General features: G+C 68.8%; 36 protein-coding genes and 1 pseudogene (1 of these 37 running past the window's edge). 26 read left to right on the top strand and 11 right to left on the bottom strand.

What is annotated here, in order from left to right:
• Nucleotides 1-30: 30 nt before the first annotated feature.
• Nucleotides 31-3,843, bottom strand: coding sequence for a GH92 family glycosyl hydrolase (locus STRIP9103_RS27255; RefSeq protein ID WP_009324683.1), 3,813 nt, complete (start codon nt 3,841-3,843; stop codon nt 31-33).
• A 494-nt stretch (nt 3,844-4,337) separates the two neighbouring features.
• On the opposite strand from STRIP9103_RS27255, the gene ngcE reads away from it, so the two are divergent.
• The 9 genes from ngcE (at nt 4,338) to STRIP9103_RS27300 (ending at nt 16,652) form a co-directional block, all read left to right on the top strand.
• On the top strand, nt 4,338-5,813 hold the full coding sequence (gene ngcE, locus STRIP9103_RS27260; RefSeq protein ID WP_009324689.1) for an N-acetylglucosamine/diacetylchitobiose ABC transporter substrate-binding protein: 1,476 nt from the start codon (nt 4,338-4,340) through the stop codon (nt 5,811-5,813).
• An 85-nt stretch (nt 5,814-5,898) separates the two neighbouring features.
• The gene (locus tag STRIP9103_RS27265; protein ID WP_009324694.1) at nt 5,899-6,825 is read left to right on the top strand and encodes a carbohydrate ABC transporter permease; all 927 of its coding nucleotides are present in this window, start codon (nt 5,899-5,901) and stop codon (nt 6,823-6,825) included.
• A 4-nt stretch (nt 6,826-6,829) separates the two neighbouring features.
• Entirely contained in the window at nt 6,830-7,753 is a 924-nt protein-coding gene (locus STRIP9103_RS27270) for a carbohydrate ABC transporter permease (RefSeq protein WP_009324666.1), read from the top strand.
• A gap of 183 nt (nt 7,754-7,936) precedes the next feature.
• Entirely contained in the window at nt 7,937-9,136 is a 1,200-nt protein-coding gene (locus tag STRIP9103_RS27275; protein ID WP_009324685.1) for an ROK family transcriptional regulator, read from the top strand.
• A gap of 137 nt (nt 9,137-9,273) precedes the next feature.
• Nucleotides 9,274-10,359 (top strand): sugar ABC transporter substrate-binding protein, encoded by a 1,086-nt coding sequence (locus tag STRIP9103_RS27280; protein WP_009324681.1) that lies wholly within the window; start codon nt 9,274-9,276, stop codon nt 10,357-10,359.
• A 220-nt stretch (nt 10,360-10,579) separates the two neighbouring features.
• Nucleotides 10,580-11,371: an ATP-binding cassette domain-containing protein gene (locus STRIP9103_RS27285; protein ID WP_078614060.1), complete on the top strand. Its 792-nt coding sequence runs from the start codon at nt 10,580-10,582 to the stop codon at nt 11,369-11,371.
• On the top strand, nt 11,368-12,714 hold the full coding sequence (locus STRIP9103_RS27290) for a sugar ABC transporter permease (protein WP_009324615.1): 1,347 nt from the start codon (nt 11,368-11,370) through the stop codon (nt 12,712-12,714). Before STRIP9103_RS27285 ends, STRIP9103_RS27290 begins: the two co-directional genes overlap by 4 nt.
• Nucleotides 12,715-13,009: 295 nt before the next feature.
• Nucleotides 13,010-14,929 (top strand): 1-deoxy-D-xylulose-5-phosphate synthase, encoded by a 1,920-nt coding sequence (gene dxs / locus STRIP9103_RS27295; protein WP_009324658.1) that lies wholly within the window; start codon nt 13,010-13,012, stop codon nt 14,927-14,929.
• Nucleotides 14,930-15,110: 181 nt separating this feature from the next.
• A complete protein-coding gene (locus tag STRIP9103_RS27300; protein ID WP_048821070.1) occupies nt 15,111-16,652 on the top strand; it encodes an amino acid permease in 1,542 nt (513 codons plus the stop codon).
• Between the two features lie 21 nt (nt 16,653-16,673).
• Here the strand turns inward: STRIP9103_RS27300 and STRIP9103_RS27305 are convergent, their stop codons facing one another.
• Nucleotides 16,674-17,039, bottom strand: coding sequence for a PIN domain-containing protein (locus STRIP9103_RS27305; RefSeq protein ID WP_048821071.1), 366 nt, complete (start codon nt 17,037-17,039; stop codon nt 16,674-16,676).
• 226 nt (nt 17,040-17,265) lie between these two features.
• Between STRIP9103_RS27305 and STRIP9103_RS27310 the strand changes: the two genes are divergently transcribed.
• Nucleotides 17,266-18,387 carry a PLL family lectin gene (locus STRIP9103_RS27310; RefSeq protein ID WP_009324649.1) on the top strand — a complete coding sequence of 374 codons (1,122 nt, stop codon included), beginning with the start codon at nt 17,266-17,268 and terminating at the stop codon, nt 18,385-18,387.
• 157 nt (nt 18,388-18,544) lie between these two features.
• Here STRIP9103_RS27310 and STRIP9103_RS27315 read toward each other — a convergent pair whose 3' ends face one another.
• Nucleotides 18,545-19,645, bottom strand: a complete 1,101-nt coding sequence (locus STRIP9103_RS27315; RefSeq protein ID WP_048821072.1) for an LCP family protein — start codon at nt 19,643-19,645, stop codon at nt 18,545-18,547.
• Between the two features lie 588 nt (nt 19,646-20,233).
• On the opposite strand from STRIP9103_RS27315, the gene STRIP9103_RS27320 reads away from it, so the two are divergent.
• The 5 genes from STRIP9103_RS27320 to STRIP9103_RS27340 all read left to right on the top strand — a co-directional run bounded on the left by STRIP9103_RS27320 (nt 20,234) and on the right by STRIP9103_RS27340 (nt 28,880).
• Entirely contained in the window at nt 20,234-21,733 is a 1,500-nt protein-coding gene (locus STRIP9103_RS27320) for a stealth family protein (protein ID WP_009324670.1), read from the top strand.
• A gap of 35 nt (nt 21,734-21,768) precedes the next feature.
• Nucleotides 21,769-23,382 (top strand): exopolysaccharide phosphotransferase family protein, encoded by a 1,614-nt coding sequence (locus STRIP9103_RS27325; RefSeq protein ID WP_009324618.1) that lies wholly within the window; start codon nt 21,769-21,771, stop codon nt 23,380-23,382.
• Entirely contained in the window at nt 23,379-25,142 is a 1,764-nt protein-coding gene (locus tag STRIP9103_RS27330; protein ID WP_009324705.1) for a stealth family protein, read from the top strand. Before STRIP9103_RS27325 ends, STRIP9103_RS27330 begins: the two co-directional genes overlap by 4 nt.
• Nucleotides 25,139-27,235 (top strand): glycosyltransferase family 4 protein, encoded by a 2,097-nt coding sequence (locus STRIP9103_RS27335; protein WP_009324613.1) that lies wholly within the window; start codon nt 25,139-25,141, stop codon nt 27,233-27,235. The genes STRIP9103_RS27330 and STRIP9103_RS27335 overlap by 4 nt, the downstream gene beginning before the upstream one ends.
• Nucleotides 27,236-27,482: 247 nt before the next feature.
• A complete protein-coding gene (locus STRIP9103_RS27340; protein ID WP_048821074.1) occupies nt 27,483-28,880 on the top strand; it encodes a GDSL-type esterase/lipase family protein in 1,398 nt (465 codons plus the stop codon).
• Nucleotides 28,881-29,002: 122 nt separating this feature from the next.
• On the opposite strand, the gene STRIP9103_RS27345 is transcribed toward STRIP9103_RS27340, so the two are convergent.
• Together STRIP9103_RS27345 and STRIP9103_RS27350 are read right to left on the bottom strand one after the other, a co-directional pair.
• A complete protein-coding gene (locus tag STRIP9103_RS27345) occupies nt 29,003-31,141 on the bottom strand; it encodes a 3-hydroxyacyl-CoA dehydrogenase NAD-binding domain-containing protein (protein ID WP_009324687.1) in 2,139 nt (712 codons plus the stop codon).
• Nucleotides 31,138-32,355: a thiolase family protein gene (locus STRIP9103_RS27350; protein ID WP_009324635.1), complete on the bottom strand. Its 1,218-nt coding sequence runs from the start codon at nt 32,353-32,355 to the stop codon at nt 31,138-31,140. The genes STRIP9103_RS27345 and STRIP9103_RS27350 overlap by 4 nt, the downstream gene beginning before the upstream one ends.
• A 384-nt stretch (nt 32,356-32,739) precedes the next feature.
• Here STRIP9103_RS27350 and STRIP9103_RS27355 point away from each other — a divergent pair, with 384 nt between their 5' ends.
• Genes STRIP9103_RS27355 through STRIP9103_RS27365 form a run of 3 tightly spaced genes read left to right on the top strand, consistent with a single transcriptional unit; the run spans nt 32,740 to nt 35,866 of the window.
• Nucleotides 32,740-34,062, top strand: a complete 1,323-nt coding sequence (locus STRIP9103_RS27355) for an ABC transporter substrate-binding protein (RefSeq protein WP_009324709.1) — start codon at nt 32,740-32,742, stop codon at nt 34,060-34,062.
• Nucleotides 34,062-35,015 carry a carbohydrate ABC transporter permease gene (locus STRIP9103_RS27360; RefSeq protein WP_048821075.1) on the top strand — a complete coding sequence of 318 codons (954 nt, stop codon included), beginning with the start codon at nt 34,062-34,064 and terminating at the stop codon, nt 35,013-35,015. Before STRIP9103_RS27355 ends, STRIP9103_RS27360 begins: the two co-directional genes overlap by 1 nt.
• Nucleotides 35,012-35,866, top strand: coding sequence for a carbohydrate ABC transporter permease (locus STRIP9103_RS27365; RefSeq protein WP_234022307.1), 855 nt, complete (start codon nt 35,012-35,014; stop codon nt 35,864-35,866). Before STRIP9103_RS27360 ends, STRIP9103_RS27365 begins: the two co-directional genes overlap by 4 nt.
• A gap of 109 nt (nt 35,867-35,975) precedes the next feature.
• Here the strand turns inward: STRIP9103_RS27365 and STRIP9103_RS27370 are convergent, their stop codons facing one another.
• The gene (locus tag STRIP9103_RS27370) at nt 35,976-36,470 is read right to left on the bottom strand and encodes a hypothetical protein (protein ID WP_048821077.1); all 495 of its coding nucleotides are present in this window, start codon (nt 36,468-36,470) and stop codon (nt 35,976-35,978) included.
• A 318-nt stretch (nt 36,471-36,788) separates the two neighbouring features.
• Here STRIP9103_RS27370 and STRIP9103_RS27375 point away from each other — a divergent pair, with 318 nt between their 5' ends.
• The gene (locus STRIP9103_RS27375; RefSeq protein WP_009324691.1) at nt 36,789-40,694 is read left to right on the top strand and encodes an nSTAND1 domain-containing NTPase; all 3,906 of its coding nucleotides are present in this window, start codon (nt 36,789-36,791) and stop codon (nt 40,692-40,694) included.
• A gap of 157 nt (nt 40,695-40,851) precedes the next feature.
• On the opposite strand, the gene STRIP9103_RS27380 is transcribed toward STRIP9103_RS27375, so the two are convergent.
• The 3 genes from STRIP9103_RS27380 to STRIP9103_RS27390 all read right to left on the bottom strand — a co-directional run bounded on the left by STRIP9103_RS27380 (nt 40,852) and on the right by STRIP9103_RS27390 (nt 44,011).
• On the bottom strand, nt 40,852-42,141 hold the full coding sequence (locus STRIP9103_RS27380) for an HRDC domain-containing protein (RefSeq protein WP_078614062.1): 1,290 nt from the start codon (nt 42,139-42,141) through the stop codon (nt 40,852-40,854).
• A gap of 202 nt (nt 42,142-42,343) precedes the next feature.
• A complete protein-coding gene (locus tag STRIP9103_RS27385) occupies nt 42,344-43,000 on the bottom strand; it encodes a helix-turn-helix transcriptional regulator (RefSeq protein ID WP_009324660.1) in 657 nt (218 codons plus the stop codon).
• Between the two features lie 381 nt (nt 43,001-43,381).
• Nucleotides 43,382-44,011: a DUF3000 domain-containing protein gene (locus STRIP9103_RS27390; RefSeq protein WP_048821079.1), complete on the bottom strand. Its 630-nt coding sequence runs from the start codon at nt 44,009-44,011 to the stop codon at nt 43,382-43,384.
• A 228-nt stretch (nt 44,012-44,239) separates the two neighbouring features.
• Between STRIP9103_RS27390 and hemE the strand changes: the two genes are divergently transcribed.
• Nucleotides 44,240-45,319, top strand: a complete 1,080-nt coding sequence (hemE, locus tag STRIP9103_RS27395) for a uroporphyrinogen decarboxylase (protein ID WP_009324677.1) — start codon at nt 44,240-44,242, stop codon at nt 45,317-45,319.
• Nucleotides 45,320-45,332: 13 nt separating this feature from the next.
• Here hemE and STRIP9103_RS51910 read toward each other — a convergent pair.
• Nucleotides 45,333-45,571, bottom strand: a pseudogene (locus STRIP9103_RS51910) (rhomboid family intramembrane serine protease); the annotation flags it as partial.
• Nucleotides 45,572-45,918: 347 nt separating this feature from the next.
• Between STRIP9103_RS51910 and STRIP9103_RS27400 the strand changes: the two are divergent.
• The 5 genes from STRIP9103_RS27400 to STRIP9103_RS27420 all read left to right on the top strand — a co-directional run bounded on the left by STRIP9103_RS27400 (nt 45,919) and on the right by STRIP9103_RS27420 (nt 52,428).
• Nucleotides 45,919-48,771: an NACHT domain-containing protein gene (locus STRIP9103_RS27400; RefSeq protein WP_009324703.1), complete on the top strand. Its 2,853-nt coding sequence runs from the start codon at nt 45,919-45,921 to the stop codon at nt 48,769-48,771.
• 466 nt (nt 48,772-49,237) lie between these two features.
• Entirely contained in the window at nt 49,238-49,732 is a 495-nt protein-coding gene (locus tag STRIP9103_RS27405; protein ID WP_048821080.1) for a hypothetical protein, read from the top strand.
• A gap of 497 nt (nt 49,733-50,229) precedes the next feature.
• Complete coding sequence (locus STRIP9103_RS27410; protein WP_267950635.1) at nt 50,230-50,844, top strand: tyrosine-type recombinase/integrase; 615 nt, start codon at nt 50,230-50,232, stop codon at nt 50,842-50,844.
• Nucleotides 50,845-51,072: 228 nt separating this feature from the next.
• The gene (locus tag STRIP9103_RS27415; protein ID WP_009324638.1) at nt 51,073-51,279 is read left to right on the top strand and encodes a helix-turn-helix domain-containing protein; all 207 of its coding nucleotides are present in this window, start codon (nt 51,073-51,075) and stop codon (nt 51,277-51,279) included.
• A 60-nt stretch (nt 51,280-51,339) separates the two neighbouring features.
• The gene (locus STRIP9103_RS27420) at nt 51,340-52,428 is read left to right on the top strand and encodes a tyrosine-type recombinase/integrase (RefSeq protein ID WP_009324664.1); all 1,089 of its coding nucleotides are present in this window, start codon (nt 51,340-51,342) and stop codon (nt 52,426-52,428) included.
• A 50-nt stretch (nt 52,429-52,478) separates the two neighbouring features.
• On the opposite strand, the gene STRIP9103_RS27425 is transcribed toward STRIP9103_RS27420, so the two are convergent.
• Complete coding sequence (locus STRIP9103_RS27425; RefSeq protein WP_234022308.1) at nt 52,479-54,023, bottom strand: hypothetical protein; 1,545 nt, start codon at nt 54,021-54,023, stop codon at nt 52,479-52,481.
• A 450-nt stretch (nt 54,024-54,473) separates the two neighbouring features.
• Here STRIP9103_RS27425 and STRIP9103_RS27430 point away from each other — a divergent pair, with 450 nt between their 5' ends.
• Nucleotides 54,474-57,671 carry the 5' portion of a sacsin N-terminal ATP-binding-like domain-containing protein gene (locus STRIP9103_RS27430; protein WP_234022309.1) on the top strand. The gene runs 1,125 nt beyond the window's last position, so 3,198 of the gene's 4,323 nt are visible here — the first part of the coding sequence; the start codon lies at nt 54,474-54,476; the stop codon falls past the right edge of the window.

The raw sequence follows: 57,671 nt of genomic DNA on the forward strand, positions 1-57,671 counted from the left end.
CTCGGCTGCCCGAGTGCCTTCGCACCGGCGTCAGGACAGCAGCTCCACCTCCGCCAGCGTCGCCGGCCCGTCGAGGACCAGTCGGTGGTGCCGGAACGTGCGCGGTGCGGGGACCGAGAAGGCGCGGGTCTGGCGGTCCCAGGCGAACGACTCGCCGGTGCGGCGGTCGAGGGTCTGCCAGGTGGTGCCGTCCGCCGAGCCCTGGAGGGTCCAGCCGGTGGGTGCTTCGGTGCGGTCGGACGAGGTCAGGGTGTACTGAACGGCCTTGGCGCCGACGGGAGTCGGGAGCTCGACACTCGTCACCGACGCCTTCGTCGACGATGTGTCGTCGAACAGTTCCCCGTCGCCCTTTACGGCGTCCGCGCGCGGGGACGGCACCTTGTCGTCCTTCGTGATCGACACCGGTGCCGCGCTCTCACCCGTGCCCCACCGCGACGGCTTCGGGCCCATGTCGAACTCCAGGACCCCGCCCTTCGCGATCAGCGCGTGCGGCAGCGAAGTCGACCTCCATGCCCTGCCGTTGACCTTCAGCCCCTGCACATACACGTTCCGCGCGCTGTTCTTCGGTGCCTTGACCACCAGGTCCTCGCCGTTCTCCAGGTGGACGGTCGCCTTGGTGAACAGCGGGGAGCCGACGGCGTACTCGCCGCTGCCCATCACCAGCGGGTAGAAGCCGAGCGCGGAGAACAGATACCAGGCGGACTGCTCTCCGTTGTCCTCGTCGCCGTGGTAGCCCTGGCCGATGTCGCTGCCGACGTACAGCCGGGACAGCACCTCGCGGGCCTTCTCCTGCGCCTTCCACGGCTGACCGGCGGCGTCGTACATGTAGATCGCGTGATGGGCGACCTGGTTGGAGTGGCCGTACATGCCCATCCGTACGTCACGCGCCTCGGTCATCTCGTGGATGACGCCGCCGTAGGAGCCGACGAAGTCGGGGGAGGCGGTCTCCGGAGTGGCGAAGTAGGTGTCCAGCTTCTTCGCCAGACCGCCGCGACCGCCGTAGAGGTTCGCCAGGCCCTTGCTGTCCTGGGGCGCGGTGAAGGCGTAGCCCCAGCCATTGGTCTCCGTGTAGTCGTGGCCCCAGACACGGGGGTCGTACTTCGTGGAGTCGAGCCGCCAGTCGCCGTCGCCGTCGCGGCCCTGGAAGAAGCCGGCCTTCGTGTCGAACAACTGGACGTAGTCCTGGGCCCTGTCGAGGAAGTAGGCGGACTCCTCCTTGTAGCGCTTCTCGCCCGTCTTCCGGTACAGCGCCTGGCCCATCCGGGCGATGCCGTAGTCGTTGAGGTAGCCCTCCAGCGCCCAGGACAGGCCCTCGTGGGTGTCGGTGCTGGTGTAGCCGCGGAAGGGCGAGGTGGCCATGCCCTTGCGGCCGACGCCGGAGGACGGCGGGACGACCGTGGCGTTCTTGACGGCGGCCTCGTACGCGGCCCTCGCGTCGAAGTCGACGCCCTTGACGTACGCGTCGGCGAAGGCAACGTCCGACGAGGTGCCCGTCATCAGGTCCGCGTAGCCGGGGGAGGACCAGCGGGAGGTCCAGCCGCCGTCCCTGTACTGCTGGACGAAGCCGTCGGCCATCTCCCCCGCTTGGCCGGGTGTCAGCAGCGAGTACGCGGGCCAGGTCGTCCGATAGGTGTCCCAGAAGCCGTTGTTGACGTACACCTTGCCGTCGACGATCTTCGCGCCGGTGTGGGTCGGGGTGTCCGGGCCGGGCATGGGGGAGAAGGGCGAGGCGTACCGGTACTCGGCACCGACCTTCTCGAAGCCGGAGTTGGGGTACAGATACAGCCGGTACAGGTTGGAGTACAGCGTCGTGAGCTGGTCCGGGGTGGCGCCCTCGACCTCCTCCACCTTGCCGAGGACGCGGTCCCACTGGGCCCGCGCCCGGTCCCGTACCGTCTCGAACCCCGTGCCCTCCGGGATCTCCTGGCGGAGGTTGTCCTTGGCCTGGTCGACGCTGATGAGGGAGGTCGCGAGGCGGAGCGTCACGCTGCGGTCGGCGCCCGCGTCGAAGCGGAGGTGGCCCTTCACCCCGGCCGAGTCGCCGCCCGTCACCGGCGCGTCGAACACCCCGTAGAGGAAGAGGCGGGTCGCCCCGGTGGAGAGGCCGGACTTCACGTCCGAGTACCCGGTCACCACCCCGGCGTCCTTGTCCAGCGTCAGCCCGGCCTGGTCCGTGACGTTGTCGAAGATCACGCTCGTGTCGTCACCGGGGTAGGTGAAGCGCAGCGCCGCCGCATGGTCCGTGGGGGCCATCTCGGCCTTGACGCCGTTCTCGAAGCGCACCCCGTAGTAGTACGGCCGGGCCGTCTCGTTCTCATGCCGGAAGGCCAGCGCCCGTGCCGTACGACCGGTCTCCGGGGTGCCGGACGCGGCGGACGGCATCACCTGGAAGGTCTGCCGGTCACCCATCCAGGGGCTCGGCTCATGGCTCGCGCTGAACGCCTGGATGGTCGGCAGGTTGTCCGCGTTGTTGGCCCGGGCGTAGTCGTACAGCCAACTCAGCGAGCCCGCGTTGGTGACCGGCGTCCAGAAGTTGAAGCCATGCGGTACGGCCGTCGCGGGGAAGTTGTTGCCCCGGGAGAAGCCGCCGCTGGAGTTGGTGCCCCGGGTGGTGACCGCGTAGTCGGAGAGGTGGGCCTTCGGCCGCTCGGGTGCCCGGACCCGCAGCGTCACGTCGTCGAGCCAGCCGCGGAACCTCGCCGGGCCCCTGGGGGAGTCGTACGCCACCAGGATCCGGTCCACGGTCTTCCCCGCGGCGACCGAGCCGATCCGTGAGACCACGTCGTTCCACTGATTGACGTAGAGGATCTTCGCCGCGCCCTGTCCGCGCGGCGACAGCGGGAATCCGTGCTGGTCCACGGCCCCCAGCTCGCTCAGGGAGGTGCCGTCCGTGAAGACCAGGTCCACGGACACGTGGGTGGCGTCGTAGTCCAGATCGCCGTCCGCCATCGACGGGAAGATCCGGTACGCCAGCTCGGTGTCCCGCTCGACGGCCACATCCACGTCGAAGACCTTGTTGTACGAGTACGCCCGGCCGTTTGCCGTGTGCCGGCCCGCGTATCCGAGGGCCCGTTTGCCGGTGAAGCCCGCACCCGCCTTCGCGGTGGCCGAGCCGTTCGGACCCCGGTCGACGTGCGAGCGCATCTCCTTGGGCGCGGGCGCCTGGCCGCCGCCTGTCGAGAACTGCACCTCGGCGAGCTGGGTGATGGTCGAGGCACCGTTGTTCTTCGTGATGTCGAGGCGGAAGTGCCGGTACTCGGCCACCGCGTCGCCGGGGATGTCGTACGACTTCGTCCGGAACCGCTCGGCGAAGCCTTCCCCGGAGCGGGTGTCGAGGGTCGTCCACGCCTTGCCGTCGGTGGAGCCCTGGAGGGTCCAGTCCTTCGGGTCGCGCGTCTCGAAGTCGTTCGCCGAGGTCAGCGCATACGTCAGGACCTTGGCCGGTCTGTCGAGGTCGAACTCCACCCAGCCGGTCGGCTGGAAGGTGAGCCACTTGGTGCCGGGCTCGCCGTCGACGAGGTTCTCCTTCACCTCGCCGCCGCTCGTGTTCTCCCCGCTCGCCCGGATCTCGGTGACCCGGTCGGTGATGTTGCCGGGAATGCCGGTGCTGTAGCCGCCGTCGACACCGGACGCCCGGGAGGAGCCGTCGGGTGCCGTGTCGACGGTGTCGGTCCAGTCCGGCGCCGGCTCACCCGACTCGAACGAGGAGGCGAACTCCCGTTCCGCTGCCGCCGGCCGGTCCGGTAACGCGATGGCCGCCCCCTGGGAGGCCACCACCAGAGCGAACGTGGCGGCGCCGAGCGCCGCCGTGGAACCCCGCCCGTGCCGCCATCTGTGCCGCATCAGCGAGCACCCTCCCTACGTCCGATCAGACTGCGTTCGATCAAGAAATGATCGAGAAGTGATCAATGAGTGATCAGCAATGGACAACGTTGTCGATCGTCCTGCGCAGGGACCAGTAGTGGTTCAAGTGACAAGTGGTGTCAAGGGTGTTGAGCGCGCCATCCGGATCGAATGGCGAGGATTTTTCGGTCGGGTGGCGCAAGGGCGCTCATATTTCCGAGAGGTCTCAACTCGGAAAAGACCGACGACCAACCTTGCATTCGATCTTGCTCCCCTGGCGGGAAGTGGACTATACCTGTCGGCGTCCACATAGTGGTCGCACAGGAGTGGGCAGGCACGACCTGGGGGAATTACCGTTGGTCGCCACGTGTCAACACGCGCGGACGCGGCCTCGCCCCTGTTGAATCCTCACGCACGACCCCAGCTTGAACCGACCGCGGTGCCGGGAGGATCCGGTTCACCGCCTGAGTCCTGGAGAAGGCGAGGACTTGAGCATGGGATCCACTACCGCCGAGAACAACGGCCCCGGGGGTCATGGCAGTACCCACCCCGGAGGCGTCGGCCGCCGCGATCTGATCAGGCGCTCCGCCGCGTTGGGCCTGATCTCCGTCCCCACGATGAGCTTCCTGTCCGCGTGTGCCAGCAGCGGCGGAGGCGGCGAGGAAAAGGCCGAGGCGGGGGAGAAAACGGCGAAGAACCCGCTCGGCGTCAACGACAGCGCGCAAATGGAATTCGTGCTGTTCGACGGCGGCTTCGGCAAGGAGTACGCCGAGGATGCGGTGAAGATCTACGAGAAGAACTTCCCCAAGGCCAAGGTGAAGTTCTCCGCCACCCAGAAGATCCAGTCCACGCTCCAGCCCCGCTTCAATCAGGGCACCCCGCCGGACCTGATCGACAACTCCGGCGCCGAGCAGATGGACATGGGCGTCCTGGTCGGCAAGAACCAGCTCGCCGACCTCACTCCGCTCCTCGACGCCCCGTCCTACGACGACCCGGACAAGAAGGTCCGCGACACTCTGCGCCCGGGCGTCGTGGAGATGGGCCAGTTCGACGGCGACCCGGTCTGGATCATGTACTACGCCTACACGGTGTACGGCGTCTGGTACTCGCAGAAGGCGCTGGACTCGCTCGACGAGCAGTACCCCGAGACCTGGGACCAGATGCTCGCGGTCTGCGCGAAGGCCAAGAAGCAGGGCATGGCGGGCTGGACGTACGCGGGCAAGTACCCGTACTACATCCCCTTCTCGCTCTACCCGATGATCGGCAAGGTCGGTGGCCGCGAGGTGCTCGACGCCATCGACAACCTGGAGCCGAACGCCTGGAAGCACCCGGCGGTCAAGGCCTGCTTCGACGCCTACTACGAGCTCTACGCCAAGGGCTACATCCTCAAGGGCACCCCGGGACTGGACCACATCCAGTCGCAGACCGCCTGGGCCGAGGGCAAGGCGCTGTTCATCCCGAACGGCTCCTGGGTGGAGAACGAATCGGCGAACGTCATCCCGAAGGACTTCGGCCTCGCCGTCTCCGCGCCCACCGGCATCGACAGCTCCGACAAGCTGCCCTTCGGCACCATCTGGGCCTCCGGCGGCGAGCCCTTCATCGTCCCGGCCAAGGCGAAGAACGGTACCGGCGGCATGGAGCAGCTGCGCATCATGCTCAGCGAGGCGTCCTCGAAGAACTTCACCAGCAAGGTCAAGTCGCTGACCGCGTACAACGGCGGCACCGACGGCATCTCCCTCACCCCCGGCCTCAAGTCCGGTGTCGCGGCGCTGGAGAAGGCCGGCGACAACGTGGTCAATCCGCGTCTCCAGGACTGGTACGTGCAGTTGCAGAAGGAGCAGATCGGGGTGGCGGGGCTCGGCGAGATGATGGCCGGCCGGCTCACCCCGGCCGAGGCCATCAAGAAGATCCAGGGTTTCGCCGACGCGGCCGCGAAGGACTCGTCGATCAAGCACTACAAGCACCAGTGAGGAATGGTCGCCAGGGCCTGCCCGGAGTGCTCCGCCCGGGCGGGCCCTGGCGGCTGGGTCCACGCGCAGATCGGGGTCGGTGGTAATGCAGCACGGCAAGTACCGGTTCATCGTGGGGTTCCTGGCGGTGCCCCTGGGGCTCTACGCGCTCTTCGTCGTCTGGCCGTTCATCCAGTCCATCTACTACTCGTTCACGGACTGGACCGGTCTGAGCCCCGAGTTCAAGATGGTCGGCTTCGCCAACTACGAACGGTTGCTCGACGACGAGATCTTCTGGAAGTCGCTGCAGCACAGTCTGCTGTTCGCGCTGGTGCTGCCGCTGGTGACGATCAGTCTGGCGCTGTTCTTCGCCTTCATGATCAACGTGGGGGGACGGCACCGCAGGGGCGGCCCGGTCGTCACCGGTGTCCGCGGCTCGTCCTTCTACAAGATCGTCTACTTCTTCCCGCAGGTGCTCTCGATCGCGATCGTCGCGCTGTTGTTCGCCTTCGCGTACAACCCGGACAGCGGCGCGATCAACTCGATCCTGCGCGGCATCGGGCTCGACGGCGTCCAGCCGTTGTGGCTGGGCGACCCGGACCTCGCCCTGTGGGCCGTGATGGCGGTCCTCGTCTGGTCCACGGTCGGCTTCTTCGTGGTCCTCTTCTCCGCCGGCATGGCCTCCATCCCGGCGGATCTGTACGAGGCCGCGCTGCTCGACGGGGCCGGCCGCGCCACCACGTTCTTCCGGATCACCCTGCCCCTGCTGTGGGACACGGTGCAGTCCGGCTGGGTCTACATGGGCATCCTCGCCCTCGGCGCCGAGTCGTTCGCGGTCGTGGGGATCATGACCACCGGACCCGGCGGCCCCGACTACTCGACCACCGTCATGGTCCTGTACGTGTACCAGAAGGCGTTCCGTGACGGTCAGGCCGCCTACGCCACCACGATCGGCGTCGCCCTGCTCGTCGTCACGCTGGCCTTCGCCGCCGTGGTGATGCGGCTGGGCCGGCGCGAGCGGCTGGAGTACTGAACTGATGAAGACGACCGAGACCCCCGCCCCCGTACCGGCCGAGTCCGGTGCCCCCGTCGCCAAGGTCGACGGTCCGGCCGGGCCGCGCCGGAGGGAGAAGAAGGAGGGCACCACCCTCAACGTCTTCTCGCACGGGATCCTGATCATCTGGGCGATCATGGTCGTGATGCCGTTGGTGTGGGCGGTGATGACGTCCTTCAAGGACGACCGCTCCATCTTCGCCTCACCTTGGTCGTTGCCGGACGAGCTGCACTTCGACAACTGGTCACGGGCCTGGACCCAGGCCAACATGAGCGACTACTTCCTCAACACCCTTCTGGTGGTGGGCGGTTCACTCATCGGCACGCTGGTGCTCGGTTCGATGGCGGCGTATGTGCTGGCCCGCTTCGACTTCCCGGGCAACCGGTTCATCTACTACCTGTTCATCGGCGGCATGAGCTTCCCGATCATGCTCGCGCTGGTCCCGTTGTTCTACGTCGTGAACAACATGGGCCTGTTGAACACGATCCACGGCCTGATCCTGGTCTACATCGCGTACTCGCTGCCCTTCACGGTGTTCTTCCTGACGGCGTTCTTCCGTACGCTGCCGGCATCGGTGGCGGAGGCGGCCTTCGTGGACGGCGCCTCGCACACCAGGACGTTCTTCCAGATCATGCTGCCCATGGCCAAGCCGGGCCTGATCAGCGTCGGTATCTTCAACTTCCTCGGCCAGTGGAACCAGTACATGCTGCCCACGGTCCTCAACACCGATCCGGACAAGCGCGTCCTCACCCAGGGCCTGGTCCAACTGGCCGTCAGCCAGGGTTACAAGGGTGACTGGTCAGGTCTTTTCGCCGGTCTGGTGATGGCGATGCTGCCGGTGCTGGCCGCGTACATCGTCTTCCAGCGGCAGGTGGTGCAGGGGCTGACGGCGGGGGCGCTGAAGTAACGCTGCGGAATCAGACATGAGCATGCCGCTCCGACTCCACGGGAGCGGCACTCTCAGTGTGCGCGCAGGTACCGAAACGGTTCAACCTCTTGACGGGAGGCAGCCCGAACGGCTCAGCTTAGAGTTCACTACTTGGACATAGACGGGGCCTCGCCGACGCGGCCCCGTGCGCAGGAGGTCGTCGTGGAGACTCCGGGATCGCAGTCGTCGCTGCACCGAGCAAATCTCGAACGCGTCGTCCGGGCGGTACGCCTCGCCGGATCGCTCACGCAGGCGGAGATCGCGAGGACGACCGGCCTGTCCGCGGCCACGGTCTCCAACATCGTGCGCGAACTCAAGGACGGCGGAACCGTCGAGGTCACCCCCACCTCGGCGGGCGGCCGGCGGGCCCGTGCGGTCTCGCTCAGCGGGGACGCCGGGATCGTGATCGGCGTGGACTTCGGGCACACCCATTTGCGCGTCGCGATCGGAAATCTCGCTCATCAGGTGCTGGCGGAGGAGTCCGAGCCACTCGATGTGGACGCCTCCTCGGCCCAGGGCTTCGACCGGGCGGAGCAGCTGGTCAACCGCCTGATCGACGCCACCGGCGTGGACCGTACGAAGATCGCCGGCCTGGGTCTCGGTGTGCCCGGCCCGATCGACGTGGAGTCCGGGACGCTGGGCTCCACCGCCATCCTCCCGGGCTGGACCGGCACCAAGCCCGCCGCCGAGATGCGCCACCGTCTGGGCGTCCCGGTGCACGTGGACAACGACGCCAACCTCGGCGCCCTCGGCGAGCTGGTCTGGGGCAGCGGCCGAGGGGTGCGGGACCTGGCGTACATCAAGGTGGCCAGTGGCGTTGGTGCCGGACTGGTGATCGATGGCAAGATCTACAGAGGCCCGGGTGGCACAGCCGGAGAAATCGGGCATATTACTCTTGATGAGTCCGGCCCGGTCTGCCGCTGCGGCAACCGTGGGTGCCTGGAGACCTTCGCCGCCGCACGCCATGTGCTGCCGCTCCTCCAGTCCAGCCACGGCACCGACTTGACCATGGAAGGGGTCGTACGGTTGGCGAGGGACGGCGACCCGGGTTGCCGTCGGGTGGTCGCCGACGTCGGCCGACACATCGGAAGTGGAGTGGCCAATCTCTGCAATCTGTTGAACCCGAGCCGCGTGGTCCTCGGTGGTGATCTCGCCGAGGCGGGGGAACTGGTGCTCGGACCCATAAGGGAGTCGGTCGGCCGGTACGCGATTCCGAGTGCCGCACGCCAACTCTCGGTGCTGCCAGGGGCGCTTGGCGGACGGGCGGAGGTCCTGGGGGCCCTCGCCCTGGCCCTCAGTGAAATGGGTGATTCAACCCTTTTGGACGGGACCTTGTCCGCAGCAACCCCTGCCTTCACTTAGAGAACGAAACACGCCGTTGCCAAGCCGTTAAGGATTTACTTCTTGACGTCGCACGTATGGCCGAGTTGACTTCCAGCCACCTCGGCCGCAGTGCTGCGGCCCGTGTCAGGGAGGCACAACCCAAAATGAACGCAACGATGCGTAGAGTCGTGATCGGCGCCACCGCGGTTTCGCTGGCGCTCTCCGTGGCCGCCTGCGGCAAGGCCGGCGACGACAACGACTCCGACGGCGGCAGCGCCTCGGACAGCAAGTCCATCGGTCTGCTGCTGCCCGACAACGTCACCGCGCGCTACGAGAAGTTCGACAAGCCGTACTTCGAGGCCAAGGTCAAGGAGCTGTGCTCCGACTGTGACGTCCAGTACGCGAACGCCGCGGCCGACCCTGCCAAGCAGGCCCAGCAGATGAGCAGCATGGTGACCAAGGGCGTGAAGGTCATCGTGATCTCCGCCCAGGACTCCGCCGCGATCAAGTCCTCCATCCAGTCCGCGGTGGACAAGGGCGTCAAGGTCGTCGCCTACGACCGCCTCGCCCAGGGCCCCGTGTCGGCCTATGTCTCCTTCGACAACGTCAAGGTCGGCGAGCTCCAGGGCCAGGCCCTGCTCGACGCGCTCGGCGACAAGGCGACCGCCAAGTCCAAGGTCGTCATGATCAACGGTGACGACGCCGACCCGAACGCCGCCCAGTTCAAGGAAGGCGCCCACAAGGTCCTCGACGGCAAGGTCGACATCGCCTACGAGCAGTCCGGCCTGTGGAAGGACACCGTCGCCGCCCAGAAGATGTCCGCGGCCATCACCCAGCTGGGCGCCAAGAACATCGCGGGCGTCTACGCCGCCAACGACGGCATGGCCGGTGGCATCGCCAACACCCTCAAGGGTGCGAAGATCAGCAACATCCCGCTGACCGGTCAGGACGCCGAGCTCGCGGCCATCCAGCGGATCGTCGCCGGCACCCAGTCCGCCACGGTCTACAAGGCCTACAAGCCCGAGGCCGACACCGCCGCCGAGCTCGCGGTCAACCTGCTTGAGGGCAAGGACATCAAGTCCCTGGCCGACACCACGGTGACCAGCGGCTCCGGCGACAAGGTGCCCGCGAAGCTGCTGACCCCGGTGTCCGTGACCAAGGACAACATCAAGGACACGGTCGTCAAGGACAAGCTCTACACCGTCGCCGACATCTGCACCGCCGAGTACGCCAAGGCCTGCAAGGAGGCCGGCCTCGAGTAAACACTCGGGCCCCGCATAGCCTGTCCGACGCCCGCCCCACCTTTCAGACCCCGCTTCCGGGGCGGGCGTCGGACGGAACCGTCGCCCAGCGCGACGGACTTACGCATGTTCATCTTGTAAGCCTCGTGCGGCAGTCTCTGGGCTTTCGCCTCTTGGCTTCGCACAATCCTCCGCGCCTGATCACAAGCGCGGCATCCCCGCCGGTCAGGCGGCGAAGGAGATGGTTCACGTGTCCGCTACGCCCGTGCTGGCGTTGCGCGGAGTCTCCAAGCGATTCGGTGCTGTGCAGGCACTCACCGACGTCGATCTGGAGGTCCACGCCGGAGAAGTGGTCGCCCTGGTGGGCGACAACGGCGCAGGTAAGTCGACGCTGGTCAAGACGATCGCGGGTGTCCACCCCATCGATGACGGCGTCATCGAGTGGCAGGGCAGCCCGGTCAGGATCAACAAGCCGCACGACGCCCAGGGACTCGGCGTCGCGACGGTCTACCAGGACCTCGCGCTCTGCGACAACCTCGATGTCGTGGGCAACCTCTACCTCGGCCGCGAACTGCTGCACCGGGGCGTCATCGACGAGGTGACGATGGAGCAGAAGGCCCGCGAGCTGCTGTCGACGCTCTCCATCCGGATCCCGAGCGTGCGCATCCCGATCGCGAGCCTCTCCGGCGGTCAGCGCCAGGTCGTCGCCATCGCCCGCGCCCTGATCGGCGACCCCAAGCTCGTCATCCTGGACGAGCCCACCGCCGCCCTCGGCGTCGAGCAGACCGCGCAGGTCCTCGACCTGGTCGAGCGGCTGCGTGAACGGGACCTCGCCGTCATCCTCATCAGCCACAACATGGCCGACGTCAAGGCGGTCGCGGACACCGTCGCCGTCCTGCGCCTGGGCAAGAACAACGGTTCCTTCTCCGTGAAGGACACCAGCCATGAAGAGATCATCGCCGCCATCACGGGTGCCACGGACAACGCCGTGACCCGTCGTGCGGGGCGGCGCACCGCGGAGGCGGCAAAGTGAGCGACACGTCGAAGACCGTGAAGAGCGAATCCGCCCAGAGCACGAAGACCGAGGGCGTCGTCGAGGCGCAGGCCACCGTCGCCCCCGCCGACGACCCGACCGCCGCGCCCGTGACCGTCGTCGACCCGCGGCTGCTGGTCCGGGAAGAGGGCCTCAAGGGCTACGTCACCGAGTTCAAGCGCAAGGTGAAGGGCGGCGAGCTGGGCTCGCTGCCGGTCGTCATCGGACTGATCGTCATCTGGACGATCTTCCAGCTGCAGAACGACCGTTTCCTCAGCGCCGACAACCTCTCGAACATCAGCTACTTCCTGTCGGCCACCGGCATGCTCGCCATCGGCCTGGTGTTCGTCCTGCTGCTCGGCGAGATCGATCTGTCGGTGGGTTCGGTCAGCGGTCTGGCCTCCACCCTGTTCGCCGTGTTCGTGGTGAACCACGGCATGAACGCCTGGTTGTCGCTGATCCTCGCGATCCTCACCGGCGTCGCCATCGGCGCGCTGCACGGATGGTTCTTCGCCAGGATCGGTGTGCCGGCGTTCGTCGTCACCCTGGCCGGCTTCCTCGGCTGGAACGGTCTGATGCTGTGGCTGCTGGGCGACAGCGGCACGATCAACATCCCGTCCGACACGGGTCCGGTCCATCTGCTCGGCCAGAGCTCCTTCTTCATGGACCAGGCCATCATCGGCGCGTATCTGCTGGCGGGCCTCGGTGTCGTGCTCACCCTCGTCGGCAACTTCAACGAGCAGCGCCGCCGCCGGGCCGCGGGCGTGCCGTTCCGGCCGACCAGCGAGATCCTGCTGCGCGTCGGCGTGCTCGCCATCGCGTCCTTCGTCGCCGCCGCCGTACTCAACGACTCGGCCGGTGTCTCCAACGCGCTGGTGATCTTCCTCGCGGCGCTGGTGATCGTGGACTTCGTGCTGCGTCGTACGACCTACGGCCGCAAGGTCTTCGCGGTCGGCGGCGGCATCGAGGCAGCCCGTCGCGCCGGTATCAACGTGCCGATGATCCGGATCACCGTGTTCGCCATCTCCGGCGGTTTCGCGGCGGTCGGCGGTATGTTCTTCGCCGGTCAGACCGCCAGCGCGACGCTCTCCGCCGGTGGCGGCAACACCCTGATGCTGGCGATCGCCGCCGCGGTCATCGGCGGTACGAGCCTCTTCGGTGGACGGGGTTCGGTGTGGTCGGCGCTGCTGGGTATGTTGGTGATCCAGTCGATTCAGACGGGTCTTGACCTGCTGAACATGAACACGTCGATTCAGTACATGATCACGGGTGCGGTTCTGTTGGGCGCCGTGGTCATCGACTCCGTTTCCCGCAAGAGTCAGAAGGCGGCGGGACGCGCCTAGACGCCGTAGGGGCGCGGTGGGCTTGCGAGTGCCGGTCGTTCTTGGCCGGTCGCGCAGTTCCCGCGCCCCTTCAGGGCGCTCCGGTTGGCTCGATAGAACACGCGCTCGGCATCAATCCTGATGCCGGGCGCTTCTTTTTCGCACCGGACGTTTCGTTCCGAGGTTGCTGTGCAGGATGGTTTACGGCCGTTCGCGTGACGTGGGGTCGGCCGCCCGGCGGTTGGCCCTGTGCGCGGAACATTAGACTTCGACGAGCCCGGCAACGCTCGAACAGCACTATCGCAAGGAGGCACGGGTGCCGCTGCTGACCCGCATCAGGGGACCGCGCGATCTGGACCGGCTCAGTCTGGAGCAGCTGGACCAGCTGGCGGAGGAGATCCGGACCTTCCTCGTGGAGGCGGTGTCCAAGACCGGCGGTCACCTCGGACCGAACCTCGGCGTGGTCGAGCTCACCATCGCACTGCACCGCGTCTTCGACTCGCCGAAGGACAAGGTGCTGTGGGACACGGGCCATCAGTCCTACGTCCACAAGCTGCTCACCGGCCGTCAGGACTTCTCCAAGCTGAAGATGAAGGGCGGCCTGTCCGGTTACCCCTCGCAGGCCGAGTCCGTGCACGACATCATCGAGAACAGCCACGCGTCGACGGTCCTGGGATGGGCCGACGGGCTCGCCAAGGCCAACCAGGTGCTCGAACGCGACGACCACGTGGTCGCCGTCATCGGTGACGGCGCCCTCACCGGCGGCATGGCCTGGGAGGCGCTGAACAACATCGCCGAGGCCAAGGACCGCCCGCTGGTCATCGTGGTCAACGACAACGAGCGGTCGTACGCGCCGACCATCGGTGGGCTCGCGAACCACCTGGCCACGCTGCGGACCACCGATGGCTACGAGCGCTTCCTCGCCCGCACCAAGGACATCCTCGACCGCACCCCGGTCGTCGGCAAGCCGCTCTTCGACACCCTGCACGGAGCCAAGAAGGGGCTGAAGGACTTCATCGCCCCGCAGGGCATGTTCGAGGACCTGGGGCTCAAGTACGTCGGGCCGATCGACGGGCACGACATCGAGGCGCTGGAGTCCGCGCTGTCGCGCGCCAAACGGTTCGGCGGGCCGGTCATCGTGCACTGCCTCACCGAGAAGGGCCGCGGCTACCAGCCCGCCCTCCAGGACGAGGCCGACCGCTTCCACGGCATCGGCCCCATCCACCCCGACACGGGCCTGCCGATCAAGGCCTCGGGCGCCGACTGGACCTCCGTCTTCGGCGACGAGATGGTGAAGCTCGGCAAGGAGCGCCAGGACATCGTGGCGATCACCGCGGCGATGCTCCAGCCGGTCGGTCTGAAGAAGTTCGCGGACACCTTCCCGGACCGGATCTACGACGTCGGCATCGCCGAGCAGCACGGCGCCGTGAGCGCGGCGGGCCTCGCCACCGGCGGTCTGCATCCTGTCTTCGCGGTGTACGCCACATTCCTCAATCGCGCCTTCGACCAGGTCCTGATGGATGTCGCCCTCCACAAGTGCGGTGTGACTTTCGTACTGGACCGCGCCGGTATCACCGGCACCGACGGTGCCTCGCACAACGGCATGTGGGACATGTCGATCCTTCAGGTCGTGCCCGGGCTGCGGCTCGCCGCGCCGCGTGACGCCGACCAGGTGCGGGCGCAGCTGCGGGAGGCCGTGGAGGTCAAGGACGCGCCGACCGTGGTGCGCTTCTCCAAGGGCGCCGTCGGCCCCGCCGTACCCGCCGTGGGCCGTGTCGGCGGTATGGACGTACTGCGGCAGCCCGGCACCGACAAGCCCGATGTACTCCTCGTCTCCGTCGGCGCCCTCGCGCCGATGTGCCTGGAGATCGCCGATCTGCTCGACAAGCAGGGCATCACCACCACCGTCGTCGACCCGCGTTGGGTCAAGCCCGTCGACGAGCACATGGCCCCCCTCGCGGACAAGCACCGTGTGGTTGTCACCGTGGAGGACAACTCCCGGGTCGGCGGCGTCGGTTCGGCCGTCGCGCAGGCGCTGCGCGACGCGGGCGTCGACATCCCGCTGCGCGACTTCGGCATCCCGCCGCGCTTCCTCGACCACGCCTCCCGCGCCGAGGTCATGGCCGAGATCGGGCTCACGGCACCCGACATCGCCCGCCAGGTCACCGGGCTCGTCTCCAAGCTCGACGGGCGGCTCGACGCCGCGTCCGCCGAGGTGGAACCCGCACGCGACTGACGTACACCGCTGGGCCGCTCGGGCCGGTATCTCCATTTTTTACGGTGGTGATACCGGCCCCTTCGCGTGAAACCACCTGCGCCGGGGCATACGCTCCCCCAGTCTCGCTTCGCTCGACCGGGGGGACCCCCATCGCCCCCACTCGATCATGTCGAGGACGACAAGCGTGGGAGGTACCCCCGTGAGCAGCACACTCTTCAGGACGAAGAAGGTCGAGCAGTCCATCCTCGATACCGAGGAACCGGAACACGCGCTCAAGAAATCCCTGTCGGCGCTGGATCTGACGGTCTTCGGTGTCGGTGTCATCATCGGCACCGGCATCTTCGTCCTCACCGGCACGGTCGCCAAGAACAACGCCGGGCCCGCCGTCGCCCTCGCCTTCGTCGTGGCGGGCGTCGTCTGCGCGCTCGCCGCCCTCTGCTACGCCGAGTTCGCCTCCACGGTCCCGGTCGCCGGATCGGCGTACACCTTCTCGTACGCCTCGCTCGGTGAGTTGCCCGCCTGGATCATCGGCTGGGACCTGGTGCTGGAGTTCGCGCTGGGGACGGCGGTGGTGGCGGTCGGCTGGTCCGGGTACATCCACTCGCTGATGGCCAACGCGGGCTGGGAGTTGCCGGCGGCGCTCGGCACACGGGACGGGGCCCACGGGTTCGGCTTCGACATCCTCGCCGCCGCGCTCGTCCTGGTCCTCACCGCCATCCTCGTGCTCGGCACGAAGCTCTCCGCGCGGGTCACCTCGCTGGTCGTCGCCATCAAGGTCACCGTCGTCCTCACGGTGATCATCGCGGGCGCCTTCTTCATCCATGGCGACAACTACGACCCGTTCATCCCGAAGGCGCAGGACGTACCGGCCGGTGAAAGCCTCCAGTCCCCGCTCATCCAGCTGCTGTTCGGCTGGGCGCCCTCCAACTTCGGTGTGATGGGCGTCTTCACCGCCGCCTCGGTCGTCTTCTTCGCCTTCATCGGCTTCGACGTCGTCGCCACGGCCGCCGAGGAGACCAGGAACCCGCAGCGCGACATGCCCCGTGGCATCCTCGGCTCCCTCGTCATCTGCACCGCCCTGTACGTGGCGGTGTCGATCGTGGTGACCGGTATGCAGCACTACACGGAGCTGTCGGTGACCGCGCCGCTCGCCGACGCCTTCAAGGCCACCGGGCACCCGTGGTTCGCGGGCTTCATCAGCTTCGGCGCCGCCGTCGGCCTGACCACGGTCTGCATGATCCTGCTGCTCGGCCAGACCCGGGTCTTCTTCGCGATGAGCCGCGACGGGCTGCTGCCCCGCTTCTTCTCCCACGTCCACCCACGGTTCAAGACTCCGCACCGGCCGACCATCCTGCTCGGTGTCGTCATCGCGATCCTGGCGGGCTTCACCCCGCTGAGCGAGCTCGCCGAACTGGTGAACATCGGCACGCTGTTCGCCTTCGTGGTCGTCGCGATCGGCGTGATCATCCTCCGCCGCACCCGCCCCGATCTGCCCCGGGCGTTCCGCACCCCGTGGGTACCGGTGATCCCGATCCTGTCGGTGTGCGCCTCGCTGTGGCTGATGCTCAACCTGCCCGCCGAGACCTGGCTCCGCTTCGCCGGCTGGATGGCCGCCGGCTTCCTCGTCTACTTCCTCTACGGCAGGTCCCACAGCCGCCTGGGCCGCCGGGAGGAAGTCACGGTGGGCGACGTCATGAAGGGGGACGGGGGACGAGCAGGGGTGGGCCGGGGGGCCTCATGACCGCGGGCAGTCGTGCTGCCCTCATCCCCGTACCGCCCGCGGCCCCAGCACCTCCGCCCCCAACTCCGTGACCCTTCGCCGCAGTTCCCGGTCGGCGGTGACGACCACACAGGGACGGCCACCACGCCCGGCGGCCAACTCGACGATGCGGTCGTCACCGCTGCGGGGTGCCGCGTCGACCCGTACACCGGGGACGGACTCCACCCCGCGCGCCGCACCCTCGACGACCATCACGATCTCCACCGGTTCCTCCCGGCCGGGGACCCCGTCCCGGGCGAGCCGATCGCGCAGGCGCTCGGCGGCGCCGTGGCGGTCGCGCCACCAGCCGTCGGGTACGGAGCCGACGACGTTGGCGGCGTCGACGATCACGAGCAGGGGGTCCTCCATGGGGACAGGGTCGCATGCCCGACCGACAGGGAAGGATGCCGGATCGACAGGGAGGGACGCCGGACCGGCAGGGAGGAACGCACGACCGGCAGGGGAGGATGCCCGACCGTCACGCAGGGTTGGTAAAACGTTCATCCTATGATGGGGGCGCTCGGCCTTCCGCGTACCCGTGCGAGAAGGCGGCCGGGGAGCCGCGCCGAGCGTCATGGGAAGGGCAGGTCACGTCATGCGGACCAGATCCGGGCGCGCCGCTGCCCAGAAGGCGGCGGCCCACACCTCGGTGAACGGCGGGGGCGAGCGGCACACGGCCGAGGCGACGCCCGCCGGTTCCTGGCTCGTCCTCGGCAAGGACGGCAGGCTCACCGCGTACGCCCGCGGGCGCGCGGGTCTGTTGCGCTGGACGCAGACCCGGCCCGGAGGCGCGCAGTGGACCGGCCCGGACGTTCTCCCGGCGCCCGATCTGACCGACATCCACATCGTCCAGGGCGCGGACACCTACGTGCACTTCCTCGGCCGTCGCGAGGTCGAGAAGGCCGACGGTCCGCCCGCCGTGGACATCGTGCACGCCATCCAGTACCAGACCGGGCGGCCCGTCAGCGAGTGGCGTTCGCTGGGCAATCCGCACAAGGACCGGCAGAAGGCCGCGCGCTTCGGGATGCCGACCGGGGCGGTCAGCGCCAACGGCACCGTCCATGTCTTCGCGCGCAACGCCGGCGGCGGCGTCATGCTGCGCAGGGAGCTGCCCGGCGGCAAGTGGGGCCCGTGGACCGACCTCAAGGGCAGCCTGGTGCAGGACCCGGTGGCCGTGGTCAGCCATGCCTCGGGTCATGTCGAGGCGATGGTCGGGGGTCAGGACCTCATCATGCGGTGGACGCAGGACAAGCCCGGCGGCGACTTCCGCCAAGCGCCCACCATCCCGCTCGCCGTGCTCCGCGGCAGCGCGGTGGGCCTGGAGACCGCGCCCGACCGGGCCACGTACTACTGGACCGACCCCGCCACCGGCGGCATCGTCGCCCATCGCCCGGGCGGCTGGGTGATCCCGCTGGGCGGGGCACCGGCCGAGGGCCCGGTCGCCGTGCTGCGCGTGCCGCTCGACGGTTACGACTGCACGGTGCTGGCCCACCGCGACATCGAGGGCCAGGTGATGCTGGCCGCCTGCGGCACGGAGAACGAACAGGCCGGCCTGTGGTGGTCGCCCACCGGCGAACGCTGCGTGGGGGCGCCCGCGTTGGCCCGGGACGCGTATGGGCGTGTGGTGCTCGGAGTGATCGGTGCGGAGGGCGCGCTGCGGATCGCCACGCAGAACGACGAGGGTGGGTTGGCGCTGGCGCCCTCGGTACGCGTCTGACGACAGGGACTTGGGCGCGGCCGGCTACGTACTGCCCGCCCAGGCGTCTGCCGTGTCAGGTGGAGTGGCGAGTGCGGGTGGTACGTGGCTGGTCGCGCCCACGCGGCGGAGCCGCACATGGATACAGCCCCGCGCCCCTTACGGGGCGCGGTCCCCGTTACGAGGCGCCGCCCCCCGTCGCCGGTGACTTCTTCGCCGACTCCGGGATTTCCTTGTCCTGGGCCAGTGCCTTCCACAGGGTGCTCGCCTGGGGCTCGGCGGCGACGACCCGGTTGGGGTCGGTCTTGTCGTACTCGACCGGCAGCATGATCGTCTCCATCGTGGCGGGGTCCACCCCGTTCATGCTGCGGGCGAAGTCGGCGAGCTTGGTGAGGGAGTCCAGGTCGGAGTCGGTGGTCAGGGACTCGGTCAGGCTGTCCGCGATCCTGTACGCCTTGGTGGGGCTGCCGAGGAGGTCCTGCTCCTTGATCTCGCTCAGCAGGGCGATCATGAACTGCTGCTGGAGGCCGATACGGCCGAGGTCGCTGCCGTCGCCGACGCCGTGCCGGGTGCGGACGAAGGCGAGGGACTGGGTGCCGTCGAGCTTGTGGGTGCCCGCGTCCAGGTCGAGGCCGCTGGACTTGTCGTGGATGGCCTCGTCGACGGTGACCGTGACGCCGCCTATCGCGTCGACGAGCCCCTTGAAGCCGGCGAAGTCGATCTCCACGAAGTGGTCCATGCGGACCCCGGACATCTGCTCCACGGTCTTCACCACGCAGGCCGGTCCGGCCAGCGAGTAGACCGAGTTGAACATCACACGCTTCGCGGAGGGGAGCGTGGAGCCGTCCTCCTTGGTGCACTCGGGCCGGGTCACCAGGGTGTCGCGGGGGATGCTGACCGCGACGGCCTCGGTGCGGCCCTCCGGTATGTGCATCACCAGCGCGGTGTCGGAGCGGGCGCCGGAGACATCGCCGGTGCCGAGGTCGGCGTTGGCGCCGGAGCGCGAGTCGGAGCCGAGGACCAGGATGTTCTGCCCCGAGGTCGGCAGCTTCTCGGGGCGGTCGTCGCCGATAGCCTTGTCGAGGTCGACGCCGTCGATGTTGCCGTTCAGGTCGTTGTAGAGCCAGTACCCGGTGCCGCCCGCGGCCAGTACGAGGACGACGAGGCCCAGTCCGATCCAGCGCCACACCCGGCGCCCCCGCTGGGGCTTGGCCCGGCGACTCGAGGGCGCACGCCTGGATCTGCGGGTCTCTTCCGGCTCCGTCAGGGCGTGCGTCATGCGCCTCGGTTCCTCTCGTTGCGCGGCTCGATGCCGGGAGTACGACTGAGTGAGGGCACGAGTGGGGGAGAGGCCGGGCCCGCGCGACTGTTCGACACGTCGCAATGTGTTCGAACTATAGACGGACCCTCGGAGGGGGCGAGCGGCCCCCGGTTCATTTGCCTGTTACCGGGAGTTCGTTCGCGGTCGCGTGTGCTGTGTGTTTTCTGTCATTTTTGCCTGCTGTTGACAGTTGGCCGATTTGATCGTGATGATGTGTCCAACCTGTGCAAGGTTGAATTTTTTGTGAAGGGCGCCGACAGTGCTGTCGGTGTGCAAGTGGTCACTGTTCGAGCCGGGGGGCACGAAGGCGGGTGACCAGCGGGGGCTCTCGTCGTCGGCGTCAGGCCGGGGCGGGAAGGAAGAGGGGTTGGCTGTGCCGCTGAGTGCTCCGGCCCATGAGGGGCAGCGCGCGTGACAACCGTTTCCGAGCCCGCCGTCCAACGGACGACGGGTGGTTCGAACCATTCTCGACGGGCTCCTGCCGTCGCTTCGCAGTCGAGTTCCGGCCACACGCCGAACCCCGCGGTCGCCGCCGAGCGCGGAGACGTGTACGTCGAACCGGGCCTGACTCCGCTGGCGGCCCGCGAGGCCAACCGCAACGCCCTCACCTCGCTGCTCGACTCGGTCGGCGTCCCGTACTTCGCCGTACGCGGCACCTCCGACCACGGCACCGTCGTCGCCGTCGCGGAGCAGGACCGCGACCGGGTGCTGGGCGCCGTCTTCCGCGGCCTCGGCCACTACCCCGGCCATCTGAGCGTCATCGACCCCGATGTGCCCCGGCCCGCCCGCCCCGTCTCCACGCGCGACCCCAAGGCCTGGCGCGGGGTCTCCACGGCACGGGTGCTCCAGATCAGCTGGTACCGCACCGACCCCGGCCGGCATCTGCTCCTCGGCCACGAGTACGGCTGCGCCATCGAGTTCTGGCAGCCGCACGGCGACCATCTGATCGCCCCCCGCGCCAACCGCGCCACCTGGGCCGTCATGGCGAACGGGGCCAACGTGTACGGCGCCGCCCGGCTGTTCAGCCGCTTCGTGTCGGACTGGACCCCGGGGGCCCTCGCCCCCGCACTCGCCACCCGGCCGGAGTTCCTGGTCAACTGCGCCGACGACATCGACTTCCCCGTCGACGCCGTCTACACCTGGGTCGACGGCAACGACCCCGCCTGGCAGCGGCGCAAGGCGCAGGCGAAGGGCGAGGTCTACCACGCCGAGTCGGCGAGCGACGCGCGCTTCATCAGCCGTGACGAGCTGCGCTACTCGGTGCGGTCCCTGCATCTGTTCGCGCCCTGGATCCGCAACATCTACATCGTCACCGACGACCAGGTCCCGGCCTGGCTGCGCGAGGACGTCCCCGGGCTGCGGATCGCGAGCCACCGCGAGATCTTCCGCGACCCGGCGGACCTGCCGACCTTCAACTCCCACTCGATCGAGAGCCAGCTCCACCACATCGAAGACCTCGCCGAGCACTTCCTGTACTTCAACGACGACATGTTCATGGGCCGCCCGGTCGCGCCGCACGCCTTCTTCACCCCGACCGGCACCGCCCGCTACTTCCCCTCCCGCAACCGCATCCCGCAGGGCCCGGTCGTCGAGACCGACACCCCGGTCGACGCGGCCTGCAAGAACAACCGCGCGCTTCTACTGAAACGATTCGGCAAGGTCATCACCCAGCCGATGGAGCACATCCCGTACGCCCTGCGCCGCTCGGCGATGGAAGAGGCCGAACGGGACTTCCCCGAGGCCTGGGCGCGTACGGCGGCCAGCCGCTTCCGCGCGATGACCGACCTGTCGCCGACCTCGTCGTTCGCGCTCTACTACGCGGCGCTCACCGGACGCGCCCAGCCCGGCTCGATGCCCTTCACCTATCTGCAGCTGGCCGTGCCCGACCTCGCGGACCGTCTGCAACGGCTGCTCGACGGCAGGAACCAGGACACCTTCTGCCTCAACGACGCCTTCTCCACCCCCGAGGACATCGAGGCCCAGCAGGAACTCCTCGACGGATTCCTCAACTCGTACTTCCCCACCCCGAGCCCCTACGAGCGATGAACGGCCCCCACGAGCGATGAAACGGAGTTCATGACGTGTCCGACCCGACGTCCTTGAGCTCCGCGGCCCACGTCTACAAACGCCTCGTCCCACAGCCGGTGCGCACCGTCGCCGCGAGCACGGTCCCCGGCCGGGTGCGGCGCAAGGTCAAGCGCGGACTCGCCCGCGCCCTGGGCCGCCGTGAGGCACGGCTGCACCGGCGTGCCCTGCGGCGGGTGCGCAAGGCGGAGTTCGGGCGCTCCGAGCGCCGGACCCGGGCGCACGACGGCCGTATCGGGCATGTGCACACCGGACTGACCGTCGACCTCGCCCGCCGCCTCGACCACAACCTCGTCACCCATGCCCTCGACGCCGCGGACATCCCGTGGTTCGCCGTCCCCGCCCTCGATGACCGGCGGATCTGCCTCGCCGTCGAACAGCGGGACAAGGGCGCCGTACGCAGGGCACTACGCGCGTTGCTGGAGGAGCACACCGGATACGTGGTCTCCGTCTCACCCTCGAACAGCGAGACCCAGGACATCCCGGGCAGCCATGTGAAGGCGTGGAAGCACTTCGGGAAGGCCAAGGTGATCCGGCTCACCTGGCTGCGCACCGACCCCACCGAGAACCTGTGGGTCGGCGAGGACCAGGGCATCGAGATCGAGTTCTGGACCGTCAACACCGACCTGCCCCAGGAACGCGTCATCGGCCCCCGCCCCAACCGGGTCCAGCGAGCCGCGCCCAGCGACGCCCTCGGCATCGAGATCGGCCTCGACCGGCTCTCCGGCTACCTCGACATCGACGGCGCCATGGAGCCGACGATCACCCTGGAGAACTTCGACGTCCCCCGGCTGGAGGAGATCACCTTCCCCGTCGACGCGGTCCTCCTCCACCAGCACGCCACCCCCTGGGGCGAGGAACTGCTGCGCGCCGCCCTGCGCTCACTGCACCAGTACGCGCCCTGGACCGACGTCGTCCATGTGGTCGCGCAGGCCCCCGTACCGCCATGGCTCCAGGCCGACGAGCGGCTCAGCATCGTGCCCGCCAGGCCGGGCGCCGAGTGGCGGCTGCACCAACTGCCCGACATCGCCGAACAGTTCCTGCTGCTGCGCCCGGGAGCACTGCTCGGCCGCCCCGTCCGGGCCTTCGACTACTTCACCCCGCACGGCGTGACCCGCCCGCGCCGGGGCCCGTGGACCGCGCAGGAGTCCTTCGCGCCCTGGACCAGGGCCGCCTACGCCGCCACCGGACGCGTCGCCTCGCACGGCTGGGCCGAGGGTCCGCAGCCCTACAGCTGCGAGGTCTTCTCCCGGCTCGCCGAGTCCGGCACCGCGCCCCTGCCGCCGGCCGACGCGCAGACGCTGCCCGCGGTGCCGGGCACGCACCCCATGGACGGTCTGCTGCACCACATCGCGGCCGTCGCCGGACTCGCCGACCCCTCCGGCGAGGCGACCGTGGTCCTGCACGCCGCTCACCCCGGCATCGACAACCACCTGGAGCGGCTGCTCGTCCGCCGGGACAGCCAGCAGATCCAGTTCGTCGGCCTGGGGGCGCCGGCCGCCCTCGGCCGGGGCGGCACCGAGGCCGTCCTGCACTTCCTGCGCCGTTACCACCCCGTCCCCAGCATCTTCGAGCACGGGGCTCCCGAGGAGCCGGACAACCAGTCGTGAGCATGAGCAATCCCGAGGCGTCCGCCGTGATCGGGGCGTACCGCACCCTCGTTCCCACGGGGCTGCGGCGCCGGATCGCGCGCCGTGTACCGATGTGGCTGCGCATGGCGCTCAAACAACTCCTGCGCCACCTCCAGTCGTTCACTCTCGGCTCCCGGCTGCTCCGGGTGGCGCGCGCCCGCCGCCGCTGGCCGCAGCTGTTCGGCGAGGGGGAGCGGCTCGCCGCGCCGGCCGGGCGCGGGGCGCAGATCGCCCTCGTACGCCCGACCGTGTCGCCGCTCGGACTGCGCGAGGCCAACCTCGAACTGGTGGTGACCCTGCTGGAGGAGGCGGGCGTCGACTACTTCGCGATCCGCGGCAACTCCGACTTCCGCTCCTGCCTCGCGGTCGCCGAGACCGACCGCAACCGGGTGCGCGCGGCCCTGGACCGCTGCTCCGAGAGCGGGCCCGTCTACGTGACCGCCTGCCGGGGCGACGTCGCCGTGGGCCGTACCGCGCTGTGCGGCTCCAAGCCCGGCCGGCGGCTCGCGGGGGAGGCCCCGGTGCTGCGCGTCGGCATGCTGTGGAGCGACCAGGCCGGGTCCCTGATCCTGGGTCTGGAGCACGGCTGCGACATCGAGTTCTGGCGGCCGGAGGAGGGACGCCTGGTCGCGCCGCGCCCCAACCGGGTCACCGAGGACGTCGCGTCCGCCGAGCCCCGCGTCACCGTCCCCGTCAGCCGACTGACCGGCTTCGCCGCCCTGCACACCCGCCGCACCCGCTCGGTGCGCACCATCGCCCCGTGCGCCGACCCCCTGCCCGAGGACGTCCGCTTCCCCGTCGACGTCGTCTACACCTGGGTCGACGGCAACGACCCCGCCTGGCAGCGCCGACGCGCCGAGTACGGGCACTCCGGCTACCACACCGAGTCCGCGAACGCCGCCCGCTACATCAGCCGCGACGAACTGCGCTACTCACTGCGCGCCCTGGAGCAGAACGCCCCCTGGGTCCGCCACATCCACGTGGTCACCGACCGCCAGCGCCCGGCCTGGCTCGTCGACCGGCACCCCCGCATCACGGTCGTCGACCACTCCGAGATCTTCGACGACCCGAGCGCCCTGCCCACGTTCAACTCCCACGCCATCGAGAGCCGACTGCACCACATCCCGGGCCTCGCCGAGCACTTCCTCTACTTCAACGACGACATGTTCCTGGGCCGCCCCGTCACCCCGCAGGACTTCTTCCTGTCCAACGGCATGACCCGTACGTTCCTCTCGCCCTCCCAGGTCCCCCGGTGGGAGCGCACCCTCGGTGACCGCCCGGTCGACGCGGCCGGCAAGAACAACCGCCGGCTCCTGCTGGACAACTTCGGCTCGGCCATCGTGCAGAAGATCCGGCACGCCCCGTACGCCCTGCGTCGCAGCGTGCTCCACGAGATCGAGCGCGAGTTCGCCGACGCGCACCGGGCGACCTCGCACAGCCGGTTCCGCAGCGCCGACGACATCTCGATCCCGTCGTCGCTGTACCACTACTACGCGTACTTCACCGGCCGCGCCGTGCCCTCCGAGATCAGCTTCGCCTACCTCGACCTGGCCAGACCCGAGATCCAGCGGCGGCTCGGCATCCTGCTGGCGCGCCGCGACCGGCAGGCGTTCTGCATCAACGACACCCTCTCCGACGGACACGACACCGCCCGCCAGACGGCGATGCTCGGCCGGTTCCTTCGGGCCTACTACCCCGTGCCGAGTCCCTTCGAGCGGAAGGAGCGTGAGGTCCGGTGAAGATCTCCTTCCTGATCAACAACATCTACGGCATCGGGGGCACCAACCGCACGGTCATCAACCTCGCCGAAGCCCTGGCCGTCCACCACGAGGTCGAGATCGTCTCGGTGTTCCGGCGCACGACCGCCACGAAGTTCGAGATCTCCCCGAGGGTCACCGTCCGCGCCCTCGTCGACCTGCGGCCCGGATCGAGCGACCGGGGTGCCGCCGGGAGCGACGAGCCCAGCGAAGTGGTGCCGCGCCAGGAGGAGTTCTACGCGCAGTACAGCAGGTTCACCGACCAGCGCATCATCCGCGAGCTGAAGAAGACGGACGCCGACGTCGTGGTCGGCACCCGGCCCAGCCTCAACCTCTTCGTGGCCGCCCACACCCGCGACGGCGCCCTGCGCGTGGCCCAGGAACACATGACGCATCTGGCCATCCCGCCCGCCGTCCGCGCGGAGATGGCCCGCGTCTACCCGAGACTCGACGCCATCACCACGGTCACCGACGCCGACGCCCGCTCCTTCATGGAGAACACGCCGATCCCCGGCCTCGACGTGGTCGGCATCCCCAACAGCGTCCCCCAGCCCGCCGTACCGCCCTCCGACTGCACCCACAAGGTGATCGTCAGCGCCGGCCGCATGCACCACATCAAGCGGTACGACCTGCTGATCCGCGCCTTCGGCATGCTCGCCGAGGAGTTCCCCGACTGGCGCCTGCGCATCTACGGCGACGGCGGCGAGGCCGGCAAGCTCCGCGCCCTGGTCACCGAACTCGGCCTCGCGGGCCGGGCGTTGCTCATGGGCGGCTTCTCCCCGATCGAGTCGGAGTGGGCCAAGGGCTCCATCGCCGCCGTCACCTCCAGCGCCGAGTCCTTCGGCATGACCCTGGTGGAGGCCATGCGCTGCGGCCTGCCGGTGGTCTCGACCGACTGCCCCGTGGGCCCCCGCGAGATCCTGACCGACGGCGAGGACGGGCTGCTCGTGGCCAACGGCGACGTGGACGCCATCGCCTGGGGGCTGCGGCGCCTGATGGCCGACGACGCCCTCCGCCAGGCCATGGGCGCGACCGCGCTGCGCAACGCCGCCCGGTACGACCCCGCCCAGGTGGCCGCCCGCTACGTCGAGCTCTTCGAGGACGCGGCCCGGCGCCGGGCCGCCAAGGCCAAGGGGTACAAGGCCCCCGCCGGGCCCCGGAAGACCGCCGCCGCCCTCACCGCCGTACCCCCGACCTCCCTCGGCGCGGCCACCGTGGATGTGACGGCGGACGACGCGGGCTGGCTGCGGTTCTCCGCCGACGGGCCCGCCGAGGGCCGCCACCGCTGGCAGTTCGTGCTCCGCCACAAGCCCTCCGACGGCGAGCCCCTGCCCGAACTCCCGCTGCGCACCGTGCGCAAGCCGCTCGACAACGGCGGCACCCGCTACACGGCGGCCATCACCCCCTCCGCCCTCGACCACCTCGGCGACGGCCGCTGGCAGGTCACCATGCGCGCCCCCAAGACGGGAGCCGTCCACATGAAGGCCGGCATCCGCGACACCAGGGCCCTCATCGACGCCCGCGACCGGCTGATCGCCCGGCCGCCGACCGGCCCGGTCGGCTGGAACCTCCCGTACGCACAGCCGGGTGGCCGGCTCATGCTGCGCACCGTGCTCCGCCAGGACCACGCCGAATGCGTCGGCGTCGAGGTGACCGACACAGGCATCGCCCTGGAGGGCGTGCTCTGCGGCAGACGCCTGCTGAAGCCCGGCGCGCTCTTCGTCGTCACCCGGCGTGGCCGCCACTCGGCGCACTTCACGGTCCCCGTCCACCTGCTGGGCAGCCGGCGGTTCCGGGCCGAGGCGCCGGTGCGGTGGGTGGCCGACCACCGGCTGGAGCGCTGGGAGGACTGGGACTGGTGGCTGCGGCCCGACCCGGCCGACCGGAGCAGGATCCGCGTCTGCCATCTGCTGGAGGACTTCCCCGACGTCAAGGGCGCCTACGCCTACCCGGCCGTGCCCCTCGTGGGCGACGAGCCCTCCGAGTACGCCGTGATCCACCCGGCGCGCCCGGTGTGGGTGCGGCCGTACTGCTCGGCCTCGGGAGCCATGGCCATGAACGTCGTCGACCGCTAGGGCCCTTCTGATGGATCTCCGTGGCGTCGCGGCGCCCGGCACGCCCTCTCGCCGCACCGGGCACAAGCCCAAGTACATCCAGTACGAGGGCTTGCGCCCGGCACGCCGAGAGCACGCTCCCCCACTCTCGGCTTCGCTCGAGCGGGAGGGGCCCCCACGACGCCGCTCCTTCTCCCACGGAGATCCATCAGAAGGACCCTAGCCAGGACGGATGAGAGCGGATGAGAACCGTCAGGACGGATGTGGGATGAACCGGACGATATTCGTGCTCGGGGACTCCGTCCCCGCCCCTCGCAGCGACGAGGAGGCGCCCATGGCGGGCTGGGGCCAGAAGATCGAGGAGCTGCTTCTCGGCCCGACCGAGGTCGCCAACTACGCCCGCAGCGCCATGACCACCCGCAAGTACTTCACCGAGCGGTTCCCGGCGATGCTCAACCGCATGAAGCGCGGTGACGTCGTCCTCATCGGCTTCGGCTGCGTGGACCACATGATCCACAACGGCACCCGGTACGTCCCGATCCCCGAGTACAAGGAACTGCTCCGGCTGTTCGTGACCTACGTGCACCAGGAAGGCGGCGTGCCCGTCCTGGTCACCCCGATGGCCCGGTACGCGTTCTCCGCGACCGGCGAGGTCCTCAACACCCTCGGTGAGTACCCCCGCGCCATGGTCGAGGTCGCGGGCGAACTCGGCGCCCCGCTGGTCGACCTCACCTCCCGCACGGCGGAACTGTGGGCCGAGATCGGCCCCATGCGGCTGCGCCAGTACTTCTGCTGGGTGGACGCGGGCGACCACCCCCTCCACCCCGACGGCAGCGTCGACTCGACCCACCTCAACCACACCGGCGCCTACGAGGTGGCCCGCATCGTGGTGGCCGGGCTCTGCCACCTCGGCGTGCTCGACAAGTCCGAGGTGAACCTCCCCGCCCTCATGGAACCGCCGACGATGCCCCCGGTCTCCGGCGAGTTCACCATCCAGGCACCGGAGTCGGCGCTGCACTACGCCCAGCGCACCGGCGAGGCCCCGGTCGTCTCCAAGCCGGCCATGGGCGGCCTCGCGGGGCCCACGGTGAAGTTCACCGGCGTCGCCTCACCCGGCACGGACTACCTGCTCTTCTTCGAGGACGGCCAGTACCTCGGCGGTACGGGCGTCGGCGGCGCGGGTCAGTGGATCTGGCGCCGCTCGGTGAACTGGGCGGCGGGCGACCACGTCGTCCACATCGTGGGGCTGTGCGGCGACGGCTGCACGCCCGTGCGGGAGCACCGCTTCACCGTGCGGACCGAGGTCCCGGCGCCCCTGATCACGGCACCCGCCGAGGGCGCCTTCGCCGGGCCACGGCCCCGCTTCGCCGGCAAGGCGGCGCAGGGGGTCACCAAGGTGGTCCTCCTGGAACGCGGCATCCTCATCGGCGCCACCGGCGTCAACGACAACGGCGAGTGGTCCTTCACCCACGCCCACCCCTGGCTGCCCGGCACCCACACCATCGAGGTGATCGCCCTCTTCGGCGCCACCGAGTCCCCGGCGACCCCGTGCACGTTCAAGGTGGTCGGCATCCCCGAGAACAGTCCGATCAGGCTGTCCGGCGCCTCCCGCCACGAGTGCGCCGACGCCGTCTGCGAGCACCGGCCGTTCACGGGGGACTGGTAGCCGCCGCTGGAACTCCGTTGTCCGGCGGCGGCTCCGAGCCGAAGGCACGGCCGGCCGCGCGGGAGCGGAATGACAGAGGGCCTCCGCCCGGAAGCGAAGGCCCTCAACCATGTGTCCGGTGGTTACGCCGGAACCGAAGCCAGCCCGGGCTCCAGGAACTTCTTGCCGTTCACCCGCTCGGAGACGCCCTCGCGGTCCAGGTACGGCGTGATGCCGCCCAGGTGGAAGGGCCAGCCGGCGCCGGTGATCAGGCAGAGGTCGATGTCCTGGGCCTCGGCGACGACACCCTCGTCGAGCATGAGCCCGATCTCCTGGGCGACGGCGTCGAGGACGCGGGCCCGCACCTGCTCCTCGGTCAGGACGGAGTCGCCCTGCTTCAGCAGCGCGGCGACCTCGGGGTCCAGCTCCGGCTTGAAGCCGTTTTCCGCGGAGTAGACGTAGAAGCCGCGCTTGCCGGCCTCGACGACCGCCTTGAGGTTGGGGGAGACCTTGAAACGGTCCGGGAAGGCGCCGTGCAGGGTCTCGGAGACATGCAGACCGATGGCCGGGCCGACCAGTTCGAGCAGCACCAGCGGCGACATCGGCAGACCCAGCGGCTCGACCGCCTTCTCGGCCACGTCGACCGGCGTGCCCTCGTCGATCACGTTCTGGATCTCGCCCATGAAGCGGGTGAGGATGCGGTTCACGACGAACGCCGGGGCGTCCTTCACCAGAACCGCCGTCTTCTTCAGCTTCTTGGCGACGGCGAACGCCGTGGCCAGGGAGGCGTCGTCCGTCTTCTCACCGCGGACGATCTCCAGCAGCGGGAGGATCGCGACCGGGTTGAAGAAGTGGAAGCCCACGACCCGCTCGGGGTTCTTCAGCTTCGACGCCATCTCGGTGACCGACAGCGACGAGGTGTTGGTGGCGAGGATCGCGTGCGCCGGGGCGACCGCCTCGACCTCCGCGAACACCTGCTGCTTGACGCCGATCTCCTCGAACACGGCTTCGATGATGAAGTCCGCGTCCGCGAAGCCCTCGGCCTTGTCCAGCACACCGGTGACCAGGGCCTTGAGGCGGTTGGCCTTGTCCTGGTTGATACGGCCCTTGCCGAGCAGCTTGTCGATCTCGGCGTGGACGTAGCCCACACCCTTGTCGACGCGCTCCTGGTCGATGTCGGTCAGCACGACCGGCACCTCGAGGCGGCGCAGGAACAGCAGGGCGAGCTGGGAGGCCATCAGACCGGCGCCGACGACGCCGACCTTCGTGACCGGGCGGGCCAGGTTCTTGTCCGGGGCGCCCGCCGGGCGCTTGCCGCGCTTCTGCACCAGGTTGAAGGCGTAGATGCCGGCGCGCAGCTCGCCGCCCATGATCAGGTCGGCGAGGGCGACGTCCTCGGCGTCGTAGCCCTGCTGGAGGTCGCCGTTCTTGGCGGCGGCGATGATGTCCAGCGCGCGGTACGCGGCCGGGGCCGCCCCGTGCACCTTGGAGTCCGCGATGAAGCGGCCCTTGGCGACGGCCTGGTCCCAGGCCTCACCGCGGTCGATGACCGGGCGCTCGACCTCGATGTCACCCTTGATGACCTGGGCCGTCCAGACCAGCGACTGCTCCAGGAAGTCCGCGCCCTCGAAGATCGCGTCGGCGATGCCGAGGTCGTAGACCTGCTGGCCCTTGAGCTGCTTGTTCTGGTTGAGGCTGTTCTCGATGATCACCGAGACGGCCTTGTCGGCCCCGATCAGGTTGGGCAGCAGCGTGCAGCCGCCCCAGCCCGGGACGAGACCGAGGAAGACCTCGGGCAGCGAGAAGGCGGGCAGGGCCTTGGAGACGGTCCGGTACCGGCAGTGCAGACCGACCTCGACGCCACCGCCCATCGCGGCACCGTTGTAGTACGCGAAGGTCGGGACCGCGAGGGCGGACAGGCGCTTGAAGACCTCGTGGCCGCCCTTGCCGATGGCGAGCGCGTGGTCGTACTCCTTGAGGATCTCCACGCCCTTGAGGTCGGCGCCGACCGCGAAGATGAACGGCTTGCCGGTGACACCGACACCGACGATCTCGCCGGCCGCGGCCTCCTTCTCGACCTGGTCGATGGCGGTGTTGAGGTTCGCCAGCGAGCCCGGGCCGAAGGTGGTCGGCTTGGTGTGGTCGAAGCCGTTGTCCAGCGTGATCAGGGCGAAGCGCCCGGCGCCGTACGGCAGGTCGAGGTGGCGTACGTGCGCACTCGTGACGACCTCGTCCGGGAACAGGTCCGAGGCCTGCTTCAGAAGCTCGGCGGTGGTGCTCACTTGTCCCCCTCGAAGTGCGGGTTCTCCCAGATGACCGTCGCGCCCATGCCGAAGCCGACGCACATGGTGGTCAGGCCGTAGCGGACGTTCGGCTGTTCCTCGAACTGGCGGGCCAGCTGCGTCATCAGACGGACGCCGGAGGAGGCCAGCGGGTGACCGAAGGCGATGGCGCCGCCGTACTGGTTGACGCGCGCGTCGTCGTCGGCGATGCCGTAGTGCTCCAGGAAGGCCAGCACCTGGACGGCGAAGGCCTCGTTGATCTCGAACAGGCCGATGTCGTCGATGGACAGCCCCGCCTGGGCGAGCGCCTTCTCGGTGGCCGGGATGGGACCGTAGCCCATGACCTCCGGCTCGACACCCGCGAAGGAGTACGCGACGAGGCGCATCTTGACCGGCAGGTTGTTCTCGCGGGCGAAGTCCTCGCTCGCGATGATCGAGGCGGTGGCACCGTCGTTCAGACCGGCCGCGTTACCAGCGGTTACTCGCCCGTGCACCCGGAACGGCGTCTTCAGGTTCGCCAGGTTCTCCAGCGTGGTGCCGGGACGCATCGGCTCGTCGGCGGTGACCAGACCCCAGCCGGTCTCGCCGCCCTCGGGGTTCGTGCGGCGCACCGAGATCGGCACCAGGTCCTGCTGGATCTTGCCGTTGGCGTACGCCTTGGCGGCCTTCTCCTGCGAGCGCACGGCGTACTCGTCGGCACGCTGCTTGGTGATCGTCGGGTAGCGGTCGTGCAGGTTCTCGGCGGTCATGCCCATGAACAGGGCCGACTCGTCGACCAGCTTCTCGCTGACGAACCGCGGGTTCGGGTCCACGCCCTCGCCCATCGGGTGACGGCCCATGTGCTCGACACCACCGGCGATGGCGACGTCGTACGCGCCGAAGGCGACGGAACCGGCGACCGTGGTGACGGCGGTCAGGGCGCCGGCGCACATGCGGTCGATCGAGTAGCCCGGGACGGACTGCGGGAGACCGGCGAGGATTCCGGCCGTACGGCCGATGGTGAGCCCCTGGTCACCGATCTGCGTGGTCGCGGCGATGGCGACCTCGTCGATCTTCTGCGGCTCCAGACCGGGGTTGCGGCGCAGCAGCTCCCGGATCGCCTTCACGACGAGGTCGTCGGCGCGGGTCTCGTGGTAGATGCCCTTCGGGCCCGCCTTGCCGAACGGGGTGCGGACGCCGTCGACGAAGACGACGTCCCTGACGGTACGAGGCACGATGGCTCTCCTCCAGAGGTGCGGGATGGCACTACTGCTGCGCGGCACGCTGAGCGCGCGCTCAGTCCCATGCTACTTACGAGTAACAGCACTGCACACCCCTGGGCGGGTGAGCGGCGAAGGTCACATGGGTTGACTGAGGGTCGAGTGCGGCGATCGAGGGGTGGACGCTCTGGCGGCGGCCCCCCCCGGTGAAGCGCGTCCCGAACGGCGCGACCGGAAGCGCGAGTCCCTGAACCGGTCCAGCCTCTGGCTCGAAGCTGTCCCGAAATCTTTCGACCCCCTTGGCGAAATAGGGACTTTACCGGTTCAGTGACGGCTGTCAGAGTGCCGAACCAGCCAACCCACTCGTGCTCTTCCGTCCCGAACGGAGCTGGTGCGCACATGAACAACCGAAGGACACTCGCCGCCACAGGAACACTTCTCGCCGCCGCGCTCCTCGCGGCCGGCTGCACAGGCAGCGAAGGCAGCTCGAAGGGCGCCGACGCCAAGGCCCCCGACGATCCGTCCCAGGTCTCCGGAACCATCAAGGTCCTCACCCACCGCACCGACATCGTGCAGGACGGCACGATGAAGAAGTACGCGGACGCCTTCAACAAGAAATACCCGAAGGTCAAGGTCGTCTTCGAGGCCCTCACGGACTACGAGGCCGAGGTCAAGATCCGTATGAACACGGAGAACTACGGCGACGTCCTGATGATCCCGGCCGTCATCAAGAAGAACGACTACCCCAAGTTCTTCGCCTCGCTGGGCACCGAGGAGGAGCTGAGCAAGAAATACCGCTTCACCGGGTTCAGCGCGGTCGACGGCAAGGTCTACGGGCAGACCACGAACGGCGGCACCCCCGGCTTCCTCTACAACAAGCGGGTCTGGGCCGAGGCCGGCGTCACCGAATGGCCCACCGCACCGCAGGAGTTCCTCACCGCGCTGAAGGCCATCAAGGACAAGACCGACGCGATCCCCTACTACACCAACTTCGCCGCCCAGTGGCCGCTCACCTACTGGACGTACGTCAACGGCTCGGTCAGCTGCGACGTCCAGGCGACCAGCAGGCTCGCCGAGGGCGACCCATGGGCAAAGGGCGCCGATCTGCGCGTCGGCGACACCCTGCTGCACGACATCGTGAACCAGGGACTCATCGAGAAGGACCCGACGACCACCAACTGGGAGGGCTCCAAGCCCCGGTTCGCGAAGGGCGAGATCGCCACCGCGTGGCTCGGTTCCTGGGCGGTCCTGCAGTTCCGCCAGGCCGCCGAGAAGGCCGGCACCGATCCCGACGACATCGGCTTCATGCCGTTCCCCGCCCAGGTCGACGGCCAGTTCTGCGCGGTCCTCAGCCCCGACTACAACCAGGCCGTCAACATCAACTCCAAGCACAAGGAGGCGGCCCGCGCCTGGATCGACTGGTTCAGCACCGAGTCCGGCTACGCGGAGGACAATCTGCTGCCCTCCGTCCTCAAGGACGCCCCGCTGCCCGAGGCGCTGAAGCCGTACCAGCAGGCCGGGGTGAAGCTCATCGAGCTCGACGACTCCAAGGGCGGCCTGGTCAAGGAGATCGACAGCGCCTCCGAGGTCGGCCTCTACGGCCCCGCCTACCGGCAGGAACTCGTCGACCTCGCGCGCGGCGCCAAGGACGGCGACCTCGACGACTTCTTCGCCGACCTCAGCGAGCGCTGGACCGAGGCCCAGAAGACCGTGGGGTCCTGATGGCCCCCACGCACACCCAGGAGAAGACGGCGCGGCCCCCGACGGCCGAGCCCCCGCCCCCGGCATCCCGACGGGTGCCACGCAGGGTGTACGTGTGGCGAAAGCTCACCCCCTGGCTCTTCCTCGCCGCCCCGCTCGCCCTCCTGATCACCTTCACCTACGCGCCGGTCGCCAACATGCTGGCGTACAGCCTCACCGACTGGGACGGCGTCAGCCCCGACCTGAACTACATCGGCGTCGACAACTACGTCGAGATCTTCACCCGCCCCGAGCTGTTCCAGGTCTTCTTCGTCAGTGGCTACTACCTGGCCGCCTCCGCCGTGCAGATAGCCGCCGCCCTCTACTTCGCGACGATCCTCAGCTTCAACGTCCGCTTCCGGAACTTCTTCAAGGGCGTCCTCTTCTTCCCGTATCTGATCAACGGGGTCGCGATCGGTTTCGTCTTCCTCTACTTCTTCCAGGACGGCGGCACCCTCGACTCCGTCCTCGCCCTCTTCGGGTACGAGACGGACCGGGCCTGGCTGGGCACGTCCACCTCCGCGAACATCTCCCTCGCGGGCGTCTCCGTCTGGCGCTACCTGGGCCTGAACTTCGTCCTCTTCCTCGGCGCGATCCAGTCCATCCCCGGGGAGCTGTACGAGGCCGCCGAGCTGGACGGCGCGAACCGCTGGCACCAGTTCCGGTACATCATCGCGCCCGGCATCAAACCGGTCCTGAGCCTGAGCGTGATCCTCTCGATCTCCGGGTCCCTCTCGGTCTTCGAGATCCCGTACATCATGACCGGCGGCGCCACCGGTACCGAGACCTTCGTGATCCAGACGGTCAAGCTCGCCTTCCAGTTCAACAAGACGGGCCTGGCCTCCGCCGCGGCGGTCGTCCTGCTGCTGATCATCCTGGCGGTGACATGGCTGCAACGCCGTCTGGTCCCCGACGACAGGGTGGACCTCGTATGACACTGACGTCCCCAACCCCCGTGATACGCCGCCGAGTGGCCCGCGCACTGACGTATCTCTCCCTCGTCGTGGCGTCGATCGTGGTCCTGCTGCCCCTGGTGGTCGTTCTGCTGACGTCGCTCAAGACGGAACAGCAGATGTCCGACGACAGCGGAGCCCTGACCCCGCCGGACGACTTCCTGAACCTCGCGAACTACGCGACGGCGTTCCGGGACGGCGAGATGCTCGCCGCCTTCGGCAACACGGCCTTCATCCTCTGCTTCGCCGTCACCGGAACGGTCCTCATCGGCTCCATGGCGGCCTACGCCATCGACCGCTTCACCTTCCGCTTCCGGAAACTCGTGGTGGCCCTCTTCCTCGTCGCCACCCTCGTCCCCGGGGTCACCACCCAGGTGGCGACCTTCCAGATCGTCGACAGCTTCGGCATGTTCGACACCCTCTGGGCCCCGATCGCCCTCTACATGGGCACCGACATCGTCTCGATCTACATCTTCCTGCAGTTCGTACGGTCCATCCCGATCTCTCTCGACGAGTCGGCCCGCCTGGACGGCGCGAACGCCTTCACGATCTACCGGAAGATCATCTTCCCGCTCCTGAAACCCGCGATCGCCACCGTCGTCATAGTCAAGGGCATCACGGTCTACAACGACTTCTACATCCCCTTCCTCTACATGCCCTCCGACGACCTCGGCGTGATCTCGACCTCCCTCTTCCGCTTCCAGGGCCCCTTCGGCGCCCACTGGGAGACGATCTCGGCAGGAGCGGTCCTGGTCATCCTGCCGACACTGATCGTCTTCCTGGCATTGCAGAGGTTCATCTACAACGGCTTCATGAGGGGAGCGACGAAGTAGGCCCCACCCCCATGAGGCAGGGCCATGGCCAGGCGGTGAGCCGAGGGTGCGTCGGCTCACCGACCTGGCCGAGGCGTCGGCGCGGCTACTCGTCAGGCGCGAACCCGGCTCAGCCCTTCGGGTTGCTCATCCAGCCGGAGGTCTTGCAGCGGCTGCCGTTGCAGATCTCGACCCGCATGCCCCACAGCGGCTCCTCGCCCTTGAAGGGCTTCCTCAGCCACTGCTGGTAGCCGGAGCAGTTCTTGGTGTACTTCCGCCACGGCCCCTTCCACACGTACGGCTTCTGGTTGGCGTAGCTGTACTGCTGCGCCTGGATGCGCATCTTGGGCTTCTTGCCGTCCTTGCACGCGGTGTCGTTCACGGACATGCTCACCACGGCGGAGAACCGGCCGGTGAACTTCACCGTGGCGCTGCCGCAGGCACCGGTGAAACAGACGTCCTTGCGGGCCTGCGCGGAGACATCGCCGGCGGCGACCATCGACGACCGCGCCGACGTACCGGTGGCCGTGGCGGCGGCCACGGGGGAGGCGGTGGCGAACAGCGGTGTGCCGAGGGCCGCCAGGGCGGTGGCCGCCGTCATCGCGGTGCGGATGCTGAGGGGCATGGTTCGTCCTCGTCCTTTCCGTGTGGGTTTGGTGCGGACGTTCGGATCACCGCGAACGTCCGGATCGCTGTGGAGAGCTGGATCACTACGAGCGACCGGCCGGCCGGTGGCGTTCATGGCGATCGGCGTCGACCGGGCCGGTGATTCGAGTTCAGCCTGGTCGGAGTTGTTCAGCAGGCCCCCTTCGCCACAACTGAACAAAACGGCGGCGTGGGTTGAGCGGGGCATGACGGGTAAGGCAGGAGAGGAGAGTCGGGGGACGAGGGGACCAGTGCGATGGGGCGCCGCGAGAGGCCGGTGGATCCGAACGAGGGTCCTGTGCAGAGCTTCGCCTACGCCCTGCGGAAGCTGCGGCGGGAGGCGGGCGGCCCCACCTACCGGGAGATGGCGCGCCGGGCGCACTACTCGGTGACCGCCCTCTCCCAGGCCGCCGCCGGCGAGCAACTGCCGTCCCTCGCCGTCACCTTGGCGTACGTACGGGTCTGCGGCGGCGACCCCGGGGAGTGGGAGCGCCGCTGGCGGAGCGCGAGCGAGGCGGCCGAGGAACGCCGACCGCCGGACGACTCGGGCCGCTCCCCCTATCAGGGGCTGGCCCGGTTCGAGCCGGACGACCACGAGCGGTTCTTCGGCCGGGACGAACTGATCGACCGATTACGGCGGTTGGTGGGCGAGCGACGCTTCACGGCGGTGTTCGGGGCGTCGGGAAGCGGGAAGTCGTCGTTGCTGCGGGCGGGGCTGATCCCCGCGCTGCGGGCGGAGGGCGGCGGCGGAACGGGCGCTTCCCTGGCCGCGATACGCGTCCTCACGCCGGGCGAGCGTCCCCTGCGCACCCATGCGGAGGCGCTGAAGCCGAAGGGAAGGGAAGCCGAGGAGAAGCGAGCGGAGGGAGCCGGAGGCGGGAGCGAGGGCGACACCGTCATCGTCGTCGACCAGTTCGAGGAGGTCTTCACCCTCTGCCATGACCCGGCGGAGCGCGCCCAGTTCATCGACCGGTTGCTCGCCGCCCGCGAAGAGGGGAGCCGGTTGCGGGTCGTCATCGCCGTACGGGCCGATTTCTACGGCCGGTGCGGTGAACACCGGGCGCTGGCCGAGGCGTTGTCGGAGTCCGGGCTGCTGGTCGGACCGATGGGTCCGGAGCAGTTGCGCGCGGCGGTGGTGGGGCCCGCCCAGTCGGCCGGGCTGATCGTCGAGCGGGAGCTGACCGCCAGGCTGGTCGCCGAGGTGGAGGGGGAGCCGGGCGGGCTGCCGCTGATGTCGCACGTCCTGCACGAGACCTGGCGGCGCCGCCGGGGCCGGGCGCTGACGGCGGAGGCGTACGAGGCGGCGGGCGGACTGCACGGGGCCATCGCCCAGACCGCCGAGGAGGTGTACACCTCCCTCTCCGCCCCGCAGGCGGCCCTGGCCCGCTCGATCCTGCTCCGGCTGATCACCCCCGGCGAGGGCTCCCAGGACACCCGCCGACCCGTACCCCGCACGGAACTCGACTTCATGGAGACCTTGGGTGTCCCGGCCCGCTCGGCCGCCCCCGACCACCCCGACGACGTGGCCCTCGTGCTGGACCGGCTGGTACGGGCCCGGCTCGTCACCGTCGACGCGGGGACCGTCGATCTGGCGCACGAGGCGCTGATCAGCGCCTGGCCCCGGTTGCGGGGGTGGATCGAGGAGGACCGGGAACGACTGCGGACGCATCGGCGGCTCACGGAGGCGGCGCAGGCATGGGACGAGCTGGGGCGTGAACCGGGCGCGCTGTATCGCGGAACGCGGCTCGACACCGCCGTGGAACTCTTCGCCGGCCCCGAGCGGCAAGGTGAACTCACCTCGCTGGAGGGGGCGTTCCTGGCGGCCGGACGGGCGGCGCGGCGCGGGGAGCGGCGCAGGCGGCGCGGGCTGGCCGGGAGCCTCGCCGTGCTGGTGGTGCTGGCGCTGGTCGCCGGAGCCGTGGCCTGGCAGCAGGGCCGTACCAGCGAGCGGCGACAGTCGGAGGCCGAGGCCCGCCGGATCGCCGCGCTGGCGGACAGCATGCGGTACTCCGATCCGGTACGGGCGATGCGACTGAGCGTGGCGGCGTGGCGGCTGGCGGAGACGACCGAGACGCGCTCGGCGTTGCTGGGCGCGGTGACACAGCGGGAGGAGGACACGTTCGCGGTGCCCGGCGCGGAGACCGGTGACACGGGGTCGAGTTCGACCACCGGGCGCCACCTCGTCGAGGACGGCCGGACCCTGGTCTCCGTGGCGACGGACCGGATCACCACGTGGGACGTGCGCACCCATCGCCGTACGCACTCCTACCCCGGGCTCGGCGAGCTGAGTGAAACCGGTGAGGTGGACGTGCGGCCGGACGGGCGTCAGCTCGCGCTGGCGTCGTACAACGAAGACAGCGTCAGACTGTGGGACCTCCGGACCGGGCGCGTCACCGCCACGCTGCCCACGGGGCCCACGGAGAGCGCGTGGTTCGGGCCCAGCGGACACAGCCTGGTGGTGCGGACCGCGGCCGACGAGGCTGACGGCGGCCCGGTGGCCGTGCAGGTCTGGGACACGCGCACCCACAGGACACTGGTCCGCGTCCCGGTGTCGGCGGAGGAATCGGTGCAGGCCACGGCCGTCAGCCCGGACGACCGATGGCTGGCGCTGTGCACGGACACCCGTCCCCTGGAGATCTGGTCCCTCTCCGGACGGCCGGGACAACGGCAGGACAGGCCCCTGCCCTGGCCGTCCGGGGCGGGAGCGCGGCCCTCCTGCTCCGAGGGCGCCCCGCCGTTCACCTTCGCGCCCGACAACCGGACCCTGGCGATCGGAACGGAGACCGGTATCCGGCGGGTGGACTTCCGCTCGGGCCAAGAGGCCACGGAGATCGAGGAGAACGAGCTGGGCTGGTTCCGCTTCAGCGCGGACGGCCGGTTCCTCGCGGCCACCGGGCCCAGTCGGTTCCTGCTGTGGCGCCTGTCGGACCCGGAGACACCCGTCTTCGCCCATCCCCTGCCCGACGACATGCTCCCCGGGTTCGACACCTTCGACTTCGAACTCGACTTCGCCGAGCACACCCTGCGCTACCTCAACATCTCCCAAACGGTCGTCCGCTCCCTGGACCTGGGCTCGGCCCTCGACGCGCGGTGGGAGGAACGCCCGGTCGACGGCGCGGCGTCGTCCCAGGACGGCACCGCGCTGGCCGTCCGGAGAAACACGGGCCCCGCCGCCGGTTACCGGATACTGGACCTCCGCCGTGGTGACGCCCTCCCCACGACCCCACTGCCGGGCAAGCCCTGTCCCATGCTTCAGGACGACATGGAGGACGGGATCGCCGGCTGCGCCGACCTCATGGCCTTCAGCGGCGACGGCAGGTTCTTCGCCTACGGCACCGGATGGGACGGACGGAGCGCCGAGACGCCGGAACGGCAGCGCGTCACCGTCTGGGACGTGGCGGCGCGGCGTGAACGCACCGTCCTCGACCTGCCCATCGGCGACGGGGAGGCTTTGCAGGGCATAGCGCTCAGCCACGACGGAGCCCTTCTGCTGGCTTTCCGGACCATGGCCGGGGATGCGTTCGACGTATGGGACGTACGCACGCGCAAACGGGTCGACAGGCTGCCGCGGAAGGCCGACTCCGGCCACGGGTTCGAGGCCGCGAGCGGTAGCTTCGGCAGCGAGACACAGCTGCTGGCCGTGAGCCCGGACACTCGTACGATCGTGTCTCCCGAGGGCGCGGTCGCCGACCGCCGGACCGGGCGGGTCGAGCGACGCGCGCTCGGCGACGACATGACCAGCGCGATGGCCTTCAGCCCGGACGGCAGTCGCCTGGCCGTGGGTGACCTGAACGGCCACGTCACACTCTGGAACGGAACGGTGAGCAGACGCGTGGGGTCGTTCTCCGGCACGTCCCCGACCGTCTACACGAACACCGCCGACAGCGTGACCGCCCTCGCGTTCTCCGCAGACGGCCGCACCCTCGCGGTCGGCGGTGACTCCGGGAGCGTCCAACTCTGGGACGTCGCCTCCAACCGCCCCCTGGGCTCCCCCCTGCTCACACCCGGCGGCCCGGTCCTCGCGCTGGCGTTCGACGCGAACAACGGCTCCCTGTACGTCTCCGGCAGACACCAGCCGACCCAGCGCTACGACCTGACCCCGGCCCACCTGGCCGACCAGGCCTGCGAGCGCGCCGGGGGCGGCCTGACGAGAGAGGACTGGAAGACGTACCTGCCGGACCTGCGGTACCGCGAAACATGTTGACGAGCCCTTGGCGGAGGGGACCCTTATGGCCGCCGGATATGCGCGGCGCCGCCGCTTTCAAGGGGCGCGGGGCTGTGTCAATTTGCGGCTCCGCCGCGTGGGCGCGAGCAACTACGACGAACCCGCACCCGCCGGCGACGCAGACCCCCTACGGCGACTAGGGATTCTTCACCGCCAGCGCCCCCACCAACACCGGCGCGACCAACCCGATCTGCCAAGGCCGAGCCCCGTACCCGGCAAGAGCCTCAGAGATCGACTCGGCGTCAGCCGTGACCGGCGGCTCCCAACAGATCCGCCGCACCGTATCCGGCGTGATCACGTTCTCCTGAGGCATGTTCACCTGCTCGGCCAGCGCCGACACGGCGGCACGGGCGGCCGACAGCCGAGCCGCGGCGGCCGGATCCTTGTCGGCCCAGGCCTTCGGCGGCGGAGGCCCGGTGACCGGCTGCCCATGGGCTGGCAGCGCGGAGTCGGGAAGGGCCTTGGCCCGATCCACGGCGGCCTGCCACTGCTCGAGCTGCCGCCGCCCCATCCGATGCCCGAACCCGTTCAGCACGGCAAGGGCGTGCACGTTGCCCGGCAGGGCAAGCGCGGCCTCCACGATCGCCGCGTCACTGAGCACCTTGCCCGGCGACACGTCCCGCCGCCGGGCGATACGGTCACGGGCCTCCCACAGCTCCCGTACGACCGCCATCTGCCGACGCCGCCGTACCTTGTGCATCCCGGACGTACGGCGCCACGGGTCCTTGCGCGGCTCGGGCGGCGGCGCGGTCGCGATGGCCTCGAACTCCTGGCGGGCCCACTCCAGCTTCCCCTGCCGGTCCAGCTCCTTCTCCAGCGCGTCGCGCAGATCGACGAGGAGCTCCACGTCGAGGGCGGCATAGCGCAGCCACGGCTCGGGCAGCGGACGCGTGGACCAGTCGACGGCGGAGTGGCCCTTTTCGAGGACGTAACCGAGGACGCTCTCGACCATGGCGCCGAGGCCGACGCGGGGGAACCCGGCGAGGCGGCCGGCCAGCTCGGTGTCGAAGATCAGGGTGGGGACCATGTCTATCTCACGCAGACAGGGCAGGTCCTGGGTGGCCGCGTGGAGCACCCACTCCACTCCGGAGAGCGCCTCGCCGAGGCCGGAGAGGTCGGGGCAGGCGACGGGGTCGATGAGCGCGGTGCCCGCGCCCTCGCGTCGCAGCTGGACGAGGTAGGCGCGCTGGCCGTAGCGGTATCCGGACGCGCGTTCGGCGTCGACGGCGACGGGACCGGAGCCGGCGGCGAAGGCGGCGATCACCTCGGCGAGCGACGACTCGTCGGCGATGACCGGCGGAATGCCGTCCCGTGGCTCCAGCAAAGGGATCGGCGCCTCCGCTTCAGAAGATCCGCCGTCGTCCGGAGGGGCGCCTCCGGTGGTTCGCAGTGGGCTGTCTGCTGCGGTCTCTTGGGCGTCGGTCACCTGTCAAGGGTATCTGTGTATGGACATGGCCCGTCGACGGAACGTTCCGGCGACGGGCCTTCGAGGGTCGTAAACCAGTCATCTGTCACACGTGTCAGTGAAATTTCCCAATGAACCGGGAGGGGACGGGCATCAATGGATGATTCCGGCCCCTCTCGCTCGCCGTATCCCGTTTCTCAGGGGGCGCACGGTGTCTCCTGTCTCAGTGGATGATCCCGGTACGCAGGGCGACGGCCACCATGCCGGCGCGGTCGCCGGTGCCGAGCTTGCGGGCGATACGGGCGAGGTGGCTCTTGACGGTGAGCGCGGACAGGCCCATCGAAACGCCGATCGCCTTGTTCGACTGGCCCTCCGCGACCAGCCGCAGCACCTCCACCTCGCGGCCCGACAGCTCCCGGTAGCCGCCCGGGTGGCTCGGGGCACCCGGGGGACGGCGGTGCATACGGGTGGCGCCGATGGGTGCGGCGCCGGGGCGGGTGGGCACTCCGATGTTGGTGCGGGTACCGGTGACGACGTATCCCTTCACACCGCCCGCCAGGGCGTTGCGTACGGCGCCGATGTCGTCGGCGGCGGAGAGGGCGAGGCCGTTGGGCCAGCCCGCGGCGCGGGTCTCGGAGAGAAGGGTCAGGCCGGAGCCGTCCGGCAGATGGACCTCTGCGACGCAGATGTCACGAGGGTTGCCGACGCGGGGACGGGCCTCGGCGATGGACGAGGCCTCGATGACATCGCGGACCCCGAGGGCCCACAGATGGCGGGTGACGGTCGACCGGACGCGCGGATCGGCCACGACGACCATCGCGGTCGGTTTGTTCGGACGGTAGGCGACCAGGCTTGCGGGCTGCTCGAGGAGAACGGACACCAGGCCTCCTGGGTGGGGGACGGGGGGCCGGCTCGCTGGGCTCGTGGGGTTGAAGCCGGGACGAACCGTGATTTCAAGGTCACAGAGGTCTTCGGCATCAAACCCATGCTCCTTTAGAAAAAGATCACGATTTGGTGAGTAACAATACGTGCAATTCGGACACGTCTTCGATCATTCGAAGATCGAACGGTGTCGCTTCACGTCGATACGCGGCCGAAAGTGGCCGTATCGACAAAGTGATGGTTTCCATCGGCGTGGCGTGCCCGTGAAGGGCGCGGAGCCGCACACGACAGCGAAGCCGTAGACGACAAAGGCGTACACGACAAAGGACCGCACGCCCCACGGCGAACGGTCCTTGTTTCCACGACCCCCGCGAAGAACTCAGCGAGACTGCGGCCCCCGCCGCTGCGGCAGCGTCACCACCGCCGCATCCCCGGGATCCACCGCCGGAGGCAACCCGGCGATCTGCGCGAGCAGGTCGCACCAGGACGCGAGATGCGCGGCCGTGTCGGGAACCCCGCCCAGCATCTCCCGAGGCGTCCAGGACGCCCGGATCTCGATCTGCGAGGCGGCGGGCCGGGTCGACAGCCCGCCGAAGTAGTGCGAACTCGCGCGCGTCACCGTCCCGCTCGGTTCGCCGTACGACAGCCCACGGGACTGCAGCGCTCCGGTCAGCCACGACCAGCACACGTCCGGCAACAAGGGATCCGCGGCCATCTCGGGCTCCAACTCGGCGCGAACCAGCGTCACCAGCCGGAAGGACCCCCGCCAGGCGTCGTGCCCGGCGGGGTCGTGGAGCAGGACGAGACGGCCGTCGGCCAGATCCTCGTCGGCCTCGACGACCGCCGCCTCCAGCGCGTACGCGTACGGCGCGAGCCGTTGGGGCGGCCGGGTCGGCTCGATCTCGATCTCCGGGCGCAGCCGTGTGGTCTTCAACGCGTCGACGGCGGAGCGGAACGGCAACGGCGCCGCCTCCAACCCGTCGCGCTCCCCCTCATTCGTGTCGTCCATTCCGTCCGCGCCGTCCGACAGTCGTTCCTGAGCCGCAGCCATGCCGGAACACTAAGGGGAACGGGGCCTCGGCGCAGGGCAAGACACCCGTGCGCTGGGTCACTGTCGCATCGCGCTCAGCGAACGGAGGCCGAGTCTGCGGCAGCCATCCATGGCCGGAAACATACGGTTTCCGGTTGTCCACAGCCCCCGCCCGCACCGTCCGGCGGCCGTGCGAGACTTTGCTTCGTGAGTGCCAACGCCAGCCCCTCGGGCAACCAGCCGACCGCCACGCGCGACGCGGTCAAGAACTCAGCCTTCCTGAAGGCGTGCCGGCGGGAGCCCGTGCCGCACACCCCGGTGTGGTTCATGCGGCAGGCCGGGCGGTCGCTGCCGGAGTACCTCAAGGTGCGCGAGGGCATCCCGATGCTGGAGTCGTGCATGCGGCCCGAGCTGGTCACGGAGATCACCCTCCAGCCGATCCGCCGGCACAACGTGGACGCGGCGATCTACTTCAGCGACATCGTCGTCCCGCTCAAGGCCATCGGCATCGACCTCGACATCAAGCCCGGCGTCGGCCCGGTCGTCGAGCACCCGATCCGCACCCGCGCCGACCTCGCCCAGCTGCGCGACCTGACCCCCGAGGACGTCTCCTACGTCACCGAGGCGATCAAGCTGCTCACCGCCGAGCTGGGCCGGACCCCGCTCATCGGCTTCGCCGGGGCGCCCTTCACCCTCGCCAGCTATCTCGTCGAGGGCGGCCCGTCCCGCACGTACGAGAACGCCAAGGCGATGATGTACGGCGACCCCGAGCTCTGGGCCGATCTGCTCGACCGGCTCGCGGAGATCACGGCCGCCTTCCTGAAGGTGCAGATCGAGGCGGGCGCCAGCGCCGTCCAGCTGTTCGACTCCTGGGCCGGTGCCCTCTCCCCGACCGACTACCGCCGCTCGGTGCTGCCCGCCTCCACCAAGGTCTTCGACGCCGTCGCCGGGTACGGCGTCCCGCGCATCCACTTCGGCGTCGGCACCGGTGAACTGCTGGGCCTGATGGGCGAGGCCGGGGCGGACGTCGTCGGCGTCGACTGGCGTGTTCCGCTCGACGAGGCCGCCCGCCGCGTCGGCCCCGGCAAGGCGCTCCAGGGCAACCTCGACCCGACCGTCCTGTTCGCCGGCCCTGAGGCCGTCGAGGCCAAGACGCGTGAGGTGCTGGACACGGCCGCCGGTCTGGAGGGCCATGTCTTCAACCTGGGCCACGGCGTCCTGCCCAGCACCGACCCGGACGCGCTGACCCGCCTCGTGGAGTACGTCCACGCCCAGACCGCCCGCTAGGACCTGTCGAGGTTCACCAGCCTGGTCGCGCCCGTCTGCCCCACAGCAGGCCGCGCGGTTCCGGCGGTGGTGGTGTGCCGGGCTTCAGCGGCCAGGCGAGCAGTATGCGGCCAGGAAGCCGACGATGTGAGCCGCGTACGCCACCGTCCCGGCGTCGGAGACGCCCTCGCCTGACGAGTCTGACGAGTACACGGCCTGGAGCACGAACCAGGAGCCCAGCACCAGTCACGCGGGCAGCCGCAGCGGCAGGAATGGGGAGAGCTGGTGTCACATGGCAGGGCCGAGTTGAATCCGGCGCTGCTCAACGGACTTGTTTTCGGTGACGCATCACGTGGAGTGCGTGGCGATCCTCGAACCGGTGGCGAAGGGCTCCTGACCTGCGGTTTCGCGCGTGCGCATTATGTGCGGTGTGGGCGTTACGGGCGAAATCTTGACGCTGAAATGACGCTCGTGACGCTCATTTGACGCTCGTTCTGATGGGGTGTCAGGCGTGTTGCTGGGCTGGTCAAGCCGCGTGAATCGGCGTGGTCGCAGAGGCCCAGCCGGGCAAAAAGTTCCGTTGGACGGTCGGGAGATGGCCGCGGCGGCATCATGGCGGGGTGGATTACAACCTCAGCGGGCTGAGCACCCGGGAGTTCGAGCACGTGTCGCAGGCCCTGGCCCAGGAGATCCTCGGGCCGGGCGTCTCCGCCTTCGGGGACGGCAAGGACGGCGGGCGTGAGGCAACGTTCGAGGGGCGGGTGCCCTATCCGAGCGAGCTTGAGGCGTGGGACGGCTACGGGGTCGTGCAGGCCAAGTTCCGGCAGCGCACGGATCAACAGCCCCAGGATGCGGTCTCGTGGCTGAAGGGGCAGGTCAAGGAGGAATTCGAAGCGTGGCTGAGCCCGACCTCGAAGCGGGAGCGGCTGCCCGAGTACCTGATCTTCACCACCAATGTGATCCTGACTCCCGTCCCGGGCGGCGGAGGCATTGCCCAGATTGAGCAATTCGTGTCCACGTATGCGGCACGCCTTGGGCTCAAGGGCTGGGCGGTGTGGCACCACGACCAGCTGTGCCGCTACCTGGATCGGTACGACTCCATCCGCCGTACCTACGCCGGTGCCATCACCTCCGGTGACGTCCTCGCACATCTGCTCGACGCCGTGTCCGCCGGACACAAGCCCAGGTCAGATGCCCTCACTGACGCAGCGCGTGCCTCGCAGCACCGCCGTGAGGCACGACTGAGTCTTGTGCCCGAGGAGCGTGCCGATGCCGTTCTGGACTGGGCTGACAAGTCCTCACTGCCGGTGGTGACTGTCCCCGTCGGCACTCTGGCGGTTCTGGTCGCGCCCATGGGAGCCGGCAAGAGTGAGGAAGCCGAGAGTTGGTTGCGGGAAGGGCTCCGCGAGGCGGCGGGTGACCCTGATGTCGTGATCCCTGTATGGGTGGATGCGGGCAAGGTCGTACCAGATCTGCTGGATGCCATCACGCGTGCGGGCGGCGAACCGGCGAGTGGACTCGGACGTATCGTGATCGACGATCTCGATCGGATCTCACCCGAGCAGGTTGCACACCTCCTGTACGAGGCCAGGCTCCTGCTGGCGGCCCACCCGACCGCCCGGATTCTCGCTACGTGCAGACCTGGAATCGAGCTGGGCAGGGCTGTGGTGCACGAGGTTGCCCCGTGGTCAGTGCGGAGAGGCGCGGAACTTCTGGACCTTGTGATCGGCGACGACGCGCGCATGCTTTTCGAAGAGCGAGAAGTGCAGGATTTGCTGACCAGCCCCCTTCAAGCCCTGTCCGTCGCCTCCCGCCTCCTGGCCGGTGAAGACGCACGGGTGTCCAGCCTGGAGCTGCTGGCCGGTCTGGCCGCGTCCGTCATCAAGGGACGACGTAAGGGCTCCCCAACCTCACAGACCTGGGACCGCCTTGCCCGTCTCGCCGTACACATCCTGAATGCCGGAGGTCCAGTCCCCGCTCAGCACTTCGGGCATGAAGCCGAGGTCTGGGAGCTGACTGACACCGGTCTGGTCGTCCAGGAAGCTGCGGGCCTCCGCTTCGCCCTGCCTGTCTTCGAGCAGCACTTCGGCGCCCAGGCCCTGCGCAAGGGCTCTGTACTGCTGGAGGAGATCGTCACTGCCGACGCTTTCCCCCGGTGGCGCTACGCGATCGCATTCGCCGTGAGCGCGAGTGCCCCGGACGAAGCGGAGAATCTCATGCTCCGCCTTGCTCGGGCCAACCCAGCGGCCGCTTCCTGGACGTTCGACGAGATCGCCCGGGGCAAAGAGCAACACCACGGCATGCGCGAGGCTGAAGACAGGGCCAGGATCACTATCGCCCGAATGGTCCGGGGAGACCACGACGAACTCCGAACCGCTGAAACCGCAGGCACTTGGCTGCGGGAGGCGCTCGAAGCTCTTGTCGAGGGATTCGGTCCGCTGAGCGGCTCGCTTGTTGAAATGCGGGATGGACGGCTGCCTCGGTGGGGAGTGTGGGCGAAGGAGGGCTGGGTGGCCATCTCTCCGTCGAGATACTCTTCTGAGCCGCCCGCAGTGACTCCACTGGCCTCGCACCCGTCGAACCGTGAAGACCCCGAATGGCGATGGTGGAGTCAGCACCTCTTTCCCGGCGATCCGCTGGGCAGGTGGGGTTGGGCCCGCGGACGGATCCGCGAGCCCCTTGAGCGTGTAGTCCGACGTGGTGCTCTTCTGGTACCGCCGGATTCTCCGTTGGCCCATGAGCGGCTGTGGCACCTCGCGCAGCGACTCCGCCAGGGAAACGTGCCCCGCGATGGCGTCTCCGTGCCCGAAGTGCGCCGGCGAGTTGAGGCGATGATGGAGCGTGTGCGGATATCCGCGCGGTACACCCATCAAGTTGCGGGCTACACCTACGACTCGGCGGACATCCGGTGGTTGCACTCCCAGTTGGCCGGTGTTACCGACGAGGTGCTGCGCAGACCGTACGGCGAGCCGGATCAGGAAATCCCGCGGCGTGGACGGATGTGGCAGGGGTACTCCCCGTTGCTGACGCTGAGGATCACCAGACAGATTCTGCGAGACGCCCTCATCGGCTACCGACAGCTGGTCGAACTGAACTTCCCGTCCCTCGCCTCTGCGCTGGGCCTGTACAGCGCCCTGCCCGTGAGCGCCGAAGGCATGGTGGTCATGCCGGAGGACGACACGGACGGGTCGCACAGCGGCTTGATCCATACCCTCCGTCCCAAGGCCGCAGGGCGCCGCAATGACCCACCTGAGGTGGACCTGGACCTGTGGACCGAGCCGGGGTGCGGCCCTACCTCGCCGTTCCCCGGTGGGCCGGTCGGTTCCAAGACGAACTTCCATCGGCCCTACTACGTAGATCGCGAACCGTCCACTGGCTCATCCCGCCCGGCGACTGAGCTTGCCTATGAGTGGCTCGTCCGTGACTTGAAGGCGGTTGGCTGGCTGGGTGTGCACGTCCAGCTCTCTTTATGAAGGCGTCGTCAAGGTGTCAGGGAGGGCGAACGGCCAGGCACGCCGTCCAGCTTCCGTAGTGGGTGATTTCTGAGCCGGATGCCGTCGTTGCGGAGTGAGTGGGCACTGGCAATGCACCAGATCGCGAAGCAACTACAGTGTTGGCTCCGCTCCGGTGAGTTGAGACCCCACCGTCCACATGTAGTCGCGGCTGTGTGTGAGGATCGGCCGTTGTCGCAGTTTCGAACGCTCTGGGGGCGTACGGAAGTGCCACGGACGCAGAGCGACGGCTTCCTCTTGCATCGGGAGCGGTCGATAGGCGGCCTTTTCCGTTGTATTTCGGCCAAGTTGAGGAGAGCGTCTGCGGACGTTGCCGGACGTCCACGGACTGGCGCGAACACAGTGAGAACTACTGAGACAGAGTGGGACTGGCCTGGTTTGATCTACGGAGAGTTACCTACTTCGCTCGGCGGGTCACACTGCATTCATGGAGAGCTTCCAGCAGCGGAAAGCGATAGGCGATGCGCACGAGCGGCACGTCGCCGAGCAACTCATCGGGCGAGGATGGGAAGTGGATTTCTGGGGGCAGGGTCTACTGAGCCGGGCGCTCCAATGCGCGCTCCGGAGAACGGACAGCTCCATTCGCTGGTTTCCGGATCTCATTGCGGCGAAGGCACGGGACCTGGTGCTGATCGACTGTAAGGGTGGGATGACCAGCCAGCGAACAGGGCGTCATGCCGTTGAACGCTCAGCAGTTCTGGCGCACTTGCAGCTCATTGCCTGGACCAGTCTCCCGGTCTACTACGTGTTCGATGGGCTCGATGTGTGGGCGCCACATGATGTCCTCATCGCGGGGCAGCAAGGGCCGCACAGCGTTGTCGGCTCCGGGGCCCCGTACTTTCTGATTTCTACGCAAGGAGCCCGCCGCTTCGACGACCTGTTCGGCGGACGGGATCTTCCAGAGTTGGGCATTGCCTCGTAGGGGTCCTCCCGCGTCTACGAGGCTGCTGGACGGCTCTCTTGCACGAAACTTCGAGTCCCTGTCGGCGTCGGCTGAGCGTTCGGCCGTCGTCGAGACCAGTGATTGCTGGCTGCCACCGCTGACAACAGGGCAGGCGCTTAGAAGGTGCCTGCTCTGTTCCCTGGCTATCGGCAGCCAGGCGAGTGCGCTGGTAGCGGTGCTCTTTCGTGGCGCTGGGGTGCTGATTCGCCGACGGCAGACACATTGAGGGCGCAACGGACTGGAATGACGCGGCGAAGCAAGCAAACCTAGAGCAGTCCGGAGAAGCGCGGCCACGCCCCCTGCTGTTCCTGCATACGCCTGCATGCCGTGAGCACCGTGTCGGGCGAAACATAGCCGACGATCGCCGGTTAGCCAAACCGGCGATTCCGCAGACCATTGAAACCTGTCGCGCTGATCCCCGCGTGACGCATTCAGTGATTTCCCCTGAGGAGTTCAGAGCTGTGTCTGTCGAGGTCATGGACGAAGAATGGTTGTACTCCGAGGAGCAGGTTCGATCGCTGCTCGAGTGGATGCGTGGGCACGCGGGTGCCGATCGCTCGGTGCACCCTTTCATGCTCATAGTGTCCGAGCAGGCTCTGCGACCGGGAGAGGCGCGCGCCCTGCGAGTGAGCGACGTAGTGCTCCCGGAGGGCAACCTGGGTAAGTTGACGGTCCGCCACAAAGGCGTGGCGAGGGAGATTCCTCTCCAGCCGCAGGTCGTGGAGTTCCTGCGTGGGTGGATCAGCGAGGCTGGTCTGCATGACGACGACCTGTTGCTTCCCGGTATGCGAGGCCGGCCGCTCTCGGCTGCCGTATACAAGCGGATCTGGGAGCAGGCCCAACAGGCCGTCCTGCCGCGGGACGAGCGGTACTGGTGGCGTCTGGGGGAGCCGATCTCGATTCTCCGTGAGTCCTGCCTGGTGAAGTGGCTGGGGATGGGCATCTCGCCCGTCACGGTTGCCGAGTGGGCCGGCGTGACCCGGAGTTGGCTGGCGCTGCGTTATCCGCACTGCTTCCGCACGGAGAAGGTCAAAATCGACTGGGACCATCTGGCCGAGGCCATGGCCCTTCCGGACTCGCCCAGGCCGTGATTTTCGCCCCGCGCTCTGGCTGACACCCAGAGCGCGGGCACCCGCTCATCCCCATCTGCACCGTTGGTCCTCACCCAACGAAGTCATGGATCAGCCTCCTTTCGGTCGAAGGCTCTCCGTGAAGCCGTCCCACTGCCCCGACAGGGCTGTGAACGAACATGCACCGGCCGACGCTCCGGCTGCCCGACTCGCCGGGTGCTCGGCCCACCCCACCCCAAGGTCCCCTTCATGCCTGCACGCCTGCTGTCCATTCCTGCCGTCGCCGCCGCCCTGGATGTCGACCGCCGCACCGTCTACCGCTTCATCGCTGCCGGCGACCTGCCTGTCGTCGACCTCCGTACTGGCCCAGGCCGGTCCCGCGTCCGGGTTCCTGCGGCCGGCCTCGACGAGTTCATCAGCCGCCGCGCCGTCGTACCGCCGACAGTCCGCCGCTGACCCTGGCCCATCCCAGGCCCGTCACCTCGAACAAGGAGTAGTGCCTCGTACCTCCGCAAGTTGAAGTCCGGCAAGTGGCAGGCGACCGTACGCAACCGGACAGGAGACCGGTTCAGCGAGTCGTTCCCCCTCAAGGCGCAGGCGCGCGCCTGGGGCATCGAGATGGAGACCCAGTTTGCCCGCGGAGGCATGCGCGACCCGCGGGCCGGTGAAATGTCGTTCCGCGAGTGGCACGACCGGTGGTGGAACGCCCGCGTCGTTGAGCCCCACACGCTTCGCGGTGACGCATCCAACATCAAGAACCACGTCATTCCCTACTGGGCGGACTGGGAGATGCGGGCCATCACCCGCATGGACGTCCAGAGCTGGATCCGGACCCTGGTCGAGAAGGGGGCGGGGGCTGCTGCGATCAAGCGGGCCTACAACCTGACCTCCTCCATGATGCGCGCGGCCGTCGACGATGATGTCCTGGCGGTGACCCCGTGCCGCAGCATCGACTTGCCCCAGATCGCGGTCAAGCCGCCGCAGTGGTTCACGCTGGACCAAGCGCAGAGCATCCTCGACGAACTCCCCGCCCCCTGGCGGACGATGTGCCTGCTCGGCTTCTACACCGGGCTGCGCTGGGGCGAACTCTCTGGTCTTCACCGCCACCGCATCGACCAACGCCGCTCGCGACTGTTCGTGGTGGAGGTCAACACCAAGAGCGGCATCAAGGAGTATCCCAAGAGCTCCAAGAGCCGTAGAGAGGTCCCGCTCCCGCCCCACGTCCTGGAGGCCCTCGAACGCCACATCCACCGGCTCGACCGGGATGCCGTGGTGTTCACCACCATCACCAAGGGCCGTGCTGGACGGCTCCTTGCCGACAGCAACTGGCGTCGGCAGACCTGGTGGCCCGCTGTCGAGGCCGCCTACTACTTCGACACCGACGGCGAGCAGCAACTCGTCCCGCACTACCCGCCGCACTCCATGCGCCACACCTGCGCCTCGTGGCTGGTCCAGAAGGGAGTCTCGCTCTACGAGGTCCAGCACCTCCTTGGGCACGAGAGCTTTCAGACCACCCAGCGCTACGCTCACCTTCAACCGGACGCGCACAAGGCCGTTCTTGGTGCCTGGGAGCGCCTGGACGTTCCGCTCACCATCGCCGCATGAATGATCCTCCGCCCTGTCCCCTCATGGACGGGGCGGAGGCGCTTGCCTGATCAGGGGCGCTGTGCGACCTCCTCTTGGGGCAGCGTCCAGCGCCCCTGGCTGTCGAACGGCCAGGGGTGGGTGTAGAGATCGCCCTGAAGGAGTTCACGCAGAGCCTCACGGCTGGCTGGAGGATCCGGCGGAGTGGCCAGCGGCGCGGACAGTGGATCAATCCGGTCTGCGTATGCCTCGGCCCATTGCAACCACTCCAGTTCCTCCGCCGCAGCGGACGCGTCGTCGTCTCTCGCACGGGCTGCGCGGCAGAAGGCGCGGATCTCGTTGGCCTGATGCAGTGCCTTCACCTGCTCGACCAGGATGTTCGCTCGATGTCGATCGACTTGCCGCTCCCGTGCCTGTGCAACTGTCGCGTACCAGCGGCGTCGCTGCTCGGCCTTGCGGAGTTCCTCTTCCCGCTGCTGACGTTCGGCCGCCGCGGCGCGCTGTTCGAGATCGTGCAGAAGGCGCCCCAGGCGGGACTCCAGTGTCCACCGTGCGCTGTCCCTGTAGGTGTACGAATGCTGGTACCAGCTTCTGGCGGGCGCACCGAGTTCAAGGCGTCCGTTGAACTCGTGATCGTATTTGGGGATACGAGTCCAGGGATTGCGTTGCTGTTGACGGATCTCTTGAGCGGTCGGCTCGTGTGGCACCTTGGTCGTCTGCTCTGTGATCGCGAGCGGGAGCGCGTGTCCGCGGATGACGATGACCATCTGGTGCACGGCCTGGCCCCGATCGAGATCGGTGCGGGTCTCCACCTGGTAGCCGCGGCTTTCCGCCTCGGTCAGGAGCGCGTGCATGATCCGCAGGGCACGGTCCAGCTGCTCCCGTGACACATGCAGAGAGATGACCTCGGGCGTCTCGCGGGTGTCCACTACAGTCTTGGACCTGCCGAGGGCCTTGCGCGTCGCCCGGACAAGCTGATGAGGACGGTTCAGAACGTCGGGGACGTCGATGGTCGGCACCGGCGGCGGTTGCGCAGCCTTCTCGGCTTCCTCGTCGACCAACGTGAAGACGCAGTCACCGCGCTGCCGTCCGGTCCAGCGCAGCTTGAGCTCTCCCGGTACGTGACCGTGATGGAGCGCGTCGTAGTAGGCCGCCCGCCACCGCCCCCGGGTCCGCGGGCCCGGATCAGGGACGGTGAGCTTGCCAGCAGTGGCGGACTGGAGTCGCGCGACCAGCTCGGCTCCGTCGGCAGGACCGCGCTCGGCCTGTTCGGCATCACCGGCCAAGCGCTCCTGCTCGGCTTGGACCTCCTTGGGATGCTTGCCGTGCTTGATGAAGTAGCGACCGTCCGAAGTCACCACTGCGACGTGCCCGCTACCACGCCAGCTCCGCTTGATCAGCCCACGCTGCTCAAGGGCCCAAGCCGTGTTCGAACTCTTGGGAGCGATGGGCACGGCACTCGACGCTGCAGCGATCTGGCGGAGCATGTCAGCCTGCTGTTCGGTCAGCGTGTACTTCACGAGCTTCGGCTCCACCTCGACGAGCTGCGGGCAGACCACCAAGGTAGGGCCGATGAGCAGCCTCAGAGCGCTTCCCGTCACACGTTCGGGTTCCACCACCCCAACCTGGTCGTGTTGAGGTCAGTCAATGGTGTATGTGGCCCGGGCCGAACCCGTCGAGCAGCTTGTCGGCGCTGCTCTTTGGGCTCGGATCCCACCACGGTAGGTACTTGGGTTGACGTGCGCAGATTGCGTCGGGCTCATTACCCTGTGTCGCGGGCAGTGCCGAGGTGGGCGGGGGTAGGGATGAGCACGGGGAATGCGGTATGTCGAACGGCCGCGGTGGACGGGGCGATTGCGTCCGCCGATGCGCTCTTCTCTCTGGAGGGCATCCCAGAAGGAGCCGTCGTACCGGAGCCGGAGGGTGAGGCGGCGACTGAGGCGGCGGTCGGGCGACTCGGTAGCCGGTTTGCCCAACTGGACGGTCAAGTACGGCACGCGCTGAGACGTACCCGAGATCACGCAGGCAATCTGTCGAGCGACCGTCTCCAGGGACTTTCGGAGATCGTGCAGAACGCTGAGGACCTTGGCGCCACGGACGTACGCATTTTGACAAGGGAACGGGAACTTCTCGTCGCCCACAACGGCAGTCCCGTACGGCTGCCGGACGTTCTGGCCATGGCGATGCCCTGGCTGACAAGTAAGGCGGAGCAGGCCGAGTCCACCGGCAGGTTCGGGATCGGCCTGATGACGCTCCAGTCCCTCTCCCCGTATCTGGAGGTTCATTGCGGGCACTACCGGTTCCGTGTCGGGGATCCGGACATCTCCGTGGCCGAGGCGTTCACGGCGCCCGACTGGTTCGCGGGCGACACCTGGACGGTTCTACGGGTTCCACTGGAGCTGGGTGTGCTCGGTGCGGACGAGGTGGACGAGTGGCTTGCCGAGTGGGGGGACAGCGCGCTGCTCTTCCTTGGCCGTGTCCGCAGTGTCACGCACCTGGACGAGCAAGGTGGTGTCCGGCACCGGCTGGCGCTCAACCGAGAGGTGGGCGAGCCGTTCGAGGCCGTGGTGGGCGGGCAGAGCGTCGACGTGGAGACCGGCGAGGCGTGCGCCGGCGACGGGTCGCGGTGGCTGGTGTGCCGTACGACAGTTCCCAGCCCCTCCGGAATCACCCGGTCTCACAAGGCGGTGGAGCCCACTACCGCAATCGCTGTGGCTCTTCCTCTCGGACCCGATGACGCCGGGCGGATCTACGCCGGTCTTCCGGTCGCGGACACCACTCTGGCCCTCTGTGTCAGCGCCCAGTTCGACCCGATCGCCAGCCGTCAGGCGCTCGACAATACCCCGTGGAACCGCGCACTGAATGAACTGGTGGGCGACCTGTGGACGGCCGCCGTCCTGTGGCAATTCCGGCGGGATCCGGCACGGGCCTGGCGCGCCGTGCCGCTCCCCGACGACATGCGCGATGCCCGTGACCCGGTCGCCGCGCTGGAGCGGCTGCTCCTTGATCGTGCCAGGGCGGGTGTGTCCCACGGTCTCGTCCTGGACGTCTCGGGGCAGGGGCCGCTCGGCCTGGGCGACCTCGCGGTGGAGGACGAGACGCTGGTTGGTGTGGTTACCGAAGGGGAAGTCTCCCGCGTCGCAGAGCGGACCGCCGTACTGCCCGGAGCGGCGCGGGACGAGGACGGCCGATGGCGTGAGGTGCTGGCGGACTGGGAGGACCACGACGGTGCGGTTCCCGTGATGGTGGACCCCTACGACGCGCTGCGCCTCCTCGACGATGAAACCCGGTCACCACAGGCGAACATCCGCCTCGCCGCGGCGGGACTTGCCGCAGACATCTGCTCCTCCTTGCTGTCGAGCCGCTGGCTCGTGGACAGCTCAGAGGGCCATCACAGTGTGCCCCGACCCGCGGAACCTGCGGTGTTCACCGACGTCCCGCGGGGCCTCGGTGCCAGTCTCGGGTTCTCCCGGGAGATCCATCCGGCATTTCTCGCCGACACCGACGAGGCAAGGTCGGTGAGGGCGTGGCTCCGTAAGCGGGGAGCGCTGCTGACCGACGCGGACGCGGTGGCCGTGATCCGCCGCCTCGCGGCCATCGGTGCGGCGGGGAGTGGCAGCCCGAATGTACTGCGGCTGACGGATGACCAGCTCATCGAACTGCGCGACGGGTTTGCACGCGTGCCGGACCCCGAACGTGAGACCTTGGGGCGCGATGTGGGCCACGCAATCCGATTGCAGGGGCATCGCTACGACCGAGCCGGAAAACGCGAGGACATCGACGTTGCGCCCGCCAGGGCGTACCTGCCCGCCAGACTGGACAGTTCGGAACGCGAGGAGAGCTTTGCCTTCGCTGCCGGTCGCACGGACGGGCTGGTGTGGCTGCGGCCCCGGTACGCCGAGGTCCTGCAGCGCGGCGGCGCCGGGATGGGCGCCCGTAAGTTCTTCAGGCTCTTGGGCGCGGAGACCGCGCCCCGGTTGCGCCGGCACCCGCGGGCGCGGGAACGCTTCACGCAGAGCCCGAAGGGGCTGCCGGCGGACGTTATTTCAGGACCTCGGGCACGCACAGATGCCCTGCGAGCTCTGGAAGCGACCTTCACGCTCGACGACTACGAAAGCCCCGACCTACGTGCCGTCGCCTCTGGCATAGCGGCGGAAGAGAACCCGCAGCTCCGAAGGCGCAGGGCGGCAGCGCTGTTTCATGTCCTCGGGCGGGCATGGAGCCGCTTTTCCGACCACGACGAGGTGGATGCCGTCTACGACTACTACGCATGGCAGAACCGGGGCAGGACTGCGGCCTTCTGGCTCTGGCAGTTGCGCGACACACCGTGGCTGGACGACGGTAACGGCGCACCGTCTGCCCCGACCCGACTCCGCATGCGGACCACCGGCACGGTCGCGGTGTACGGGGCAGACGACGAGCGATTCCTCCATCCCGATATCCAGCAACTGGTCGGCAGACGCAGTGATGTGCTGCGAGCCCTGGGCATCTCTTCGGAGGCCCGCACCGAGGACCTCGTGGAATGTCTGCAGCGCCTGCGTCGACGGGAGGAAGAGGGTGGCGACAGGGATGTGCCCGCGGCGCTGATCCTCTATCAAGCCCTTGCCGAGCGCTCCTTCGGACGTGGCGCGGGCGCCTCGGAGGAGATGTCTTTGGGCTCGGTCGTCCGGGCGTTCGGTGAGGGAAGCGGCCTTGTCCTCACGGACTCCGGCTGGCGTCGGCCGAGCCAGTGCCTGCGCGGGGCGCCGCTCTTCGGTCCGCTACGTGTGTTCGCTCCCACGTTTCCAGGCAGCGAGGAGTTCTGGCAGCGGCTCGCAGTGCGCCTGCCGACTGTCGACGACGCCACGGCCGTGATCAAGGAGCTGGCACAGCGGGACCGGAAGCAGGGTCGGGACGAGCCGGATGGGACGACCCAGTCCATCGTCCTGGAGACCCTGAAGATGCTCGCCGCTCTGGGCCGTACCCATCCCGGCGCGTTGACGGCCAAGCGCCTGGGACGCCTCCCTCTTTGGACGACCCAGGGCTGGCGAAGCAAGCGGCCCGTGTACGCCGTCGAAGACCCGGTGGTGGCCGAGGCGCTGGGCCGGGAACGTGCGGTGTGGTGCCCGGGAGCCGAATTGGAGCAGTTCCGGCCGTTGATCGGAGCCCTGCGCGTGAGCGAACTCGCCGCAGGGCATGTCACCGTGTACAGCCCTGGCTCGGCCCCGGCGGACCCGGACGCCACAGCGCTGGTCCGGTCAGCCGTCACTCACCTCCGTGAGGAC

The sequence above is a fragment of the Streptomyces ipomoeae 91-03 genome, assembly GCF_000317595.1.
In the GTDB taxonomy this organism is placed as follows: Bacteria; Actinomycetota; Actinomycetes; order Streptomycetales; family Streptomycetaceae; genus Streptomyces; species Streptomyces ipomoeae.

What these genes read in the sequence shown, in the direction of transcription:
- STRIP9103_RS27360 (WP_048821075.1), top strand. Translation starts at nt 34,062, where the DNA reads ATGGCCCCCACGCACACCCAGGAGAAGACGGCGCGGCCCCCGACGGCC.
- ngcE (WP_009324689.1), top strand. Translation starts at nt 4,338, where the DNA reads ATGGGATCCACTACCGCCGAGAACAACGGCCCCGGGGGTCATGGCAGT.
- STRIP9103_RS27365 (WP_234022307.1), top strand. Translation starts at nt 35,012, where the DNA reads ATGACACTGACGTCCCCAACCCCCGTGATACGCCGCCGAGTGGCCCGC.
- STRIP9103_RS27315 (WP_048821072.1), bottom strand. Translation starts at nt 19,645, where the DNA reads ATGACGCACGCCCTGACGGAGCCGGAAGAGACCCGCAGATCCAGGCGT.
- STRIP9103_RS27355 (WP_009324709.1), top strand. Translation starts at nt 32,740, where the DNA reads ATGAACAACCGAAGGACACTCGCCGCCACAGGAACACTTCTCGCCGCC.
- STRIP9103_RS27265 (WP_009324694.1), top strand. Translation starts at nt 5,899, where the DNA reads ATGCAGCACGGCAAGTACCGGTTCATCGTGGGGTTCCTGGCGGTGCCC.
- STRIP9103_RS27285 (WP_078614060.1), top strand. Translation starts at nt 10,580, where the DNA reads ATGGTTCACGTGTCCGCTACGCCCGTGCTGGCGTTGCGCGGAGTCTCC.
- STRIP9103_RS27390 (WP_048821079.1), bottom strand. Translation starts at nt 44,011, where the DNA reads ATGGACGACACGAATGAGGGGGAGCGCGACGGGTTGGAGGCGGCGCCG.
- STRIP9103_RS27280 (WP_009324681.1), top strand. Translation starts at nt 9,274, where the DNA reads ATGCGTAGAGTCGTGATCGGCGCCACCGCGGTTTCGCTGGCGCTCTCC.
- STRIP9103_RS27410 (WP_267950635.1), top strand. Translation starts at nt 50,230, where the DNA reads ATGGACGAAGAATGGTTGTACTCCGAGGAGCAGGTTCGATCGCTGCTC.
- STRIP9103_RS27405 (WP_048821080.1), top strand. Translation starts at nt 49,238, where the DNA reads ATGGAGAGCTTCCAGCAGCGGAAAGCGATAGGCGATGCGCACGAGCGG.
- STRIP9103_RS27270 (WP_009324666.1), top strand. Translation starts at nt 6,830, where the DNA reads ATGAAGACGACCGAGACCCCCGCCCCCGTACCGGCCGAGTCCGGTGCC.
- STRIP9103_RS27310 (WP_009324649.1), top strand. Translation starts at nt 17,266, where the DNA reads ATGCGGACCAGATCCGGGCGCGCCGCTGCCCAGAAGGCGGCGGCCCAC.
- STRIP9103_RS27255 (WP_009324683.1), bottom strand. Translation starts at nt 3,843, where the DNA reads ATGCGGCACAGATGGCGGCACGGGCGGGGTTCCACGGCGGCGCTCGGC.
- STRIP9103_RS27340 (WP_048821074.1), top strand. Translation starts at nt 27,483, where the DNA reads ATGAACCGGACGATATTCGTGCTCGGGGACTCCGTCCCCGCCCCTCGC.
- STRIP9103_RS27370 (WP_048821077.1), bottom strand. Translation starts at nt 36,470, where the DNA reads ATGCCCCTCAGCATCCGCACCGCGATGACGGCGGCCACCGCCCTGGCG.
- STRIP9103_RS27415 (WP_009324638.1), top strand. Translation starts at nt 51,073, where the DNA reads ATGCCTGCACGCCTGCTGTCCATTCCTGCCGTCGCCGCCGCCCTGGAT.
- STRIP9103_RS27305 (WP_048821071.1), bottom strand. Translation starts at nt 17,039, where the DNA reads ATGGAGGACCCCCTGCTCGTGATCGTCGACGCCGCCAACGTCGTCGGC.